General features: G+C 66.9%; 57 protein-coding genes, 1 tRNA gene and 1 pseudogene (2 of these 59 running past the window's edge). 21 read left to right on the top strand and 38 right to left on the bottom strand.

The features are described from left to right. Both AB0M48_RS11090 and AB0M48_RS11085 read right to left on the bottom strand, forming a co-directional pair. On the bottom strand, positions 1–49 hold the 5' portion of the coding sequence (locus tag AB0M48_RS11090) for a DHA2 family efflux MFS transporter permease subunit (protein ID WP_363838947.1). 1328 nt of this gene lie to the left of the window's left edge; the window shows 49 of its 1377 coding nt (coding positions 1–49); it begins with the start codon at positions 47–49; its stop codon lies off the left edge, out of view. 135 nt (positions 50–184) lie between these two features. Then, positions 185–415 carry a hypothetical protein gene (locus tag AB0M48_RS11085; protein ID WP_363838943.1) on the bottom strand — a complete coding sequence of 77 codons (231 nt, stop codon included), beginning with the start codon at positions 413–415 and terminating at the stop codon, positions 185–187. Positions 416–693: 278 nt separating this feature from the next. Between AB0M48_RS11085 and AB0M48_RS11080 the strand changes: the two genes are divergently transcribed. Then, complete coding sequence (locus AB0M48_RS11080; protein ID WP_363838940.1) at positions 694–1377, top strand: hypothetical protein; 684 nt, start codon at positions 694–696, stop codon at positions 1375–1377. Positions 1378–1399: 22 nt separating this feature from the next. Here the strand turns inward: AB0M48_RS11080 and AB0M48_RS11075 are convergent, their stop codons facing one another. The 6 genes from AB0M48_RS11075 to AB0M48_RS11050 all read right to left on the bottom strand — a co-directional run bounded on the left by AB0M48_RS11075 (position 1400) and on the right by AB0M48_RS11050 (position 8081). Next, a complete protein-coding gene (locus tag AB0M48_RS11075) occupies positions 1400–2167 on the bottom strand; it encodes a TatD family hydrolase (protein ID WP_363838937.1) in 768 nt (255 codons plus the stop codon). Continuing rightward, positions 2164–3462 (bottom strand): hypothetical protein, encoded by a 1299-nt coding sequence (locus AB0M48_RS11070; RefSeq protein WP_363838933.1) that lies wholly within the window; start codon positions 3460–3462, stop codon positions 2164–2166. The genes AB0M48_RS11075 and AB0M48_RS11070 overlap by 4 nt, the downstream gene beginning before the upstream one ends. Then, on the bottom strand, positions 3462–4241 hold the full coding sequence (locus tag AB0M48_RS11065) for a hypothetical protein (RefSeq protein WP_363838930.1): 780 nt from the start codon (positions 4239–4241) through the stop codon (positions 3462–3464). The genes AB0M48_RS11070 and AB0M48_RS11065 overlap by 1 nt, the downstream gene beginning before the upstream one ends. After that, positions 4241–6136 carry a P-loop NTPase fold protein gene (locus AB0M48_RS11060; protein ID WP_363838927.1) on the bottom strand — a complete coding sequence of 632 codons (1896 nt, stop codon included), beginning with the start codon at positions 6134–6136 and terminating at the stop codon, positions 4241–4243. The genes AB0M48_RS11065 and AB0M48_RS11060 overlap by 1 nt, the downstream gene beginning before the upstream one ends. 164 nt (positions 6137–6300) lie before the next feature. After that, positions 6301–7485 (bottom strand): XRE family transcriptional regulator, encoded by a 1185-nt coding sequence (locus AB0M48_RS11055; protein ID WP_363838923.1) that lies wholly within the window; start codon positions 7483–7485, stop codon positions 6301–6303. Further along, positions 7482–8081, bottom strand: coding sequence for a hypothetical protein (locus tag AB0M48_RS11050; RefSeq protein ID WP_363838918.1), 600 nt, complete (start codon positions 8079–8081; stop codon positions 7482–7484). The genes AB0M48_RS11055 and AB0M48_RS11050 overlap by 4 nt, the downstream gene beginning before the upstream one ends. A 585-nt stretch (positions 8082–8666) precedes the next feature. On the opposite strand from AB0M48_RS11050, the gene AB0M48_RS11045 reads away from it, so the two are divergent. Continuing rightward, a complete protein-coding gene (locus tag AB0M48_RS11045) occupies positions 8667–8795 on the top strand; it encodes a hypothetical protein (RefSeq protein ID WP_363838914.1) in 129 nt (42 codons plus the stop codon). 426 nt (positions 8796–9221) lie between these two features. Here AB0M48_RS11045 and AB0M48_RS11040 read toward each other — a convergent pair whose 3' ends face one another. The 6 genes from AB0M48_RS11040 to AB0M48_RS11015 form a co-directional block, all read right to left on the bottom strand. Next, positions 9222–9881, bottom strand: a complete 660-nt coding sequence (locus AB0M48_RS11040) for a hypothetical protein (protein WP_363838911.1) — start codon at positions 9879–9881, stop codon at positions 9222–9224. 5 nt (positions 9882–9886) lie between these two features. Next, a complete protein-coding gene (locus tag AB0M48_RS11035; protein ID WP_363838906.1) occupies positions 9887–12613 on the bottom strand; it encodes an RNaseH domain-containing protein in 2727 nt (908 codons plus the stop codon). A 25-nt stretch (positions 12614–12638) separates the two neighbouring features. Further along, positions 12639–15893, bottom strand: a complete 3255-nt coding sequence (locus tag AB0M48_RS11030) for a hypothetical protein (RefSeq protein ID WP_363838903.1) — start codon at positions 15891–15893, stop codon at positions 12639–12641. A gap of 22 nt (positions 15894–15915) precedes the next feature. After that, positions 15916–17220 (bottom strand): hypothetical protein, encoded by a 1305-nt coding sequence (locus AB0M48_RS11025; protein WP_363838900.1) that lies wholly within the window; start codon positions 17218–17220, stop codon positions 15916–15918. A 370-nt stretch (positions 17221–17590) separates the two neighbouring features. Then, on the bottom strand, positions 17591–18061 hold the full coding sequence (locus tag AB0M48_RS11020; protein WP_363838897.1) for a hypothetical protein: 471 nt from the start codon (positions 18059–18061) through the stop codon (positions 17591–17593). Between the two features lie 607 nt (positions 18062–18668). Beyond that, positions 18669–19166 (bottom strand): hypothetical protein, encoded by a 498-nt coding sequence (locus AB0M48_RS11015; protein WP_363838894.1) that lies wholly within the window; start codon positions 19164–19166, stop codon positions 18669–18671. A 410-nt stretch (positions 19167–19576) separates the two neighbouring features. Between AB0M48_RS11015 and AB0M48_RS11010 the strand changes: the two genes are divergently transcribed. Then, positions 19577–19975 (top strand): hypothetical protein, encoded by a 399-nt coding sequence (locus AB0M48_RS11010; RefSeq protein WP_363838891.1) that lies wholly within the window; start codon positions 19577–19579, stop codon positions 19973–19975. A 723-nt stretch (positions 19976–20698) separates the two neighbouring features. Here AB0M48_RS11010 and AB0M48_RS11005 read toward each other — a convergent pair. Next, on the bottom strand, positions 20699–21088 hold the full coding sequence (locus AB0M48_RS11005) for an STAS domain-containing protein (RefSeq protein ID WP_363838887.1): 390 nt from the start codon (positions 21086–21088) through the stop codon (positions 20699–20701). 269 nt (positions 21089–21357) lie between these two features. Between AB0M48_RS11005 and AB0M48_RS11000 the strand changes: the two genes are divergently transcribed. Then, on the top strand, positions 21358–22251 hold the full coding sequence (locus tag AB0M48_RS11000) for an STAS domain-containing protein (RefSeq protein ID WP_363838883.1): 894 nt from the start codon (positions 21358–21360) through the stop codon (positions 22249–22251). Positions 22252–22322: 71 nt separating this feature from the next. On the opposite strand, the gene AB0M48_RS10995 is transcribed toward AB0M48_RS11000, so the two are convergent. After that, entirely contained in the window at positions 22323–23111 is a 789-nt protein-coding gene (locus AB0M48_RS10995; protein ID WP_363838880.1) for a GAF and ANTAR domain-containing protein, read from the bottom strand. Positions 23112–23654: 543 nt separating this feature from the next. On the opposite strand from AB0M48_RS10995, the gene AB0M48_RS10990 reads away from it, so the two are divergent. The 3 genes and pseudogenes from AB0M48_RS10990 (at position 23655) to AB0M48_RS10980 (ending at position 25387) form a co-directional block, all read left to right on the top strand. Next, on the top strand, positions 23655–24434 hold the full coding sequence (locus AB0M48_RS10990) for a transporter substrate-binding domain-containing protein (RefSeq protein ID WP_363838876.1): 780 nt from the start codon (positions 23655–23657) through the stop codon (positions 24432–24434). A gap of 145 nt (positions 24435–24579) precedes the next feature. Continuing rightward, positions 24580–25044, top strand: a pseudogene (locus tag AB0M48_RS10985) (cation transporter); the annotation flags it as partial. Between the two features lie 73 nt (positions 25045–25117). Beyond that, positions 25118–25387: a hypothetical protein gene (locus AB0M48_RS10980; protein WP_363839955.1), complete on the top strand. Its 270-nt coding sequence runs from the start codon at positions 25118–25120 to the stop codon at positions 25385–25387. Positions 25388–25871: 484 nt separating this feature from the next. On the opposite strand, the gene AB0M48_RS10975 is transcribed toward AB0M48_RS10980, so the two are convergent. The 5 genes from AB0M48_RS10975 to AB0M48_RS10955 all read right to left on the bottom strand — a co-directional run bounded on the left by AB0M48_RS10975 (position 25872) and on the right by AB0M48_RS10955 (position 35742). Continuing rightward, positions 25872–27116, bottom strand: coding sequence for a DUF2399 domain-containing protein (locus tag AB0M48_RS10975; protein WP_363838873.1), 1245 nt, complete (start codon positions 27114–27116; stop codon positions 25872–25874). Continuing rightward, positions 27113–31324 carry a TIGR02680 family protein gene (locus tag AB0M48_RS10970; protein WP_363838870.1) on the bottom strand — a complete coding sequence of 1404 codons (4212 nt, stop codon included), beginning with the start codon at positions 31322–31324 and terminating at the stop codon, positions 27113–27115. Before AB0M48_RS10970 ends, AB0M48_RS10975 begins: the two co-directional genes overlap by 4 nt. Beyond that, on the bottom strand, positions 31321–32466 hold the full coding sequence (locus AB0M48_RS10965; protein WP_363838866.1) for a TIGR02678 family protein: 1146 nt from the start codon (positions 32464–32466) through the stop codon (positions 31321–31323). The genes AB0M48_RS10970 and AB0M48_RS10965 overlap by 4 nt, the downstream gene beginning before the upstream one ends. Beyond that, positions 32463–33995, bottom strand: coding sequence for a DUF2397 domain-containing protein (locus tag AB0M48_RS10960; RefSeq protein WP_363838862.1), 1533 nt, complete (start codon positions 33993–33995; stop codon positions 32463–32465). Before AB0M48_RS10960 ends, AB0M48_RS10965 begins: the two co-directional genes overlap by 4 nt. Positions 33996–34092: 97 nt before the next feature. Next, positions 34093–35742, bottom strand: coding sequence for a DUF6880 family protein (locus AB0M48_RS10955; RefSeq protein WP_363839911.1), 1650 nt, complete (start codon positions 35740–35742; stop codon positions 34093–34095). Positions 35743–35930: 188 nt separating this feature from the next. On the opposite strand from AB0M48_RS10955, the gene AB0M48_RS10950 reads away from it, so the two are divergent. The 3 genes from AB0M48_RS10950 to AB0M48_RS10940 are packed head-to-tail and all read left to right on the top strand — an operon-like array spanning position 35931 to position 37116. Next, complete coding sequence (locus AB0M48_RS10950; RefSeq protein ID WP_363838859.1) at positions 35931–36662, top strand: hypothetical protein; 732 nt, start codon at positions 35931–35933, stop codon at positions 36660–36662. Further along, entirely contained in the window at positions 36659–36922 is a 264-nt protein-coding gene (locus AB0M48_RS10945) for a WhiB family transcriptional regulator (RefSeq protein ID WP_363838854.1), read from the top strand. The genes AB0M48_RS10950 and AB0M48_RS10945 overlap by 4 nt, the downstream gene beginning before the upstream one ends. After that, complete coding sequence (locus AB0M48_RS10940; RefSeq protein ID WP_363838851.1) at positions 36919–37116, top strand: hypothetical protein; 198 nt, start codon at positions 36919–36921, stop codon at positions 37114–37116. The genes AB0M48_RS10945 and AB0M48_RS10940 overlap by 4 nt, the downstream gene beginning before the upstream one ends. 573 nt (positions 37117–37689) lie before the next feature. Here AB0M48_RS10940 and AB0M48_RS10935 read toward each other — a convergent pair. The 7 genes from AB0M48_RS10935 to AB0M48_RS10905 all read right to left on the bottom strand — a co-directional run bounded on the left by AB0M48_RS10935 (position 37690) and on the right by AB0M48_RS10905 (position 42937). Beyond that, positions 37690–37763 (bottom strand) — tRNA-Pro (locus AB0M48_RS10935). Between the two features lie 172 nt (positions 37764–37935). Then, complete coding sequence (locus AB0M48_RS10930) at positions 37936–39048, bottom strand: histidine kinase (RefSeq protein WP_363838846.1); 1113 nt, start codon at positions 39046–39048, stop codon at positions 37936–37938. Beyond that, positions 39045–39677, bottom strand: coding sequence for a response regulator transcription factor (locus tag AB0M48_RS10925; RefSeq protein WP_363838843.1), 633 nt, complete (start codon positions 39675–39677; stop codon positions 39045–39047). Before AB0M48_RS10925 ends, AB0M48_RS10930 begins: the two co-directional genes overlap by 4 nt. A gap of 65 nt (positions 39678–39742) precedes the next feature. Beyond that, a complete protein-coding gene (gene der / locus AB0M48_RS10920; protein ID WP_363838838.1) occupies positions 39743–41164 on the bottom strand; it encodes a ribosome biogenesis GTPase Der in 1422 nt (473 codons plus the stop codon). Beyond that, positions 41161–41793, bottom strand: a complete 633-nt coding sequence (locus AB0M48_RS10915; RefSeq protein WP_363838835.1) for a lysophospholipid acyltransferase family protein — start codon at positions 41791–41793, stop codon at positions 41161–41163. Before AB0M48_RS10915 ends, der begins: the two co-directional genes overlap by 4 nt. Then, complete coding sequence (cmk, locus tag AB0M48_RS10910; protein WP_363839908.1) at positions 41790–42476, bottom strand: (d)CMP kinase; 687 nt, start codon at positions 42474–42476, stop codon at positions 41790–41792. The genes AB0M48_RS10915 and cmk overlap by 4 nt, the downstream gene beginning before the upstream one ends. A gap of 74 nt (positions 42477–42550) precedes the next feature. Then, the gene (locus AB0M48_RS10905; RefSeq protein ID WP_363838832.1) at positions 42551–42937 is read right to left on the bottom strand and encodes a DUF4937 domain-containing protein; all 387 of its coding nucleotides are present in this window, start codon (positions 42935–42937) and stop codon (positions 42551–42553) included. Positions 42938–42989: 52 nt separating this feature from the next. Here AB0M48_RS10905 and AB0M48_RS10900 point away from each other — a divergent pair, with 52 nt between their 5' ends. Together AB0M48_RS10900 and AB0M48_RS10895 are read left to right on the top strand one after the other, a co-directional pair. Further along, positions 42990–43430: a pyridoxamine 5'-phosphate oxidase family protein gene (locus AB0M48_RS10900; RefSeq protein WP_363838827.1), complete on the top strand. Its 441-nt coding sequence runs from the start codon at positions 42990–42992 to the stop codon at positions 43428–43430. Between the two features lie 136 nt (positions 43431–43566). After that, positions 43567–43944, top strand: a complete 378-nt coding sequence (locus AB0M48_RS10895; RefSeq protein ID WP_363838824.1) for a homocysteine S-methyltransferase family protein — start codon at positions 43567–43569, stop codon at positions 43942–43944. On the opposite strand, the gene aroH is transcribed toward AB0M48_RS10895, so the two are convergent. The 5 genes from aroH to AB0M48_RS10870 all read right to left on the bottom strand — a co-directional run bounded on the left by aroH (position 43934) and on the right by AB0M48_RS10870 (position 46438). After that, positions 43934–44296 (bottom strand): chorismate mutase, encoded by a 363-nt coding sequence (aroH, locus tag AB0M48_RS10890; RefSeq protein ID WP_319988713.1) that lies wholly within the window; start codon positions 44294–44296, stop codon positions 43934–43936. The genes AB0M48_RS10895 and aroH overlap by 11 nt on opposite strands. A gap of 33 nt (positions 44297–44329) precedes the next feature. Beyond that, positions 44330–44623 carry an STAS domain-containing protein gene (locus AB0M48_RS10885; RefSeq protein ID WP_363838820.1) on the bottom strand — a complete coding sequence of 98 codons (294 nt, stop codon included), beginning with the start codon at positions 44621–44623 and terminating at the stop codon, positions 44330–44332. 273 nt (positions 44624–44896) lie between these two features. Continuing rightward, on the bottom strand, positions 44897–45079 hold the full coding sequence (locus AB0M48_RS10880) for a hypothetical protein (protein ID WP_363838815.1): 183 nt from the start codon (positions 45077–45079) through the stop codon (positions 44897–44899). Continuing rightward, the gene (locus tag AB0M48_RS10875; RefSeq protein ID WP_363838812.1) at positions 45052–45258 is read right to left on the bottom strand and encodes a hypothetical protein; all 207 of its coding nucleotides are present in this window, start codon (positions 45256–45258) and stop codon (positions 45052–45054) included. Before AB0M48_RS10875 ends, AB0M48_RS10880 begins: the two co-directional genes overlap by 28 nt. 64 nt (positions 45259–45322) lie before the next feature. Continuing rightward, complete coding sequence (locus AB0M48_RS10870) at positions 45323–46438, bottom strand: DUF1015 family protein (protein WP_363838809.1); 1116 nt, start codon at positions 46436–46438, stop codon at positions 45323–45325. A gap of 18 nt (positions 46439–46456) precedes the next feature. Here AB0M48_RS10870 and AB0M48_RS10865 point away from each other — a divergent pair, with 18 nt between their 5' ends. From AB0M48_RS10865 to AB0M48_RS10845, 5 genes are all read left to right on the top strand, one after another. After that, the gene (locus tag AB0M48_RS10865; RefSeq protein WP_363838806.1) at positions 46457–46930 is read left to right on the top strand and encodes a TrkA C-terminal domain-containing protein; all 474 of its coding nucleotides are present in this window, start codon (positions 46457–46459) and stop codon (positions 46928–46930) included. Positions 46931–46935: 5 nt separating this feature from the next. Beyond that, the gene (locus tag AB0M48_RS10860) at positions 46936–48108 is read left to right on the top strand and encodes a cation:proton antiporter (protein WP_363838802.1); all 1173 of its coding nucleotides are present in this window, start codon (positions 46936–46938) and stop codon (positions 48106–48108) included. Positions 48109–48171: 63 nt separating this feature from the next. Continuing rightward, positions 48172–49329, top strand: coding sequence for a S8 family serine peptidase (locus AB0M48_RS10855; RefSeq protein ID WP_363838798.1), 1158 nt, complete (start codon positions 48172–48174; stop codon positions 49327–49329). Then, entirely contained in the window at positions 49326–49547 is a 222-nt protein-coding gene (locus AB0M48_RS10850) for a hypothetical protein (RefSeq protein ID WP_363838795.1), read from the top strand. The genes AB0M48_RS10855 and AB0M48_RS10850 overlap by 4 nt, the downstream gene beginning before the upstream one ends. 93 nt (positions 49548–49640) lie before the next feature. Beyond that, the gene (locus AB0M48_RS10845) at positions 49641–50105 is read left to right on the top strand and encodes a DUF6319 family protein (protein ID WP_363838792.1); all 465 of its coding nucleotides are present in this window, start codon (positions 49641–49643) and stop codon (positions 50103–50105) included. Between the two features lie 547 nt (positions 50106–50652). On the opposite strand, the gene AB0M48_RS10840 is transcribed toward AB0M48_RS10845, so the two are convergent. Together AB0M48_RS10840 and AB0M48_RS10835 are read right to left on the bottom strand one after the other, a co-directional pair. After that, on the bottom strand, positions 50653–51624 hold the full coding sequence (locus AB0M48_RS10840) for an NADPH:quinone oxidoreductase family protein (RefSeq protein ID WP_363838788.1): 972 nt from the start codon (positions 51622–51624) through the stop codon (positions 50653–50655). A 1-nt stretch (position 51625) separates the two neighbouring features. Beyond that, the gene (locus AB0M48_RS10835; protein ID WP_363838784.1) at positions 51626–52426 is read right to left on the bottom strand and encodes an SDR family NAD(P)-dependent oxidoreductase; all 801 of its coding nucleotides are present in this window, start codon (positions 52424–52426) and stop codon (positions 51626–51628) included. 130 nt (positions 52427–52556) lie between these two features. Here AB0M48_RS10835 and AB0M48_RS10830 point away from each other — a divergent pair, with 130 nt between their 5' ends. Both AB0M48_RS10830 and AB0M48_RS10825 read left to right on the top strand, forming a co-directional pair. Beyond that, complete coding sequence (locus AB0M48_RS10830; RefSeq protein WP_363838781.1) at positions 52557–53309, top strand: SDR family NAD(P)-dependent oxidoreductase; 753 nt, start codon at positions 52557–52559, stop codon at positions 53307–53309. 2 nt (positions 53310–53311) lie between these two features. Further along, complete coding sequence (locus AB0M48_RS10825; RefSeq protein ID WP_363838774.1) at positions 53312–53764, top strand: MaoC family dehydratase; 453 nt, start codon at positions 53312–53314, stop codon at positions 53762–53764. On the opposite strand, the gene AB0M48_RS10820 is transcribed toward AB0M48_RS10825, so the two are convergent. Then, positions 53745–54320, bottom strand: a complete 576-nt coding sequence (locus AB0M48_RS10820; RefSeq protein WP_363838771.1) for a TetR/AcrR family transcriptional regulator — start codon at positions 54318–54320, stop codon at positions 53745–53747. The genes AB0M48_RS10825 and AB0M48_RS10820 overlap by 20 nt on opposite strands. Before the next feature lie 38 nt (positions 54321–54358). On the opposite strand from AB0M48_RS10820, the gene AB0M48_RS10815 reads away from it, so the two are divergent. Further along, positions 54359–55414 (top strand): DUF2855 family protein, encoded by a 1056-nt coding sequence (locus AB0M48_RS10815; protein ID WP_363838767.1) that lies wholly within the window; start codon positions 54359–54361, stop codon positions 55412–55414. Here the strand turns inward: AB0M48_RS10815 and AB0M48_RS10810 are convergent. Together AB0M48_RS10810 and AB0M48_RS10805 are read right to left on the bottom strand one after the other, a co-directional pair. Continuing rightward, positions 55404–55583, bottom strand: coding sequence for a DUF397 domain-containing protein (locus tag AB0M48_RS10810; protein WP_363839905.1), 180 nt, complete (start codon positions 55581–55583; stop codon positions 55404–55406). The two genes, AB0M48_RS10815 and AB0M48_RS10810, sit on opposite strands and share 11 nt — an antisense overlap. A gap of 17 nt (positions 55584–55600) precedes the next feature. Then, positions 55601–56413: a helix-turn-helix transcriptional regulator gene (locus AB0M48_RS10805; RefSeq protein ID WP_363838764.1), complete on the bottom strand. Its 813-nt coding sequence runs from the start codon at positions 56411–56413 to the stop codon at positions 55601–55603. Positions 56414–56486: 73 nt separating this feature from the next. On the opposite strand from AB0M48_RS10805, the gene AB0M48_RS10800 reads away from it, so the two are divergent. Continuing rightward, a protein-coding gene (locus AB0M48_RS10800) for a hypothetical protein (protein WP_363838761.1) crosses the window boundary here: on the top strand, positions 56487–56694 show its 5' portion. Its footprint extends 50 nt past the window's final position; 208 of the gene's 258 nt are visible here — the first part of the coding sequence; its start codon is at positions 56487–56489; its stop codon lies off the right edge, out of view.

Raw genomic sequence — 56694 nt, 5'->3', positions numbered from 1 at the left:
CACGAGCCGGAATCGGCACGGGCGGCGGGGTGGTCGCACGTCGTGACATCGGCTCGGCACTCCCCCGCGCTGGTCGAACTACCGCTTTATCGTACAGCGGTACGACCATGTACAGGCAGCCGTCGACATCAGCGCGCACAGCACCAGCTCAGAGCCACTCGACGGTCCGGAACGGGCATCGCGGTCAGTACCTATGGCAATGTCCGCCCCACCCGTCCACACAGAGCTGGTCATCCTCGACGTGGAGCCCGGCCGGGGCGAGCAGCGTGTTCAGAGCCAGCAGGTAGTCGCGCTCGATCGCCCCGACGTCGTGGGCGCTGGCGGCCGGGCCGAGATGCGCGCACCGCCCCTTGAAGGTGGTGGCCTCGCTGAGGTCGTGGCGGGCGGCCAGCTCGCCCAGCAGCCGGTCGCTCACGCCGGCCTCGGGCACGGCGTTGGGACTCGCGTTTAAACGCCCGACGTGGGGACGGGTCGGACCCCGCCCCCACGGGCGCTAATCGGGCACGGACAGCCCGAAACTTGACTCCACCACCAGAATGCCAGCGTGAAATCGCTGGTCAGCCCTGTTCCCATCCTTTGATACTCCCGCCCGAAGTCCGGCCCTGTGCACAACGATCTCGCGCAGGTTGGTGCCCTGCCCGAAGTCCGGCCAGGGCGGCGGCGCATACCTAGATCACCGACCGACAGCGGGAGATGCCGCCGCCGCTGGCCTCCGAACAAGGACTGCTTGCCTACATCGAGCCGATGAAGGCGTGTGCGGACGACGACGAACTCGTCGAAGACCCGCGCTTCGCCTACGAGTTCAAGCTCGACGGCTTGCGCGCACAACACCGCAACGGCCTCAGCAACCGGCTGGAAGATCACGCTCAGCGTGTCTGGCCAACACCCACCGAAGTCCTCCGCATCGCCGAACAAGCCACCACACTCGACGGAGAAGCCGCCAGCCTGCTCACCATCACCGCCGCCTGGAGCGGATGCCGCTGTCTTGGGCGCGCCGAGCCATCGCGTGTGGGCACTCTCGTGCAGTGCTCCGATGTGTGGGTCGATGACGATGACACCGCGGGCGAGGTCGACGTTGTCTCGTCGACGGTCTGGACGAGGACCGCGGCGTCCACACGGGCCCGGACTGGCACAGCATCGCGGCCCTGCCCCCTGCTGCTCCCCCGTCCGGCTCGCGCGTCATCGTGGCCGACCGCCCGGAACCATCCAATCCCGGCAGAGGCCCCTCCCGACCACCCCTTGCGCGATCTCGCAATCGTCCGCTCGCTGGTTACTTGCCCTGCGGAGCAGGGGTTGCAGATCGCGATGGAACGCGAGCTGAAGAACCTGCTGCACAGTTCGGATACCGCACAGGACCTGCTCGGTGCCGCTGCGTAACCGGATCTACAGCATTGATGACCTATCCAGCCGCTACAAGCGTCGTGCGCACTGGCCGCGGAAGTAGTGCTCCGCACTTGGTGTCCTGCATGAGCTGCGCGAGGTTCTGCCACATGATTTTGCGTACTTCGGCTGGCTGCACTCCATGCATGCGGGCTAGAGCCTGCTCGACATTCTCTACGTTGCCAGGCCGGCGGCCTCGCCCGCTGGTCTTGTCGCCGAAGGGATGGTCAGTCTCGGGAAGCATGCGGTCCAGGGGCAGACGGCGCAGCGAGTCTGTGCCCCTCAGCATCGACGCGTTGACTGAGAAGTAACAGCCCAGTTCGATGGCCTTCTTGGTGCCCTCTTCGTCGCCGAGCCACCAGTGCAGGACGGCGCCATGTATCGGATGGGCAGTCAGGCTTCGAAGCACTTCGTCGGTGGCGGCATAGCTGTGGATGCTCGTCAGCCGTGGGGTGCCTTGAAGCGCCGTAAGTACGGCGTCGAATGTCCTTCGCTGCGTCTCCATTGGAACGCGCGACTTGCCGTCGAGCCCGACCTCGCTGACGTAGGCAGTGCTCTGAATGAGTTCGCTAAACCGACGCTGGTCGAAAGCCTTCTGGACGCCGACGAGGCCTGGATGACATCCGACGCCCCAGACGGTCCATGAGTCGGAGCGCTCTAGCGCCTGCTCGGCTTCGTCCAGCGAACGCGTCGCCGCAAAGACCAGCGCGCCAAGCTCCAACAGGTCGCGAGCGGAGATATCCGGCTCGATGTGGGTGTGCATGTCGATCGGCGGCATACGCTTCATGAGTAGAGGCTCCGTAGCTCCTGAACGCCGCGCTGGCATAGATCGAACGCATCACGCATGGGGTAGTCAGCCGGAAGGCTCAGTGTCGTGAGGTCTCGCATGGTCACGCCGCGCCGGATGAAGTTGCGGACCGGCTGCTCCACCGACTTGGAGTCGAGCCACTTCTGCACATCGCCGTCACTGCTCGGTGCGATGTAGTCGCTGCGGTCGGCGAGACCGGACGAGGTGAAGGACGCCCGCCTGAGCACGCAGCCGAAGCACACACCGCAAGGGCGGTCGCTACTGAAGCCGTGCGCCCGCTGTCCCGTCAATGCGCACGAGTGTGTTGCGCTCAGGAAGGCAGAGGCTTCATCTACGCCGATAAGGCCCATGGCCCGCCGGTACATCTCGCCCTTCGTGGTTTGTGCGAAAGGATTCTCGATCAGGGCGTGAGCTCCGGCCTTGGCAAGGACTCCGGACAGGTCCTGAAGGAACCTTGGGTGGGTGGTCCGCGTGGACAGGCTGCCGAGCCGCTCTCGTCCGAGCGGCGGGTTGATCGACGCGAAGCCGTTCTCGGGTATCCAAAGCGGCACTTGGTGGATGGAGGCCACCGCAAGCCCGAGCGCCAGGAACAAGAACGACCGCGACCGGGTAGTCGGCTCGGACGGGTACGAGGTGCCGTCGATCCGTTCGCCGCGGCGTCCGAGATGTACCACCACGCGCTCCTGGCTGGGGCCTGGTACGAGCCGTTCGATCTCGGCCGCAACGTGGCGCTGGATGGGCGCGAGCATCGTGTTGGTGAAGTGCGACAACAGCACGTGGTGTTCGCCCGCCCCAAGCAGCGAACGCGAGTACAGGCCACCGATCGCAGAGTCCGCGCCACCGCTCAGCAGGACAACACGCTGGGGTGCAACGCCTTCCTCTACCTGAGCAGCATTTCCCGATGCGCGATCTTCCTGCTGCACAAAGGACAGTCCCCACCGGTCACCGCTGAGGAACCCGAGTGTTCGCGCCAATTCCTCACTAACAGCGTTCCATGCCGCTGCGTCGGAAACAGGTATTTCAAGATCAATCTGGCGCCGGTTCCAGTCCGACCCGCCGCTCTGGCGAAGCACCGAGCGGTCGGCGGCGAGCACCGTGAGGGCGATGCGCACGACATCGACGTTGAGTGGCGGGATGGCGCCCAGCCGTCCGAGGTGGGGGCCGATGCCGGGTGTGAAGGACGATCGTTGGTCGTCAAGCCAGTAGAAAGAGGAGGCGGCTTCATCCGCCGGGATGTCATCAGCGGCGCTCAAGCGCAGGGCGAAGCGAGGCATCAGTTGTCGCCTCCCACGATGCCGCGGAGCCGCTCGAGGCCGTCCTCGACAGCGCGGCTGATCTCGTCCTCGGACACACCACTCACCGACAAGTCTGCCTGTGCGGCAATGGCTTCGGCTGCGTCCCGGATGTCCTGCTCAGCCACGTCGGCCAGCTCGTGCCCGTTGACCAGATCGCCGGTCTCGACCAACAGCGTCTCGGCAATGATGACCGCGATAGTCTGGCGAACCATCTCCTCTGGAGTAGGGCGGTAGCCGTCCCGCTCCTGCTCCATCACCCACTCAGCAACCTCGGCGGCAACGAACCGCTGTTCGTGGTCCTCGATGCTGCTGTCTGGCGTGCTGCAAGCCATATCAACAATGCGGCGCATCACCTCGATGTCATCGCCCAGGCCGCGCAGCTCGTCGTAATCCAGGCCCAGTCGTTGCAGCGTGGCTGCATCGCCTGTGCTGTACGCATAGGCTGCCGCTGCCGCGCGCCCGGCAGTGCGAGCCGAGCTTGCCGCTGTCCGTTGTGGCCCACCGCCACTGCGACCGCCACCGGAGGTGCCCCCACCACCGCCTCCACCGCCAGGGCCGTCACCACCGCCTCCACCGGACGAACGGGGACGGATGAGGTTGATGACACGCTGGAGCGCAGATGGATCGAGCGGAGGCCGGTCGCCACTCTGGCCGTCACCGCCCTGTTCGGACAGGCCGTCAAGGTAGTCGCTGACGGTGTTCCGAACCGCTTTTCCATCCTTGCCGCCGCTGCCGGAGTACGCACCGCTGGTGCCCATCAGGCTGTACCTCGGTTCTGCAGGGCGCTCCCGACAGCGTTCTTGACCTTTCCGTCCGGAAGCTTCTCTTTCCAGGTGGCGAGAACGCTACGGACGTCAGCGTGATCGCTTGTCTTGAACTGCAGCGGCGTGGCGATGGTGATCTCGCTGGGCGGCAGCATCAGCAGCGCATCACGGGCCGCAATGACCACACCCGGTCGCCGCCGAGCGATACGCAGCACGGCGTTGACGCCAGCCTTCTGCTTGTTCGGCTGGTCGCGCATGGTCCGTCCGATGTGCCGCAACAGGTCCGTGGCGTCGCCGTCACCCAGCTCATCCAGTTCGGCGTCCGTCACCGAGGCTTGTTCGCGCCGTGACTCAGAAAGCAAGTTGGCTGCGATGTCGCGCAAGCGCTCAGGCAGGCTGTCATCGATAAGGGTGACGCCGGCGAAACTCGCCGCCAGGGTCAAGTAAGGCGACAGGTCGAGTCCACGCAGCGGAGGTGCAAGCTTGGCCCACCGCACCATGGCCTGAGAAAACTGGCCTGACGTAGCCGGAGTGGCCGACTTCTGACGTCGAGCAAACGTCGACTCCCGCGGTCGTGAAGCAGACTCGCCTGAACCGTCGCCCTCTACTTGGCCATCTACAGCAACTGTGCCGGACTGCGCGGGCCGGCCGGCCTCAACCTCCAGGCGCTCCAGCTGGTCGCGCATCTCGCCCTTGGCAAACCAGTCCAGCAACAGCTTGAACTCAGGCTTCATCAGAGCTTCGAGAGTCATGAGCTTCGCGACCACGGCAGGGTCCAGGCTGATGCCTCTGCGCGAGGCCACCGACTGACGGACGCGTAGATCATTGAGGAATCGCTTGATGTATCGCGGGTTTCCCCGAAGCTTCTCGTACAGCAACGGCGTCAGGCGCGTCGCAAACGCCAGCTGGTCATCCATGGCCAGCCCGTCGATCTGCCCGATGTCGTCAATACCGCCACCATCACGCCTGACCTGGGCGCACCGCTCGATAAGCGTGGAGAGCTGTTCGGTCTTGGCGGTGGCCTGCATCTGAAGCAGCAGCAAGTACGCCTGGGTGTCGAAGTGACTCAGCGCCGGGAGCGGGATGGTGGTCTGCACGATCTTGTGCAGGTAGAGGGTGGCCGGGTCCTGGCGGTCGTCGTCGCTCTCGTCGGGCCGTCCCGTGGCCTTGAACCGCGTCCGGATGGCGTCGGCTACACGCTCCTCGTCAGCTGCGATCACGAACGACATCTTCGGTACGGCCAGGAACAGCCGCATCGCTTCCAGGCTCTGGACGACCGTCTCCGGCAGGCAACGGTCCAGGTCATCCACCAGGACAGCGACGGCTCGGATGTGCTTCAGGTCGTCGGAGCCGAGCAGCTCCGCAAACTCGTCCCGGAACTCCTCCAGGCCACGCACTGACTCCTTATCAGCCTCCTTGGGCTTCACCAGCTCAACAAGCTTGTCGAAGCTCGGGATCTGCAACGTCAGCGAGGACGTTGCCGCCAGCTTGATCGCCTTGGCCCAGTCGACACGCTTGCCGAGCTTCACCAAGAGATTCTTGGCCTTGTCGGTCTTCGTTTCGGAACGATTGACCTCTGCGGCCAGCGCGTCCAGCACCTCAGCAATGAGGCTTTCCTTGGCGCCCGTCGACGGGTCATAGCGCCAAGGGTCTGTCTGGATGACCAACACCTTCTGATCCGCCGTCTTGCGGCGGTCCAGCTCCTGAGCGACCAAGCCGAGCACGGTGGTCTTGCCGCTGCCCCAACTACCAGACAGCCCAAGAGCAACAGGATCCAGCGAGTCATCGAGCAGGACATCGGCGACAGTCTGTGCGACCGCGTCAAAAGACAGCAGGTCTACGCGAGCAGGGTCATCGGACCATAGGCCGGACCGCGCGGCAGTCGTCATGCGATCACCTCTACTGGGACCGAACCTGCGCGACTAAATGAAGAAGCATTCGTCATGAATGATTCTCGAATACTCAGACTATAACAGTCTTCTCCCCTTTTGCTGAAACCTTCAAGTTCAGCCACCCGCAATTTACGACCCACCAGTCTTCCCCTCGTCACTGTTCAACGCCGTTCCAAAAGTGACACGACCCGCCCGCCCGCAGGGTGCGGGTTGATCGGTGGTTCAACTGGCGGAGGTGAGTCATTTCCAGGCGCACGCGCCGTAATAGTTCGGAACAAATCCGGCGGCACGCGGCACTGCGTGATTAGCTGTGCCTCATCAATACCTTCTTGAACCAGTAGCTCCACTGCCCTCGGCAGCAGAGACGGCTGTTCGATAGCGGCAACCAGGCCTGGTTCGTTTCGCCGCCAACCACGAGCAGAGATTGTCGTCATGGCGTTGCGGTACGACACATCGCTTAGCCGCCCTAGCCACCGGGCGCGGTACAGCAGAGCTTGGATGCTGACACCCCACTGCTCCTTGAGCCGGGCGAGCGTTCGCCACACATTGCCACCCATGGTGACAGGCAAGAGGTCCCGAATTTGGTCTGCCGGCATCAACAGTTCAGCGGCAAAACGGTGCGCCTGATCCTCGACAATGCGCCCACCCGGCTCAGCATCGGCATGCATGACCAGATGCCCCAGCTCATGCGCGATGTCGAACCGTTGGCGGTAGTAGTCCCGCTTGATCGGGTTGAGCACGACCACCGGCCGTAGCTTGCTGTCAAACGAGTAGGCGTCTACCAACGCTGTTTGTGGTGGACTGAACACCACGAGCACGCCCTGGTTCTCCAGCAGCCGGACGAGGTGCCCAGCAGGACCAACGTCAATCCCCCACTCCTGGCGGACAAGCCGCGCGGCGCGCTCGGGACCGTCCCCATCCTGGTCATCCGCAAATACAGGAAAACTCGGCACGTCCGGGTCCGGGAACTCGACGTGCCGCTCCAGACTGGTGGCGATGTCCACGGCAAGTTGCCCATAGGCGTACGCCTGATCGCGAGCGAGTTGACTGGTCGAACGCAGCGAGCGGAAGTGTGGCGTGGTGCTCAGGGCAGCCACGTCCTCCGGGCGTACAGCGAAGAACCCTGGATCGACCGACAGGCTCAGCGCCAGCTGCGCCACCGTGGCGGCTGTGGGCCGCTTTGCGCCGGACTCCCACGCCGCCACGGCGGTCGCACTCTTGTCGACCAGCGCGGCGAGGTCGCTCTTGCGGAGACCCGCCAGATGCCTGGCTAGCCTCAGGCGGGCTCCGTCGAAGAAGGGGGCGACTTCCGCCGCCCGGTCTGCACTGGACCTGCGAGAGCTCACTGTTCACCACTGGCGCGGTCATCACGCCGTTCTTCTGCGGGCCGACGCAGGCGGACAGGCGCGTCCGGCACGGTGTTGGGTCCGGTCGGCAGCGGGGTGGTCTCCGTACGGCGTCCACCGCCAGATGTAGGGGTGCCCAGGAGGTTCTGACGCCAATGCCAGGCCTGACCGCCGCCGGAGTTCAGCCGGGGCCGACCGAAGACCAACTCGACCTGCTGACTGAGCGGGTCGAGGCTATGGGCGACCACATACGTCTTGAGGTCGAGATCCTGTCCGGCTGCCACCAAGGCCTCCAAGCCGCCGATCTCTTCCAGTGCGAGGTCTTCAAAGAGCGAGGGCTGCGGCGGCTCCGGGTTGCGCTGGCGGGCGACCCGCTGCTTCGTCGGGCTCTTCTGCGGCCAAGGCAGCTGGTCGATCTTGCCGAAGACACTCGATGCAAGCAGGAACCGACGCTCGCCGTGCGCCCAGCCGGGACTGCCGTTGAGGTTGGCTCGTCGCACCAGTCCGGCGTCCAGCCGCGGCATGGTGTCGATGTCCCGCTTCGACAGCTGGTCGTACAGCAAGTCGAGATCGGCATCGTCGTTGCCGGAGCGCACCGCGTAGCGCTCGCACGCGAAGACGCGGTCAAGGCGGTCGCGGAACAGGGTGTACCGCGTGTTGCCGAGCCAAGCGGCGTCGTGGCCATCGGCCTCCGAGTAGGTCTCCAGCGACCGGGTAGTGGCCGACAGGTACGCCTAGCGCACGCCAGCCAGTGCGCCGGCATCGCCGAGCTCCGCGATAACATCCTGCTGTTCGCTCACGGCGCCAAAGGTACACCAGAACCAGTATCTAATGGGCCAGAATCAACCGTGTCGGCGTGTCGGGGCCGCTAACTGCACCATCAGCGATACTTCAGCGCCTCGTCCAAAGGCCCGTGGTGCGCACCCCGCGAGGCCGGCGTCAAGGCAGAACCTCAATCCCAGTTCGCATCCGTTCCCGTTGGTCTCCTACGGGGTTGCGGTTCGCGCGCTGGCCACCTGGCGTGTCGCTATCTCGTCCGCGCCACGTCAGTACGACACTGATCGTCTGTAAGCTCACGGCGGCGACGGTCTCGAAGGTTACGACACGACGCCGACCGCCTCGATCCCGATGGCACGTGGATCCACATCGACCAGATCAAGTCCGAGCCTGGACCCCGGCCCGTGACCGCGGGCATCCCCGACAGCCTGAGCGCGGCGCTGGACGACTGGATCTCCTCGTGGGGCACCCCCGACGAAGAGATCGCGGAGTTCATCGGGTGGTCAGTGGACAAGGTTCACGACCACAGGTAAGCACCACTAGGGCGAACCCGAAGTGATGCGAACGCGATTCAGCGCAACGACCGCTGGACACGAGCGGCATGGAAGCGCCTCGCGGCTTCTGGCAGTCGATCAAGCTTGAGGCGGGGCCAATTGTCCCGCCCCAGGCGGGCGTCACGGGTGCGAAAACAACTCGAAACGAGACTCAACTACCAGACTGCCAACATGAAACCGCTGGTCAGCCCTGTTCCCATCCTTTGGTACTCCCGCCCGAGGTCCGGCCCTCCGCACCACGAGGTCCTCGCGCAGGGTGGTGCCCTCCCCGAGGTCCGGCCAGGGCGGCGGCACGTACCGAGGCCACCAACCGCCAGGAGGGAATGCCGCCGCCACTGGCCTTTCAACAAGTTCCCGCAGGTCGTACGAGCAACGCTACCGATCGGCTGCACCTAGGCCGACAACCTAGAGAGAGTCGAGGTAGCCGCGCCCTTCGTCTGTCAGGCGGTAGGACCAAGGAGTGGCGTCCTCGATGTACCCCAGGCCTTTCGCACCAAGCCTTCTCGCAGCGGTTCGCCCGATGTTCGTCTTGAGCAGCACCGCATCAGGGGCGTCACCGATCTTGGACAGTGCGTCGTGAAGCCAGTCCGGAAGCCGGGTACTGTTGTCGTCCACAGGAAGGCTCGCACGGAAAGCCGCGCGGCCCTTCGGCGTGAGCCGGACTTCTGCTTGCGGCAACGGTCCTTGCGCAGTATCGATTGTGACGTGCCTCAGATCGATCAGCCCTCGCCGGAACAGGGCCGCGAGTGTTGATCCTGCGCCTGCGTCGTGGATTCCCTTTGTCGCAAGCATCTGCTGCGCTGGCGTGGGATCCGCTGACGGCGCGTCAACGGAGTACGGAATCCAACGCCAGTCCGACGCGCGGTCGCGGTGGAGATTCTGGTGCCACCGGCGCTGCTGACGGCGCTCCGCCTCCTGATCAAGCTCGTAGAACACCTCCAGATAGCCGTGCTGCCTCTCGTTTAGGTTCAACGCCGACTGCACGACGTCACTGGTTCGAGCACGGCGAGGCCCAACGCCGTCAGGCATGTCGTTGATGTCCTCGCCGTGCTCGTCAGCAGACATCGCTATCAGAAGTCCTTCTCCACCAGGGACTCGCGCTCGTAGGAAGGCAGCAGGTACTCGCCCGCTTTCTGAGCCAGGTGCAGCACACCAGGAAGAAGCAGCGGGTCGGCGAAATGTGCTGCCGTGTAACGCTGCTGGTGCGCGAACGCCGCCCAGGCCACGGAGTCGTCCCCTTCCTGTTTGAGAGCGAAGAGCACTTCGAGCATCTGCGGGTTCCAGACGTCCTTGAAGGTGTCGAACTTCCAGCCCAAGATCGGGTTGTCGTTCTCGTCCTTCTTACCCGTCCTGCCCCAATGGGGTTCCAGCCGTGAACCACCAGGTGAGCCTGTGGTGGTTGCGGTTCCCGGCTTGTCGGCAAGACTGAAGAACAGCCTGTCGTGGCGAGGGTGTTGCCACAGGCCGGCGGCGATGCCTGCGAGCTCGCGAAGCTCGTCCTTGCTGTTGAAGGCGTACTGCTGCGTCGTTTCGTGCCGCAGGTTCGTACGCAGTCGCAGGTGACGCACGCCCTTCAAGCGGTCAATGTCGAAGGGGTGTTCCGGGTCGAACGCGAGAGTGTCCGCAAGCAGGTGGCCGTTGGCCATGCCGGGGCAGTTGGACCGGATGTTCTGTGTGTGGGTGAACAACGCGATGTCACTGCCGTCGGCTGCTTCTTCGAGGACTTCAGCGAAGAAGCCGTGCACGTCCTTGTCCTTGAACCTGCGTTCTGTGTTCCAGGTAGACAGTCGCAACATTGCTTTGTGATAGGGCAACCAGGTGTTGTCGGGACCGGGAAGCCTCATGGTGGCGTAGGGCACGTCCGGCAGCCAGGCCACAGCCATCGGCAGCACAGCTCGCGCGTCGCCGTTCCGGCGGACGACCCACAGGCCGAGCGGCGTGACGTCGTTGAGCGGAGTCGTGGGGGTGCCCAAGACTCGTGGCCGGTGAAGCAGGCCCGTCTGTCGCGTCAGCAGATCACCCACCGCCTTGGCCGTGCGTTGCTTGCGGCTGGAAGCCGTCTCACCGCCTCTCTTTCCTTCTTCCACCTCTTTCTGCGGTGGCGTGAGGTTCTGGGTGAGCACGTCGACCTGACCAGCGGCCAGCTTTACCTGTTGTTTGGGGTCCTGGTCACGCCCGAACGCATCGGCGTTGGCCATTTCGATGAGGGCGAACCTCGCTGCGTCCGGGAGGCTTCGGTCTCGGGCCGCCGTCATCGCGTCCCGGACGAACTCGCGGCGTATCGACGCTGCTTGAGCGATGCGGTCGCGGTACGCGCTGACAGAGCCGTCGAGTTGGAGCGGAGCGGCGATGTCGCCGACCGGAATCTGGCGAATGGCGATCTGCAGGCCTGAAAGCTCGAACACCACCGAAGTCGTGGCGGTGTCGTCTTGGTCCAGCGGCCACGTCACGCCGAGCGCTTTGGTTACCGCCGCGATCGCTTCCCTGCGCATGACGTCGGTGTCCCACCACAACGTCAGCTCGACGCGTTCGCCCGCGGCCGCGGCGAGGTCTTCCGATCGGATGGACTGGATCTCTGCCGAGGTGCGCCTGGGTGGCCGCGCGACGTGGTGCCGCACGAACGGCTCACTCGGCGTGGCGAAGTCCGCGAGCGCCGGCCGCAGCGCGTCGAAGATGCGCTTGCGGTCCCGCACCGACACACCGTCGCCCACTGCGTGCCGGCAGTTCTTTCCCAGGCCGTAGCGGAAGGGCACCGCCGCCAACGGCCATCCTCCGTCTTCCAGGTTCATGTAGGTGAGCGGGTCACGAGCCAACTGCACGGGATCGGGGAGGAACTCGGTGCTGGTGAGGCGTTCGAGCACGGGCGCGAGGTCGTCGTTCCACCTCATTGCGCCTTGCTTCTTCCCCTTGGGACCCGGCTGCCACTTGATGCTTGCCACACCTATCGGGCAAGCCTCGTCCGCCCAGGGCGACGGGGTGAACAGGTGCACACCGATCGCCCGCGAAGCATCGTAGGCGTTGGAAGCCGTCCATCGCCTCATGCCCACTGCGGCGTGCAGTACGACGCTGCCGTCCAGCGGGATGTTCTGCACGCTCAGTCGCAGCGTGTACGACCACGGGTACTCCCGTTTTCCCTTTTTCGCGACGTGAACATTCGAGATGAGTTCAGCCCCGACATCACGCGCCGCCGTTCGACGCCAGTGCGACCTCCCGTGCCCGATGTGGATCGGCTCGTCGTGCTTGTCCAGCAGAAGCGCGCCGTCCTCTCTGCTGTACTCGCTGTGTTCGACCTGCCACCCGCTCGCCACAAGGTGAGTGGCGAACATCTGCGCGATGAGGGTGTAGTCCACCGGTTCGAGTTCCTGGCCGGCCTCGATCTTCGTGGTGCGTACCGTGTGCCGTAGGTGTTCCGGTTTGAAGGTGACCAGCACCTCCTGGAGAGCGGTGAGGTCGACGGCAGGGGGACGGTGCCACCGGGCCATTTTGGCGTTGCGATCCAGCGCCGCAGCGATCAGCCCGCCTCGGACGAGCTCGACGAGCAGTTGCGGGTCAGGTTCAGGAGTGCCGTCGTTGATCGCCCACGCCAGCCAGGGAGTCCCCGCCCGCCCGCGCGCGTCGTGGGTGAGGACTTGCGGCAGCAGCATCGCGATGGCCTCATTGGTGGCCCACAACGGAATGCTTCGCGGCTGCTCTGGGTCGAGCGAGGGGAATACTTTCTCCCGCAACGGGCTCGCCCACTCAGGTGGGAACTCGTATAGACGGTGAGCCGCGAGCGGATGACCGTTGAGGGTGTTCAAGTCGAAAGCGAAAGGCTGCGACCTGTCATAGCGTGGCACGGAACTTCTCCAGCATCTTGCGTAGTGCATGACTGAGTGGCTGATAGAGGGTGGTGACGACGGTGGAGTCCGGCCCTTTCATGCCTTCCTGGATCGCCCGGTACATCCCCAGCAACGCGCTGTCGTCGCTGGTGGGGTCGAAGGCGCCGTCACAGAAGTGGATCTGGGCCGTTGCCCCGCCGCGGAGCATGCGGCCGATCACCTGGGTCAGCGGCGGGATGTTCGTCCAGTCCATCGCGCGGCGTTCCGCTGAATCCCGCTCGGTCGTGGCGTAGCGCAATGACTCTTCGAGACGGTTGAGCCATTCGCGGTGGCACAGCTTGTGGAACAGCTGAGCTCGCTCACCGAGCGACAGAGTGATCGGGCCCGCGGACGGCATTCCGCCGAGGATCTCCTCGATCGCCCAGCGATGCATGCCTTGAACGTGATAGTCCAGGTCTTCGGGATGCAGGTGCGGTCGCACCAGGTACATCGTGGCCCCGAGCGCGGCGACGTACTGGTCGTTGAGGATGTTGTGGCCGCGCTCGATGGCCGGGAGCGGCGCGACGAGCAGCCACACGTCCTCATGATCGGCCAAGGTGCCGATATTGCCGCGACTGATGGTGTTGCTCCAGTGGTGCGTACCTGTGTCGTCGTCAGGCACCATGCGCAGGATCTTTCCCGTCCACTCAGGACGGATTTTGAGCACGGCTGACAGAACGTCCTTGGTCTCGGGGTAACTGCCGACCAGCAGCAGGATGCGACGTCGTCCGTCCGGGAGATCGTCGCGGATCTCCTCGAGTCGACTCGGACGCGGTCCTCGCATTCCAGGGCGCGCCTTGCACAAACCGGACAGCATCGCGGTCAGCGCCTCTGTCCGTTCGTGCCCCATGCGACCGGACACGCGGATCGCGTGGCGTTTGCCGGTGGGGTCGACGTCTTCGACAGGCGAGTAGTGCATCACGATGCGCTCGTCGAGCGGCACCGCCTCGCCAATCCTGGACTTCAGCACGCCGGCCACAGGAACCTGGACGTCGTATCGCGGCGAAGTGCCCGCGCGACTGGTCGCAGACAACAACAGCACACCAGGCCCTGGGCCTGGATAGCCCTCGCTGTAGAGGCCGTGGAGGTTGACGAGCAGCCAGCGGCCGACGCCTGAGCAGCGGAAGAACGACAGGGTGCCGAACCGGCTGTCCGGATCATCGTCCTGTTCGCGGTACTGGAACCCGAGCAGGTTGCCCATCGGTGATTCCGGAACCACCGGCTGGTACTCGGCGGGCGGACGATGCACGAGGCTGGTCGACATGGACTCCAGTCCGGTCGCGTTCTCGACCTCCCAGCACATCCTCGTGAGCACCTCCAGCCTCTTGGCAAGCAACGCGATGAGCATCGTGAGGTGCAACCTGACGGCCAGACGTTCCAGCGGCTGACCGGACAACACCACGTCCGGCTGGTTCTCAAGCCATTCCTTCAGCGCGTCAGTGATCACGGATGTCGGATCGAGGACCCTCGTCGCCAACTCGCGCAACTTGTTCGCTCGTCGGTCGGTGCCAGGCCCTCTCGAAGCATCAGGCCGTTGAACCCACTCCGCGAAGCTCTGCCTCCAACTGTTGTCACAGTTCTGGTCAACGGTCGTGGTGGCATGCCTTCCACCGTTGGTCAGCGGCGTCGTCCTCTGGGCGATCTCCAACGCCAATCGCAGGCTCAGGCGCCACTCGTTGAAGTAGCCCTCGCTGAGCCACTCGGGAAGGTGCGCGTGTTCGCTGATCAGCGAACGGATCCTGCTGACCAGCATCTTGGCCGCGTTGATGTCCACCGACCAGTCCCGGACAGAACCGCTGGCCAGGTCCCTGCTCCGGGTGGCGCGCAGATGTCCTTCGAGCTGGTCGTGCACCTCATCCAGCCAGGCTCCGCTGCCCGAACCAGTGAGCTTCTGCGACGGGCTGAACGCCTGATCCCACTGGATCTGGACTCGGTCGGCCTCGTCGACGAAGAACACGTCACTACGAGCCCATGCCATTTCCAGATAGCGCATCGCGTTGTCCGCCAACTGGCTCGGCACGCGGCAGTGCAACAGGCTTGCCGAGGTCGCCACCCACACTCGTGCTGTCGCGAGCTTGCGCGCTGCCTCGTGTCGGCCGCAGTCGCCGAACAGCGGGCACGAACAGGGCTTGGGCGGGGTGTGCGGATCAACGGCATCATCATGATCCAGCCACGGCTCTAGGCCGCGGTCACAAGGGGCGTCGAGCAAAGGCCACGGTTCGGGCAGATCGAGCAGGCCCTGCAATGTGCAAGCTGTCGACACCCACTTCATCCGCTCGTCCATCAGCAGCGGCAGCCCACGATCCTCAGGGGCCGCCGGGCGATGCAGCTGCTGCAGATGGCGACCACGCGACGCCGAGCCCAGGATCGGCGCTGCCGCGACGCTGTAGCGTTCGAGGTCGCGAACCATGGTGAGTACCGACACCACATCGCCGAGTACGACTGTGACGTGGTGCTTGCGGCGGGAAGCGAGCACGGACGCCACGACGATCAACGTGGTCTTGCCGACCGCGGGCATGCCGACTACGTGCAGCAGGTCCTTGAGTTGAAGCTTCTTGGCCGTGACCTGTCGGCCTCGCCGGTTGACCACCAGTTCCAGATCTTCGATCCGCTCGAGCCACTTGTTGTCGCGCCCGCTTTTGTGGTCCTGGGCGTCCATCGACATCGCCGTCGTGCGCAGAGCGGCCCACGTGAAGGTGAAGATCTTGCGTGCGCGCGTCGGACGGTGCCTCGGCGGTCGCTTCATCACAATCTCGGCCGGGATGACCACGCTGTGCCCCGTACGGCGCACGCGATGCCGCACACCGAGTTCAGCGATCAGCGGATCTTCCAACTTGTGCGGAGGAAGAGCAGCGAGCAGTTCCCGGTACTGGTCCTCACGCGCTGCACCGTCCACCAACTTCCGAGGCACAGGAGGCAGGGCAACATCAGGTACGTCGAACATCCGCGCCTGCTGCGCGAACACCTGATACTGAGCCAGCAGCCTTGCCCACTCGTGTTCCGACTTCACCGGCTCCAACAACCAACGGATCGCCGCCGGGAGCCGACCAAGACGATGTCCGGCGCGGCGGAAGTCGTAGCCGGACATCAATGCCCACGCGTCCTTCGCCGACTCGCCCGGGGCGAACTCGGCCAGGACGAACAAGGCCAACTCCACCTCGAGCATCGGCCGAAAATCCTTCTGGGGCACGCCGGCCTGTTTCGCGAACCGGCGCGCCATGGTCTTGCTCCAGCTGCTTCGATCACGGGCCACAGGTCACGACTCCTTGCTCACCGGTGTCCGGGCACTGGGCGATCAACTGCTCATCGGTGAGCACGGCGATGTGCGGCTGCGCCCTCAACGCGTCGCTGTGAGTGCGCACGATCTGGCAGTACGCCGAGTTGGCCCGAGTGCGATCCGCCGGCACGACCAGTGCAGCCTTCTTGTAGGCGTACCGGTGGGGCTCGGCCCACACCGGAAACCGCTTGATCCGCCGCGCTAGCAGGTACGGCTTCAACCAGTCCTTGACGTCCACCGCCACCGAGAAGCCACACGGCCACAAGGCAAACAGGTCGAGCGAATCGAACTCTGGGTACAACACGACCTGGGCCCCGCGGCCGGCTAGCGCGTGAGCCAGCTTCAGCTCAGGAAGTCCTGGCAGCGCAACGGAACGCACCAACTCACGACGCAACCGCAAGAGTCCCTGCGCTGACACCAGGTCCGGGTTGCTGCCCGCCTGGCTTCTCACGCACCGCCACGTCGTGCACCGCCAGTTCCCCGACGTACTCGGCGTGATCCACTGCCTGCACGCCCCGCAGACACCGATCCTGCCCGCGACCGTTGCTTCCGGCGGCACCTCCTCGTATGACTCGTCGAGCAAGTTGGCCCACTGCGGAACGTCAACGAACTTGTTCTTCATCGTGAGCATCTGCAACGGCGTCACGACGGAGTTCTCAGTCACGAACTTCCGCCACTCCGCGTATACCTCGGGGCGGCCGTGCCCTGACGCAACCAGCCGCACCTGAGCTATCAGCGCGCTTTCGTGGACCTCTCCCACAACATCGGCCGCCTCAACCGCCCACTCGTGGCAGAACTCGGTCGGCTCACCATCGATGAGCAGCTTTTCTCCGCCCACTTGCGCTTCCGCGGGGAAAGTCAGCGGCCACAAGTTCAGGGGACGCTTCGCCGCCCACTCCCACACCAGCTCCCCCACGTGCGCCGGCGCATCTCCCCGACCGTCCACAGCGCACCGGGCTGCCATGCGGTCCAGAGCCAGCTGCAGGTTGCGGTTGTACGGACGAGCCCTGTCGGGCACGCCCTTCCAGGCCTGCATGCGCACCAGGCCGGACGCCACCAGCGCAAGCAGGACCTCGGAGTCGCGTTCAGCAGTACCTCGGCTGCTGGCCGACCCCGTGCGATATCCAGTCGATCTCACGCCGCAGAAGTTAGAGAGCACCCCCGACAATTTCGGGCGCTCGTGTCCCTCACGAAGAGCTTCTTCACTCGAAAGAGTGATGCGAGCAGCAGGTGCAGCGAAGAAACTCAGGCCATCGACAGGCGATTCCATCAGTCGATGCCGGAGCAGACCTTTGGAGCCTGACGGCACTCTGTGGAAGTGAGCGGGCGGGTGATGTAGCAGCCTCGACGGATCCGGCCGCGCGACACCGCGTTGCAGGTTGCGGCGCTGCCCGGACGTGCGCGCCGAGGCACCTGCTGCTGGCTCGGTGGCGCCGCCCCGGCGACGGCGGCGCTGAACTCGCGGTGATGCTGTACAACGCGATCAAGCCTGGGCGCGCTGCGGGCCCTGCTGACCTCAATGTCCTGAAGTCGCGGTCGGTTACCTGGTCCTCAGCCCGGACTCATCGCCAGCCTGAACAGAAGGGCACAACTTGAACTGCCCCTCGTGGACCATCAGGCTGGCGACGGTGGCCGGCCTTCTATCCTCTGGCGCCGGCGCGGAGGCGGTTCACGTCCCGCTGACTCATCCCGAACACCGTGTTGGGACCGTCAATCGGTCCCATGGGATAGCCGGCCATGAGCGCCGCGGCGATCAGTTCACCGTTGGACACGTACTTGCCGATGTTCTGTTCCACCAGGTGCTTCAACCCGTAGCTGCCCTGCTGCGGCGTTTTGATCGGCCGGATGTTCTGCCGCAGCCACTGGCACACCTCGATCACATCGGCCGCGGATCGCCGCAACTCATCCCGCCAGGCACGGGCCTCTTCCCGCCGTTCCGCCAAAGTTTGGGTGCCAAACCATGACAGCCCGAACCCGTTCAGGTTGAGATTCGGTTCCCGATCCAGCACCTCGCCGAACACGCGCTTCAACCGCGTGATCTCGGTGTAGGAAAGGCCCGTGATCTGCTGCAACTCCCGAATCTCACGCTTGGCTGCGCGGTTCTCGGTCATCGAACACTCCCTGCCGCAGCGCGTCCCACGTCCGCCCGCGTTCGGTGTCCATGACCAACATCGGGGGTATCACGCTGCGCGATTCAGAGAACCTTGTCCTCGCAGCGTCAGCCCACGTGGGCGGCCAACACTCGGAACCGGCAGGCGCTGCTGCCAACACGGATCCTATCCGATCGAGCGACAGCACCGGATCACTATTCGCCAGCCGCTGTGTACGCCCCACGCTCCACGACGTCGAGCGTGTCAACGTCGGCATCGGGAGCCGCTGGACCTGCCCGGAGGACGGCTGTCACCGCGTGCACCGCATCGCGGACTTCGACCTGGAAAGCCACGGACTGTCCGTGAGATGGGAGTTCGAGACATGACAGCAGCCGCGTCACGCTTCACGTCGTCAGCCCGTGCGAACCCGGCGTTGACCACGACATCAAAGAGCTTCACGCCGGAGCCGTCTTCACCGTGAGGACCTGCAAGACGAAGGCGGGAAGCCCACGAATCCACACCGTCACCGCCACGAGGTACCCCGACACCGTCACCCGAAGCTGATCAACCCCGGACGCCCCGTTGTCCACGGACAGCGGGGCTCGTCGTGTATCTGAAGCCGAACGGGCTACGGCGGCGGCTCGGCGGAGTCGTCCGGCGGCACCGGCTCGGCGGAGTCGCCAGGAGATGCGGGCTTCGGGGGCTCGATCGCCTTTGGCTGCTCCCGCTCGGCGGTCACCTGGATCGGCGGCTCCGAAGTGGGAGGATGATCGGTTTCGCTGAGGTCGGCTCGTCCTTCAGCAATCGCGATCGCCCGCGCGACGGTGAGCGCACCTTCAGGGCCGTGAGAATTGACAACCTCACGTAGGAACTTCCGGCGACCGATGTTGTCCCACCAGTCGACCGTCCGCGTCAGGAACCCCCGCCCACCGAACAGGCCACCAAGAGCCGTTGCCCACCAAGACATCCGAATGCACACTCCACCTACGTCGGCCCCGAGCGGCTGACAGCGTCGTGTTGTATTCGGTTCTTTGGCTTGGTAGAGCTGATGTTGATACCGCTTCTGCTCGGTGAAGCGGATGATGTTCGAGTGTTGATCTACCTCTTGTGAAGGCCACTCGCACACTTAGACCCTTGAGTTACGGCTTCAGCCGTCTTTTGGGCCTCCGTATCGAGCGGAATACCAACAGTCTAACAGCGTGAACGACCGGCAAACCGGTTCGCCGTGCTAACCGTCGTCCGGGGCGGACTCAAACGCCGGTCCCGCGAGACCCTGGAGCCCCACGCAGAGTCATCTGTGTGAGGCTCTTGTGTCATCGGGGGACGTCTGCGGACAGCGCTCGTGCTGCTCACCATTTCGTGAGACGGCACACCGGCCCACAAGGCGTTGGTGACCTTGTCGTTCACAAGCAGTGGACGGCGTAGGCAGAAGGCAGCGTTGGGGTCGAGCTGCGGAAGGCGACACATGGGCGCACGCGTGTAACCGCTCCGCTACCTCAAGCGATGATCCGTGTAGATCAACACTTGGGGGACTACATGCGTTCGACGGCAGTAGCCGTAACCGTGCTGGCAGCTCTCGCCAGCCTTGCCGGTTGCGGAGGGGGAACAGCCACGTCGACCACCGCGCCACCGGCCGCACCGACGACCACCAGCGCGTCCGCGCCAACGAAGACGGACTCCGCCGACCCCGCGAAGCAAGCGGCGTTCGTCGCCGCGCTCGACGCGATTGACAAGGACATCGCGCACGGCAAGGCGGAGAAGGCCTACGACCGTGGCCGCAACCAGTGCGACAGCATCAAGAACAATCCGAACGACCGGGCGAAGCTGCTCGACCTCACGCGGCAGCGCTTCACGAGCCCAGACCACCCGGAGGGCTTCCCGCCCGCCACGGTGGAGAAGATCCTCGACGCCGTGAAGACGCACCTCTGCCCGTAGCCGACCACGGACAGCACAGAGCCCCCGCACTGCGCCAGGCTCAGCACGTTGCCAGACCAGAGCGTGTCCTCCTTATGAGCGGGACCCCCATGCTGGTCTGGATCGCAATAGCCCACGGGCAGCGTGGAAGCGTCTCGCGGCTTCTACCGATGGGGCCTGCCAGCCTGGGGCGAGGCAGTCGCCCCGCCCCCGGTGACCATCACAGGTGCGAAGACAACTCGAAACGCGATTCGACCACTAGGCTGCCAGCACGAAACCGCAGGTCAGCACTGTTCCCAACCTTTGATACTCCCGCCCGAGGTCCGGCCCTCCGCAAGAACGATCTCGCGCAGGATGGCGCCCTCCCCGAGGTCCGGCCAGGGCGGCGGCATGTACCGAGATCACCAACCGCTAGGAGGCAATGCCGCCGCTGGCCTCCGAACAAGGCCTGACCTCAAGACGGATGGCGCGGCAACCGCACCTGACGAGCTGTGCTCCTACGCGGCGGCACCCCGCGCGGTCAATCGACCATCCCCAGCAGCTTGATGCCAAGAGCCCCCGTGAGAAGTTCGTCAATCAGACCAGAAAGCTGAGCCCGCAGCGGTTTGTCGATGTACTGGCGTATGCGTCCAGTGTGGTGCGACGTGTGCGAGCGGTTCCAGTCTTGACTTGCGCCCACGATGATTCGCCTACAAGCAGTTGCAGGGTGTCGGTGGTTGGTTCGCCTGGCGCCTCAAGCGTTCGCTAGGCGGGCTTGTCGCCCGACTTCAGTTCCTCACGGATCAACTTCATGGCACCTTCCACCGAGTCGGTCAATGGCAGCACCTGGCTCAGGGCGCTGGCCGTCATCGGCCGCACCGCTGCGGGTTGCGTGGCCACGATGGCGAATCCCACTCCCTCGCGCTGAGACCGCCCATACAGCTCCAGCAGCATCGACAACGCGGAGGAGCCCATGAAGTCGACGGCCAGGTCCACGATCAACCCGGCAGGATGCTCGCTCAGGTGACCGAACAGAGATGTTCCGATTCCATCGACGCTGACCATGTCGAGCTCGCCGCTGACCACGGCCACAAGCACGCCGTCGTGGTCACTGGTCTGCATGCTGGCGGTCGCCGCCGCCTCGTTCGAAGCCACCCAACACCTCACTTGATGATCCGTACCCGTCCCTCAACCGATATTACGAAGCGCCACGCCGAGCGGCATGATCACTGGGGCTTCAACCCCGCTACAGCGGGTCGGTCATGGCTTGCAGATGACCCGCTCAGTCTCGGTTTCCGGGCTGTCGCGATCAGAACTTCCGCAGTGGATGCCCGCGCTCATCGCACAGCTCAGGACGGTGTCGAGCGTTGATCACTGGGCGGGGTGCTGCGTCGTGACCAGTCCGTGCGGTGAATCTGGTTGGCGTGGGCAACGTTTCCCGCGACCGGCCCACCGTCCTCCGGGTCGATGACACTGCCCCTTTCGGCAGCGGGGAGCCGATGCCAGCCCGAGCAACCATTGACACACGGGTGGCGCATCTCCGTCAGCACGAGCGCGCCGTCCTCACCGGGCACCGGTTGCTGCCAGGTGATCGTGCCCGTGTCGCTGCACAGCTCACAGCGAGGTTCGGGCTGCAGCATGCCGGTAAGCATCCACCAGCAGATGGCTTTGTCCGGATTCAGTCACCCAGAGGGACGAACGAGGCGGTCGACCGCCGACAGTCCGGCGAGCGTGAACCGCTGATCGGTGCAAGTCTGAGGCTCGTCGACGGCGGCGAGAAAAAGGAGGCTGGTCGGGGCGTTCGCATCCCACTTCCGCTGCTGCGCTCCGGGCGCGTCCCTCGGCTGGCCCGCGAAACGCAGCAACGAGGTTTTCAGCCTGCGAGAAGGACGGTCCAGCATGCCCAGCTATACACGATGACGCACGCGCAACGCGACGGTATCTCGGACCTGAGCGTCGAAGCCATCGATCATGATGGTGCAGTGCTCATGGCGCTCACCGGCGACATGAGCATCACCAACGTTGGCCAAGCACGCGCTGCCATCGAGGAACAGCTGAACAACCACCCGATCGGCATCGTGATCTGCCTGGCGGTGAGCTTCCTAGCCTCGACCGGGCTGTCCATGCTGGGCGAGGCCCAGTGTCGAACGCAGCAGGCTGGAATCGGATTCGCCGTTGTGGCGACAACGCGCTCCGCGCAACGTTCGTTGCAAGCGTCAGGCATGGACCGAATTCTGTTGTTGCACGACACCGTCCCGCACGCTGTCGAGGGCTTGCAGAAGGCAACCGCATCGGAACGGCCCGACCTCGCGCGCTGACGACCCGCACGGTGTCACCCAATCCTCGGTTTCTGCCGAGCACATGATTTCGGCACATGCGGCGCGTGTGCTCAGGAGCGGGTTACCGAGTCCAGAAGGGCTTGGGCGACGTCACGGAGCTTGACGTTGTCGTGCTGCGAACGCTGCACGAGCATCGAGAAGGCTTCGTCGGCGGTGCAGGAGTGCACCGCCATCAGCACCCCCTTCGCCTGGTCGATGACCGCCCGTGAGACGAGAGCCTGCTCCAGGCCGCTGATATGGTCTTTCGCGCGCTGCCAACGGTGGGCGCCGGCGATCGTGGCCGACGCTGTCATCGTGAACAGCCGCATGAGCCCTTCATCGAAAGGATCGAAGGCAGCAGCCGTGTAGCTGTAGATGTTGAGCGAGCCGAGGTGCACCTGTTCAGCGGACTGCGGGACGGGCAACAGCACCGGAACGGACAGATAGGCTCGAATCGAGTGATCCGCCGCCGCCGCCTCGAACTCCGGCCACTCGTCAACATGCTCCCCGACAACGGCCCGCACCGCTTGCAACGTGCGGCCCGCCTCGAGACAGGGACCACGGCCGGCGCTGTACTGCTTCTCGTCGACCTCGACCAGACGGGTGTTCGTGAACGCCGCTGTGCGCGGTTGCGCCAGATCCACCAGCGACACTGACACCGCGTCGGCACCTGGAATCGCCCTGCTCGCGGTGTCGGCCAATCTCTGCAACGCGGTGTCGAGCGGTTCCTCTTCGGTGAAAGAGTCCCTGAGTACTGTCAGTGCGTCGGTGGTCTCATCGAGCCTGGTCAAGGCATCAGGACGATCACCGTCCTGCGGCCCGTTCTGAGAGGTCTCGGACGCGCTCGTGTCATCGGCCATGCCGCGGCACCTCGTAGATCAGAGGAACTGTCCACGGCGCCGCTGTTTGACGTCGTCAGCGCATGGTACGCAGTGATCAAAACCTGGCAGCGGCCGTCCAGCGGCAGCGGCGAACCGGACCCGGCGCGGAGGGCTGGAGTGTTTCAACTTCCCAGCGCCGGAACCGGCTGGTCCGCCCGAAAGCGGCCTACCGTGTTCACGAGCACGTGCACGGCGTTCTTTCGATACCCGTATGGGATTGATTTAAATCCTGCGCGAACCGGGTTCGATGTGCACCAAGCGGATTCCAGCGGGAGCGGCTTCGAAGCGAGTCGTTCGCGAGTGGACGGTCGCCGCCGGCGATCAAGTTATAGTGAGAACCGCGAAGGAATACGGTCAGTAGCGGATCGGTACGCACCGTTCCTCGGGTTGATCAGGCGGCTTGGTGCACACCCCGCGTCGAGGAAGACACCGGCATGGACCAGATCATGAGCGGTGGCCACGCTATTGAGTGTTTCGTCCGATTGTTCCGGTAGAGGACTTTGATCGCCCGATCGCCGACGGTTGAACGTAGCCGCACCGGGCTACATCACCGACATGGCATCGGCTGTTCTAGCTCGGCATGTGTGGACACAGGTTGTGGTGGTGGCGGCACTGGTCGTGGTGTCCGTCGGCGGCTGCCAATGGCCGCGTGATGCCAACAGGACCTTGGACCGCATACGTGAAGGCACGATCAAGGTCGGGGTGGCCCACCATTCGCCGTGGACGATCGCGAACGACAGTCGGAATCCGGATCGGGCGCCAGGCGGCGTCGAGACGGTCCTGGTACAACGCCTCGCCGACAGCCTGGGCGCGCGCGTGCAGTGGGTGCCCGGCGGCGAAGCCGAACTCATGACCGCGCTGTCCGAACGCAGCCTCGACCTCGTCGTCGCCGGTCTGGACGCCGAGTCGCCCTGGGAGCAGAAGGTCGCTCTGACCACCGACTACCTCACCACCGACATGGTCGTCGCAGTACCTGCGGGAGCACCGACCGACATAGCCGGGCAACGGGTGCTGGTGCGGGAAGGCAGCGTCGAAGCAGCGCTGCTGTCCGACAAGGATGCGACCGCTGTCCCCGTCCCTGAAGTTCCCGACCGTCCCGACGGTGCCGCGGTGCTCCCCGACTGGCTGGTGGATGCGGCCGGACTGACCGACTCCGGCACCCACCTCTCCAGCACCGACCACGTCATGGCTGTGCCGCCAGGCGAGAACGCCTGGCAGAGCACGGTCGAACGGTTCCTGCTGGAACTGAATCCCGACGAGGTACACCGCTTGCTGCTCGACAACCACCACGCGGGGGCATGACATGGCCGCGATCCACGACAGCTTCGAGCTACCGCCCGACAAGGCGGCGCTGCACCGCCGCGCCGTGCGCCTGGAGTAGTGGACAGTCGCGTTCTTCGTCGTGGCCATCACCTTGCTGGCCGTCGTACTCGGCCAATCACAGGCCATGAAGGCGGCCTGGGTGGAGGACATCCTCGCCCTCGCACCACCCATCGCGTTCCTGGTCGCCGACCGCTACCGCAACCGGCCCGTTGACGACGAACACCCCTACGGACATCACCGCTCGGTGGCCATCGCATTCCTGGCCTCCGCCCTGGCACTGCTGGTACTCGGCGGCTACATCCTCATCGAGTCCGTGCTGCGGCTCGTGCAGGGCGAGCGCCCGCCGATCGGGTTGATCGAAATCCTCGGCCACACGATGTGGCTGGGCTGGCCGATGATCGCCGTCCTGCTGGCGACCATGGTTCCCGCGATCCTGCTCGGCCGCGCCAAGACGAAACTGGCCGCGCAACTGCACGACAAGGTCCTGTACGCCGACGCCGAGATGAACCGCGCCGACTGGCTCACCGCCGGCGCCGCCGTCCTCGGCATCATCGGCATCGGCGCCGGACTGCGGTGGGCCGACGCCGTCGCCGCGATCATCATCTCCGCCGACATCGTCCGCGACGGCCTCCGCACCACCCGCACCGCCCGTCGCCGACCTCATGGACCGCCGGCCCCGCACCGTCACCGACAACCAGCCGCACCCCCTGCCCGCCCAGCTCACCGAACTCGCCCTCGACCAACCGTGGGTCACCGACGCTTGGATCCGCCTGCGCGAGGAAGGGCACGTCTTCGTCGGAGAGATGCTCGTCGTGCCCAAGCCCGACACCGACGACCTCGTCGAACGGCTCGAGCGACTCAGCCACCAATTGCGCGACGCGGACTGGCGCATGCACGACATCGCCGTGATGCCCGTGCTCAAGATTCACTGATAACTGCCGTCGAACCTTCCGCACCAGCCAAGGTCGCGTACTCGACCATCGCCGCTCGCGATATCGGGGCTTGATAATGCCGTACAGCGCCGCAGTCGCGGAGCACTGCATCCGCGCGTGACTGTCCGTACTAGTGATGCTGCCCTTCTCCAGGTTCGCCGAGGAGAAACACCTCGGCTTCTGCCGATCGAGCCTGCCAACCTGGGGCGGGCAGTCGTTCCGCCCCAGGTGGCCGTCACAGGTGCGAAGACAACTCGAAGCGCGCTTCAACCACTAGGCTGCCAACACGAAACCGCAGGTCAGTACTGTTCCCATCCTTTGGTACTCCCGCCGGGGGCACCACAATGATCAAGCATTTCCGCAGGTCAGCCCCGTTCCCCTAACAGGGCTGACCTTGCGAGGAAAAGCAAAACCGCAGGTCAGCCGTGTTCCCCTTGGTCTCCTACGGGGGCTCTGCTCACTGAAACAAGAGTGTCTACCGGGGCTACTGATCAACAGAGCGCGCTACAGCCGCGAGGTCAGCCATCAACAACGCGAGCACGCGCTCTTCATGCACTGCAATGCGCGTGAGGTCGTGAACGTCCCGTAGTCCTCCGACAGCAGTCACAAGATCGACGGGCGCCTCGCGATGACCGCTCAAACCGCACTCCTCGGCATACGTTCTCGCATCGAAACGCCAAGATCTCGACCTGGGCACCACGGAAAGCACCTGGTCGGCAATGGTGAACCCAGCCGGGTCGAAGTCTGCCCGCGCGTGGATCGTGCAGCCGGCGGCAGCGAGTCCGGCGAGGAGATCAAGGGCAGCACCGGAGGCGATCCCATCGGTGCACACCAGTGGTGGGCAATCCGCGCCAAGAGCATCGGCGGCAGCTTCAGCGATCGTGGGGTTCTCGCACACGAAGATATCGCTCGCGGATGTGGTCCAGGTGCCCGTGAGCGAACGGAGCGTCAGCCAGACGGGCTCGCCGGGAGCGGCGGCGCAGAGCCGTGCGGCCGGAGATTCACCGGTCAGCGGGAGGTTCAGCACCAGCACGCGAGAGGACACTCCATCGCACATCACCCCCGCGGCGGCCCATGCCGCGCGCCAGGCTCGGCCCGCGCGTTGCGGTCGGGGCAAGTCGTGCAGGAGCGCGAGGAGACGGGCCACTCCACGACCCAGTTGTCGATCGGCATCGAGCGCGTGGGCATCGTGCAGAGTGCCTGCGGCAAGTTGAGCGAGCCTTGTCCCGCTGCCGGTGCCCCGCAGTTCAACCAGGACGGTCGCCGTTTGTTCGGCGAGGGTCTGGAGCTCACCTGAGCCTGGCCGAGGTAGTCCTGCGTCGAGCAACCACCTTCCCGCCACGTCTGCGGCTACGCCCGCCTTGGTCAGGTGCGCAGCCGCGCGGTCGCGCTCAGCGGTTGCCTCGGCTTGGGCTCGGCTGCGATGTGCCTTGTCTGGTTCGATCTGTTCTCCGTGCAGTGCCTCAACTAGTCCGAGCACGGTCAGGTGGTGTTCGGCCAGCTTCGCAGCGAGGTCTTGAAGCCGAACGGGTTTACCGGACAGTTCCCACCGCGTACCGAGCATCAGCGCAACCTCCCGCCGCTGCTCCGCGCTCAGCGCAACACCGGTGAGAGTTCCCGTTTCGGTGCGGTGTCCGCGCCTGGCCCGGTTGTGGACGGTGGCGAGCACGGCCGCAGGACCTGACAGACGTGCCCAGTTCTTGATGCCAGACGGGATCGTGGTCGTCACTCGGCATCCACCTCGGCGAACAGGCCGTCGGCCGTCATCAGCGCCTCGTCCGCCGCGCGTACGTCCGAGAGCGGCAGTGCGACCGCGGTCAACTCGCCACCGCACCACAGGTACGGAACGGCATCGACTCCGGGCAGCCCCTTGTGCCTGGCGAGGTCGTACACGGCGACCGCTGGGACTGTCGGATACTTGCACCACTCGTCGTGGGCGGTCAGCATCACGTCCAAGTCGAAGCTCACGGTCAGGCCCATGAACGAAGCCTTGATCTCGTCGTCCACTCCGGTCATCGCCTCGTCCAGCCACACGCAACGCGGAGCGCGCCCACTGGCGGCGTTGTAGGCGACCACCGCGGCGGCGAACAGCGGCTGGGACAGCAGCACGACCTTCTCGCCGCCGGACTTGGCGCCGTGCTTCGCGGCGTCGAACGGCACCCAGCGGCTGGTGGAACCGGGACGGTACTGCAGCGAGATCTTCAGCCAGCCGCGGTAGTCCAGCGCGGTCGACAGTTGCTCCCGCCAGTCGGCAGAACCCCCGGCAGCCGCGTCCGCCCTGGCAGCGTCGATCTTGCGTGCGAGGAAGGCGCGCACCGTTTCCTGGCGCGCGGGTGAGAGTTGCTGGTAGCCCTGGGTCAGCGCGTCCACCACGGTGCCCGCGTCGGGGTCGTTGGGGTCGGGTTCCCACTTCAGCTGCACGGCGTTGCCGTGCCGGGTCGGGTGGCTGGTCAACTGCTTGTTGATGTCGGTGAAAGTCCGGGCGGTGTAGTCCAGCCGGTCCTTGAGGTGCTCGATGAACGTGGAACCGAGCAGGGTGGTCAGCACTCGTTGCTGCTCGGAGTCGAACGCGTTCTCCTGCGCGCGTACCTGGTCAGCGAGCAGGTTTGCGGCGATCGGGGGCGCCTGCCAGCCGGCGGAGCTGTCGGCCAGGACGACCACACGTTGGATCGCACCGCCCTGCTCCGGCTCCCGCACGCGGGCGTCGCGATCGGGCAACAGGTCTTGTCGCAGTGCTTCGAGCTTGCTGTAGCAGAGCCTCCAGGCTCGGTCCTCGTCGCCTGGGTCCGGTAGTTCTCGTCGTGCGGCGCGTGTCGACTCACGCGCGGATTCCACGCTTCGGCGTTCCGGTTCTTCCAGTCCGAGGGGCTGTGCGAGGCCGGCGTCGTAGACCTCCCACCACACAGAAAGCACAGAGTCGCGCCTGCTTTCCGCGCTCTGGCGACGTTCCTCGTGCCGGGCAAGGGTCTCTTCGGCGCGGGTGACCGCGACTAGCGCGCCAGTGAGCCTCTGCCCGAGTCCGTCGAGTTCATGACCGACCTGCTTCACCAGACGGTCAAGTTCGGCCCGGCGGTCCAACTGCGCGTGGATGTCGCTGGTGAGTGCTTCTTCCGCGGTGCGCAGGCGGACCTCCGCCTTACGCTTTCGTCCACGCAGTTCTTGCAGTTCGGCATTGACGTCGGCGAGCCTGCGCTGAGCGCCGGCCAGATCGGTTCGCAGACGTGTGAGGGTCGCTGTGTGCAGGTCGAGCAGTTCCTTGCGGCGGGCCAGGTCGTCCACGGCCTGGTGGTAGTCCCGCAACGCCGAGTCGAGGCGTTCCAGATCGTCCAGCGGGAAGGCGTGCTCGCCCGCATACGCGGAAAAGTCCGCCCAGGCGGTGTCCTGGGCGGATTCGTTCTCCCGGTGGATGTTCCTGGCCGAGATCACCTTGCGTTCGCTGTCGGCCGTCTGACGTTCCCTCTCCCGCAAGATGGTGACGGCGTCGGTGACCACCCGCTCGCCCGGAATCCTCCCGAGCTCCTCGGCGAGGCGGCGCAGGTCGTCGTCGAGTTCTCCGATCCTGGCTTCGATCGCGCTCCTCGACTCTTCAAGTGCTGCAAGTCGGGTCCGCAACCGGATGATCTCGCGCTGTCTTGCGGACTCGCGGGCGGTGGCTCCCAGGTACGAGGCGGGCCTGGCCACCTCGGCGCGTCCGGACAGGGCGGCACACCGCCACGTTCCGTCCGCCGCCAACCAGGTGCCAGCCTCATCGCTGCCAAGACGAGAGCCGTACCAGCCGATCGAGGCGAGCACGGTGTCGATGGCGATCTGCGTGACACCGCCGACCGGAGTGGGCTCCAGAACCTGCGTCAGGTTCCTGTTAGACAGAGGTCCCCCCGCGCGCACTACCGTGTCCGCCTGTTCTTCTCCTCCCAGGGTGATCAGCTCACCGTCTGCGCTCAGCCAGGCATCGAGCACGCCAGCGGCCGCCAGGGTCGCCTCCAGCAGGTCGACCTCGTCCGTCGACAACTCGCCGACGGGCTGCACGCACCGCCAGAACGGCGCACCCAGCCCGCTGTCGGGCTCTGGCCGATCGCGACGGTGCCACGAGTCCGGAGAGGTCGGCGGGCGCTCCGTCCGGTCGAGCACTCCGGCCAGTTCCGCTGTAACCTGCTCTTGTTCCGCGCCAAGAGCACCGTGCTCGTGGACGAGTGCCGCGCGCCGCGATCTCAGCACGTCGCGAACCTCCTCGACGTGCCGGGTGACCGCCGCTGCCGGGGAGGCACCGCGCTGTGCTGCGGGAGCGCCCAACGGGTCCACAGCGGTCAGCTCGGCCACCAGATCACACCAGGACTCGACCGTTCGCTCGTCGACCTTGGCGAGTACGACGCTCGTGTTCCACTCCCGGAGCTGCCTGCGCAAGGTGTCCACTGCGGTCTCGACGCCATCACGTGCCACCTCGCGCTGCTCGGCGGCGTCGGTCAGGTCCGACTCACGGTCGGCGAGCAGATCGGCCGAACGCGCCGCGTTCGACTCGGCCCGCTCGAACTCTGCCCGCAGCCGCTGCAACCGCGTGAAGCGCTCTCGGTGGACCGAGAGGTCTGCGCGCAACGCGGCCACATCACGAATTGGCAGATGTCGACCAGCCGACTGATGCAGTCCGGCGCGACGTCCGGCGGCCTCGACGCGTTCGGACGCCTGAACCACGTCGGCTTCGGCCAGCTCGATGACGGAGGCGGCTTCTCCCTCCGACTCGGCGACTCGCGCCACGTCCTCAGCCGCCCCTGCGTGGCGCTGTTCGACTCCCTCGAGTTGCTCTGCCAGGCCACCCAGCTGGTCACGAAGTCCTTCGACACGGCTCGCGGCGCTCACCGCATCCTGGAAAGCCTGGCTGTCCAGCAACTCGCGTAGCTCCGTGCTGAGGTCGCTTTGGTGCGTTCGCGCCTGGCGGATGTCCTTGTCCAGCTCGTCGGCTTCAACACGGGCCGTGGTCAGCGCGGTCTCCGCAGCGCGGCGGTCCTTGGTGGTGCGGTCCAGTTCGGTGGTCGCCGCAGTCAACGCGTCAGCGCGATGGCGCACAACGGTGCGCGCCCAGGGGATCCAGCCGGTGCGCACGAACCCGGCCAGCCGCACTGCCGCACTGCGGGTTTGCTCCACCGCCGTGCGCAGCTTCTCGAGGTTGTCCCAACCGTCGGCGAGTTGGGTGACCTCCGCGGTCGCGAGCGGTGGCAGAGCCGCGCGCAGCGTCTCCGCCAGACTGGCGGGGTTGAGCCGTTCGCCGAGCTTGGGCTTGCGCAGCTGCTTGAGGAGCTCGGTCAGGTTGTCGTAGGCGTCGGAGCCCAATCCGAACAGTTCGGAGGCCACCACGGCTCGGTATCGCGCCGCACCATCGGGCACCGTGACACCGGAGATCTTCTTGAGTTCCTTCTGGTCGAGCGGCCGATCGGCCGTGGACAGTTTCAGATCGCGGCCTGGACGTAGATGGGTGATCAGGTGCCACGTGGTCACCGGGGAGGTGCCGCTGCCACGACGGGCGCTCACACCGAGCCCGCAAACGAAGAAGCGCGGCGTGCCGTCATCTTCGAGCCTGCCGAACTCGGCCCAGGCGTATCCCAGACCGGCGTCCGAAGGAGCACGCGGGTCGTCGTCCTCCCCCGTGGGCAACAGGTTGAAACGCATCGTGCGGTGCTGGGATCCGAACGGATCGAGCACCGAGGCACCGATCTCCCCACGCAACAACATCAAGGTCGTCAGTTCGAGCACCTTCGTCTTGCCCGCACCATTGCCGCCGCGCAGCACCAAGCGCCCGTCGGCGAACCAGAACTCCGCCTGGTCGTACTCCCACAGGTTGACGATGCCCACTCGCAGGGGCTGCCAGCGGTGCAGAGCCGGCTCCGGGAGACCACCCGTCATCGCTGCCGCCAGCCACTGCTCGCGGTCAGGTCCTGGTCGGCTCAACCTTCGCCCTCCTCGTCGAGCCTTGCGTTGACGGCCACCACCCGCGGGTCGCGGTAGCGGGCCGCAGCAGCGGTCAATCGCCAACTGTCCGGTGCGCCGGTCGGACGCAACAGGTCCAGCGCTCCCAGCAGATCCCGTGCCGTGTTTTCCACGGCGTTGCCCACGCGCAAGTCGTTGGTCATCGCCTTGGAGTGCCGCTCCCGGACCGCGGTAGCCGCTGAACTCAGTTCCTCGGCTGTGATGACCGAACCCGCACCATGCGCGCGCACCAGCTCGTCGAGGACCATCAAGGCGGCGAAGTCGGCGGCACGCAGCCTCGGGAACGGCAGGTCCGTATCCATCTCATCGGCGGCGATGAGCGCCAGCCCTTCCGCGCGTTGCTCGACCACCCAACCAGTCATCTCCACGCACCAGTTGAGAACGCGATGCCGTTGACTGGTCAGGTAGAACCGCTCTGCGTCAGTGAGGTCCTCGTGCAGAACCACGGGTAGTTCAACCAGCTTGCGCATCAAGCCGATCCGCGCTGCTGCTTCGTGGGGCGCTCCTTCATCGTGGCCTCCGGTGAGCGCGGCGCGCAACGAAGCAGGGTCGACCAGACGCAGCAGCAACTCGCGGCGGACTTCATAAGCGCCACCGATCGCGTCACGGCGGCGCGCCCAACCCTCGCGCTGATCCTCGTCGTCACGACCGGTCGGCCGCAGCGCACCCACGGACACCAGCAGGTGGACGGCCTTGACGAACAGCGTGCGCTCGGCGAACCGGTCGGGGTCGTAGTGGGCGAGCTCGACGTCCTCGTGCGTGGAGAGCGCCCGGACCCGGTCCGACAGGTCCTGGGTGGTGGTGATGTCCTCGGCGTCCTCAGCCGCGGCTGCGGCCAGGATCGTCAGGACGACCACTCTCCGAGCCGGCGGCATGAAACGTCGAGGCGCGACGACGACACCGTCGAGAGGAAGCCGGAACAACCTGGCGGCGGAGCCGGTCACCACCAGTCGGTAGCCGAGCCGTTGGGTGAACCACTCGCCCAACGTCGCCCGGTGTACCCGCACGAGCGGCCACACCTCGGGGTGGGTGTGCCGGTCGAGTACCGGCGAGCGGAGCAGGGCGGTGAACGCCCGTTGCCGATCCGCAGCCTCGCGGTTCACGCGGGCTCCATTTCGAAATACCAGTTCAAGGTCGTCATGCTGCCGTTGTCGGCGCGCAGGCTGGTGGTGTCGTGCGCCTGTGGTGGTCGACGCAGCGTGATCCGCCAGCGACCGTCCCCCGTCACAGCGCTCTCCGACCGCGTCCGCCGCACGACTCCGACGAACTCCAACAGCAGGTCCATTTCGGCATCGGTGATCTCTCCCCAGTCGGCCAGGTGCGTTCCGGAACGCAAACGCAGCGCCGCCTCCGCACCGTTGCGTGCGGCTTGGGCTGCCAACCTGGCCCGTCGAGCGGCACTCTTGCCGGTCGAGTAGTCCGGGATCTTGGTTCGCCTGCCGACCGCCGCTCGAGCGCCTTGTTCGCGGAAGCGGGCTGTGACCGGCGCGGGCGGCGCGGTGGTCCAGCTCAAGTCGCTGTCGTCGGCATAGTCCGGCGCCAGCATCAGGTGGCGTGCGGAGAACGCTCCGACCGCGGTGTCCCAGATCCGCCAGGCAGTTTCGTCGTCGGGGGCACGCTCGACCGCGACGGCCAGGGCGAGGAGTTCGGCTCGGCGAGTTACCGCGCCGCCGGTGTCCAGCAGGAGGTTCATGTTGCGCGCCCAGGGAGTGACCAGGTCACGCAGCTGACGCCGCAGCCTTCTGGCCTGGCTGTCAGCACCGCCGAACCAGGAACCGAGGGCGTCCCAGGTGTGCACCCAGCGGCGTGCCTGGGACGCCACCACCTCGTCGTCGGCATCGGTGTCCAGCGCGGCGCGAACACAGGCCCGCCACACGTCAGGGGTCAGCAGCGGGCCTAGCTCGACCACCAACTCCGCGATCCGCGGTGTGTGAACATCGACCTGCTCTCCCCACATGCCGATGTAGGAACGCAACGTCTGCCACAACAGGTCCAGCTTGGCTGGGTCTGGGCCACCCGACAGGGCGTGTGCCAGCGTGCGCTGCCACCCGCGGGCGGCGGTGGCCATCGCCTGGTGCATGGCGCCGACCTGCTGGAACTCCGTAGCCGCGTTGGTGTACACCGCGTTGCGCACAGACTCCGCGAAGGCGATCAGTCGTTCGTGGATGGCGCGCGGGGCCAGTGTCAGATCACCCGCGGCCTCCTCGGTGTCGTCGACCGATGACCAGAAGACGTGCAGACCCGCTGCTCTCGGGGTGAGCTGGTACCGGTCACGCCGGCGCAGGAAGTCCTCCCCCGAACGAGCCGGTTCCTGCCAACGAGTCAACACCTGCCACTGCACCAGCCGCTCCAACCGTGCGTCGAGGTGCAGGACCTCGGGAGCGAGCAGACGGTCGACCAGGTCCGCCGGTACCTGTCCGGCGAGGCGAGTACGAACCCCGATGGCTACCTCGTCGTAGGACAATCCCGTCAGGCTGGTGTCCTGCTCGGCCAGCAGGACCTCGACGATCACCCGGTACTGAGCCGCGAACCGCGAGGTCAGGTAGGCCGGTACGAGTTCCTGTCCCGGCAGGAGCGCTGACCACGGATCAGCGGGTGCCTCCATCTCCGGCGCCTCGTCGTGATCGATCACGTGCCCAGAGTACGAACGCGAGGTGCAGCGCCGCGGACAACAGCGACACATCACCCGTTGTGATGAATCTTCGCCGTTCGGGTCCTGTCCCGGCTGATCAGGGCAACCGAGCCCAATCGAGTTCCTGGCGCAGGGCCCATTTCGTGCGGTGCGCGTCGCGCACGGCGGTCATGTGAGCGCGGAAGTCGTCGTCGCGGTCGCAGCGGGCGAACAGCGCCTTGGCCTCGACCAGCAGGCGAACGGCCGCCTTGTAGGAGTCACGGTTGCGCACTTCGATCTCCCGGTCAGCAGCGCGGAGCAGGATCGGAATCGCATCGGCCGGGTGGCTCGCGGCACGGACACGCGCGAGACGAAGCCACAGACCTTCCGAGCACCCGCCGTCGACCGCTGCTTGCCAGGCGGCCTCGTTCTCGTCGTCGGCCAGCAGGATCTCCACCAACGTCGAGCGACCCGGCGACCAGGATCCTTTGATGGGCGGTAGGTCGGCCAGGAAGGCCAGTGCTCGTTCCCGCCATTGCGGAAAGTCACCGACGGTGACGTCGCGGAGCGCGCGGAAGGTCTCCAGGCTCGGCCGGTCGGTGAAGTTGGCCCAGAGCATCTCACCCGCCCGGTCGCGCCGGCCCGCGCGCACGTGGATCTCGGCAGCCAGACCACGCAGGCGGAAGTCGGGCTCGAAGTCGGCCAGGCCACGCTCCAGCCAGGCCAGCGCCTCGTCGTCACGGTCGTCAGCGCACAGCCGCTCGGCAATGCGGAGCACGTCGTAAGAGCTCGTCACGTCCCGGGACAGCACCTCGATCAGCCCATCCGCCCCTCCCGACGACTCGGCCAGGTTCTCCATGAGATGAGTGATGACGAAGCGACGGGCGCCGTAGTCGTTCGGCTTCTTCGGCGGCAGCTTGCGCCACGCCTGCTCGACAAGCTCCCGATACCGTGCCAGGCCCGCTGAGCCCAGCACGTCCTCGTACGCGGGCAGCACGTCGAGAAACACCTCGTAGTCGGTGCTCACCGCTCGCGTGACCAGACGCTCGGCCAGCTCCACCGGGTCCGGCGAGCCCGCCTCACACGCCGCCAAGTGGATCTCTTCCACGCGGGCGATCGCCTCGGACAACCCACCGTCGGAGTCGTCCACCCGCTCGGCCGCGGACTCCAGCAGTTCCAGCGCGTACTCCGCGAGGGTGATCGCAGCGTCGGCGAACCCGGCTCCGACCAGTCGTTCGACTTCGTCCAGAGCCTCACCGACGTGCAGGAAGTAGCCGTACGCCCCGCCGTAGTCGACGAAATCGGGGATGTCGATGGCGCGTTCCAAGCGGTCTCTGATGTCCCGGTCGTCGAACGCGTTCCTCTGCCCGGCCGCGGCGGCGAGCCGGGCACGCAGCACGCGATCCGATTTCGCGGCCGTCATCAGTTGCTCGATCAGCCACTCCTGATCACAACCACGCAAGAACAACCGCAACCGCTTGTCCGACAACGGCTTCGCACGCGTCTCCCCCACCTCACCGCCTTGCTCCAGCCATGCCAGCGAAGTAGCGACGCAGTGCTTGCAGAACACGCCGTCGGCTCCGTACGGGCAGGAGCAACGCCCGTGCAAGCCTTTCGGCGTGACGTCGAGCCGCACGCGATAAGTCCGCGTGCCGTCCACCGTTGCGATCACGGTCGACCCGTCCACCGTGACCCGCCGAACCTGACCGGCCGCGAAATACCGCTCGCCTCGCTCGAACGACCTCTCGTCAGCCAGCTTCCGCACCATACTCACGCTCACCACCACGGCCGGTCATCCTGCCAGGCACGCGCCAGGAGCGTTTCCCGCGCAAGGCGCACCTCCACCGAGCCACATCAGCGACACGCCACCCGTTTTGGTGAATCCCTTCCATCGACCGCCACCGGAGACGGATTTGGCGGTGAGATCGTCCCCCGCCCCGGAAAGGCACCTCCCCGATGACCTCGCCCTCCCCCTCACACCTGGACGTGATCGAACAGCGGTTCCTCGCGATGACCGCCGGCCCACAGCCGCTGACCCTCGACTGCGCGGCACTCGGATGCGGCCTTCCCGACGAGGAGCTGCCCCTGGACCGCGTGCGCGTACTGCTCCTCGAACGACAGACGAGCTGGGTGAGCAAGGACGCCGTGTGGAAAGAACTCGTCCGAAAGGCACACGCGGCACCCGAACCGTGGACCACCATCGCCGCCGCGATGATGATGCCCGGCCTCAAGCACATCGCCGGAAAGCTGGGCTCCCGCTTCTGCGGTGACCGCAACGACCTGGACTCCGAAATCCTCGAAGGCTTCCTCCAGGCACTCGACATCGCCGACACACGATCATCGAAGATCTTCGGGCAGCTCTACTGGGCGGCGTTCCGACGCGGCCACGAAGCCTGCAACAGCGAAAGGCGGCGAGCGATGTCTCGCTCCGACCTCACCGACATCGCGATCGACGTCCGCACAACCAACGGACATCCGGACCTCGTCCTCGCTGGAGCCATGCTGTCCGGTGTCATCACACCGCACGAAGCCGATCTCGTCTCCGATGTGCTCCTCGACCAGGGAGACCGGTCAACCGCGGCCAAGCGGCGCGGTATGAACCGTCATCAGGTGGCAGCGCAGCTCAACACCGCCTCCCGCCACCTCGCCGACTACCTTCTCGGTGGCCCTCTTCGTCCGGCCGTATGACCACGCTCGTGGAGCTGCGTGCACCGCGGTGGCACGTGTACGCAGCGTGCCGAAACGCAGACAGGGAAGTCGGCTGGATTGACGCCGAGCCAGGAAGCAAAGCTGCGGCGGACTGCAAAGCGATCTGTCTCCTGTGCCCAGTCCGCCTCACCTGTGCCATCACAGCCCTCACCGAGGACGAGAGCTACGGCGTGTGGGGCGGCATGGACGAGGTCGACCGCGAAGCGCTGAGACGTGCTGATGCTCAGATCGCAGCATGAACACTCCCGACCCCAGGCAGCGGACCCGTCGCCAGCAGCAACGTGAGGCCGTGGACGTCGTCTTCGAGATCAATCTCGTTGACGGCGCCGAAGCTGAGCGCCTCGGACTCCAACAGGCGGCGGTCATCCGCGACGCAGTGCTGTGGCGCCACCGAAACAGCTGCAGCGCGCCACCGCACGCGAGCACTGCCTGACTACTACAACATGAAACTGGCCTGCACGACCAGGAATCCAACCTGAAACCGCTGCTCAACCCTGTTCCCATCCTTTGGTGCTCCCGCCAAGGATTCGAACCTGCGCGGTTGCTGTCGAACCTTCAAATCCCGGCCGACGCGGCGATGACCCCGCAGCGCTACGCCACTCGCGGGCGAAGCATGCCGTCCAACCTCGCTGACCCTGTCCCGACGCGCGCTGGAACACCACCACAGACGACCGCAGCCCGATCAGCGATTGTCACGGCACCAGCACCACCCAGTGCACCAGGCGTCGGCGCGCACGATCTGCGAGACCGCCAGGCAGTGCCGTTTGGACAATTCGCCGCACGCCGATCACGGCCTGGAAGAACACCCGTTCGGGGGACACGATGCGCTTTAGGCAACGCGACCCCATTTCGCCCCGCGCAAACCGATTCTCCCAAAATCCTCCCAAACACCGGGTTACCGGCCAGTACAGACCACTGTGGACAGTCAACTCAAGATCGAAAAGAAGACACGAAAAAGCCCGCTGACCTGGGCTTTCACCCAGAATCAGCGGGCTGATTCAGACCGTCGGGACGACAGGATTTGAACCTGCGACCCCTTGACCCCCAGTCAAGTGCGCTACCAAACTGCGCCACGTCCCGGCCACACATCCGGTTCCCCGGCGTGCATGGGAAATCCTACAACACCGCGGACAGAGATCAAAAACGGCCCCCACAACAGGCCGCGAGCTGCGGAAATACGGCGGGGACCCGAAGTTCGGGTCCCCGCGTCCCTCGGTCCGACCGATCCCCCGATCCTCGACCGACACCTGAACTATGCGGTGGCGGTGTCTCGGGCGCCACCTCCGAAAGTCGAGTCTTGTCCGTCAACCTTCGACTTACCGGCGGGTAGGACGGCGCTGACGCTGAAGCCGCCGTCTGTCCGGTACGAGGTGGTCAGGGTGCCGCCTGCCAGGCGTACTCGTTCGGAGAGGCCGTGCAGGCCCGCGCCTCCCCGGTCGCCCAGGGACGGTAGGTCGCCTGGGCCGTTCACGACTGTTACCCGGACCGGGGAGGTTCGGTCCACGGTCACCGTCACCGTGGCGCCTGGGGCGTGTTTCGTCACGTTGGTGAGGGACTCTTGGACTACGCGAAAGAGGGCTCTGGAGACTGCTGGGGAGAGGGTGGTGTCGCCTGTTTCCGATAGCGTGACGGCGACGCCTGCCACTCGGGCTCGGTCGACCAGTTCTTGCAGTGACGGGTAGGTCGTGTCGGAGTTCAGGAGGCCTAGGGCTGCTCGCATTTCGGACAGCGATTCCTTTGCCAGCGCTCGTAGACGTAGTGCTGTCTCGCGTACCGCGGGGTCTGGTGCGGTTGCCGCCAGGGCTGCTGACTCCACTGCGATCAGGGTGGCGTGGTGGCCTACTGCGTCGTGGATCTCGCGGGCTATCCGGGCTCGTTCCGCGGCTCGGGCGGACGTTTCCTGGGCCTCTAGTTCTGCTGCTCTTGCTCTGCGGGTTTCGTAGAGCGACTGGGTCAGTTCCTTGCGGGTGGCCAGGAGGGCGCCCAGTGCCGTGGGGGCTGCTGCCAGGCCGAAGGCGAAGGCGGTGGCCAGGAGCAGAGGGCCGGGCGGGATGGTCTCGGTCAGCAGGACCGGGACGATCGAGGCGGCTGTCATCAGGAGTACCCAGAAGCCCTGGACTTGGATCGACTTCTCCTTGTGGCCCAGGCGGAACTGGGCGACCAGGGCGGGGGCCCAGCCCAGGCCGCCGGCTATCGCGGGGACGCACAGGAGGGATGCCAGCCAGGGCCAGCGCAGGCGGAGAGGGAGGAGCAGGGACGCGGCTACCGCGGTCCAGAGGGACCAGGGGAACGGGCGGTCCTGGGTCAGGAGGACGACGCCTGTGGTGATGCCTACGGTGAGGATCTCGCGCAGGACCGGTTTCACCACACACCGACCTGGTGGGCGACCAGAGCCGCCTGCACCCGGTTTCCCACGCCCAGTTTGGTCAGGACGGTGGAGACGTAGCTCTTCACCGTCGCTTCGGAGAGGCAGAGTTCCTCGGCGATGGAGTGGTTCGAGCGGCCGGCCGCGACCAGTTCCAGGACCTGGCGTTCGCGGGCGGACAACGAGTCCAGTTGCCGGTTCGCGCGGAAGCCCCTCAGGCGAGGTAGCAAACGGGCGGTGATTCTTGGGTCCAGGACTGCGCCGCCTGCCGCGAGGTCGACTACTGCTCGCACCAGGGCTTCGGGTTCGGCGTCCTTCAGCAGGAAGCCCTGGGCGCCGAGGTCCAGGGCTGTCGCCACGTAGTCGTCGAGGTCGAACGTGGTCAGCACCGCGATCGCGGGCGGGGTGGCCCAGGTTCGCAGGCGGCGGACCGCCTCCAGGCCGTCCACGCCCGGCATCTGGACGTCGACCAGCACCACGTCCGGTAAGTGGGCTAGGACTTCCTCCACCAGCTCGGCGCCGTCGGCCGCTTCGCCGACGACCTCCACTCGTCCGTCTGCTTCGAGCAGGACTTTGAGGCCCCGCCGCAGCAGGGCCTCGTCGTCGGCTAGCACCACGCGTACGGCCACCAACCCAACCAACCGCACCCCATGGCAAAGGGCAACCAGATCGGCCGGGTCGTCACCCGGAGAAACTACTTCTTGGAGGAGCCGGCCTTCTTCTTCTCGCGCACGCGCACGGAGATGCGGACCGGGCTGCCCTGGAAGCCGAACTCCTCGCGCAGCCGGCGCTCGATGAACCGGCGGTACGAGGCCTCGAGGAAGCCGGTCGTGAACAGCACGAACGTCGGCGGGCGGGTCGAGGCCTGGGTCGCGAACAGGACCTTGGGCTGCTTGCCGCCGCGCACGGGCGGCGGGGTGGCGGAGATCAGCTCGGTCAGCCACTGGTTCAGGCGGCCGGTCGGGACGCGGGTGTCCCACGAGTTCAGCGCGGTGCGCAGCGCGGGGGCGAGCTTGTGCACGGCGCGGCCGGTCAGGGCCGAGATGTTGACCTTGTCCGCCCACGGCACGCGCACCAGGCCGCGCTCGAGTTCGCGCACCATCTCGTTGCGGCGGTCCTCGTCGACCAGGTCCCACTTGTTGAACGCCAGCACGCACGCGCGGCCCGACTCGACCACCATCGTCAGCACCCGGAGGTCCTGCTCGGCCAGCGGCTCGTGCGCGTCCAGCAGCACGACCGCGACCTCGGCGGTCTCGATCGCGGACTTGGTGCGCAGCGACGCGTAGTACTCGGCGCCGCCGGAGAACTTCACGCGCTTGCGCAGGCCGGCGGTGTCGACGAAACGCCAGATCTCGCCGTCGAGCTCCACGAGCGAGTCGACCGGGTCGACGGTGGTGCCCGCGACGGAGTCGACGACCGAGCGGTCCTCGCCCGTCAGGCGGTTCAGCAGCGACGACTTGCCGACGTTCGGCTTGCCGACCAGCGCCACGCGACGGGGACCGCCGTGGCGGCCGCCGAAGTCGTCGCGCGGGCTTTCGGGAAGCCTGTCGAGGATCACGTCGAGCAGGTCACCGGAGCCGCGGCCGTGCAGACCGGACACCGGGTACGGCTCGCCCAGCCCCAGCGACCACAGCGACGCGATGTCGGCCGTGAGCCGGTCGTCGTCCACCTTGGACGCGCAGAGGATCACGGGCTTGTTGGACCGGCGCAGGACCTTCGCGACGGCCTCCTCGGTGGACGTCGCGCCCACCGACCCGTCCACGACCAGCAGGATCACGTCGGCGGTCGCCATCGCGAGCTCGGCCTGCGCGGCCACGGAGGCCTGCAGCCCGACCGCGTCCGGCTCCCAGCCGCCCGTGTCGACCACGGTGAACTTGCGGCCGTTCCACAGCGCGTCGTACGCCACGCGGTCGCGCGTCACGCCGGGCACGTCCTGCACCACGGCCTCTCGCCGGCCGATGATGCGGTTGACCAGCGTGGACTTGCCCACGTTCGGCCGTCCCACCACCGCGAGCACCGGCTGCGGCGGTGCGGCTTCCTCGCCGCCAGAGCCGTCGAGGTCGTCGAAGGCTGACCAGTCGGCCTCGTCCTCCCAGGTGCCGTCCAGGTCCGTCATCGTCTTCCCTCACTCTTGCGAAGTCCATCTAGTTCGGCGACCAGTGTCGCCAGGCGGTCGCGCACCTGCTCGGTGGCAACGCCCAGGGCCGCCCGACCCTTCCCCTCGGGAAGGTGGAACGGCTCACCGATGAGCACGTCGACCTCGGGCCGCCAGCCCTTGGCCTGGTACGTCCCGCGGCAGGCGATCGGCAGCACCATCGCGGCGGACGTCTTCGCCAGCCACGCGGCGCCGTTCTGCGCGCTCGCCACGGCTCCCTCGCCGCGCGTTCCCTCGGGGAAGATCCCGATCACGCCACCGGCCTTGAGCACGGACAACGCGCTGGTCAGCGCAGTGCGGTCGGCCTCTCCCCGCTTGACGGGGATCTGCCCGATCTTGGCCAGGAGGTAGCCGACGACGCCCTTGAACATCTCCTGCTTGATCAGGAACGTCACGCGCCGGGGCAGCACCCCGAACAGAATCGGCCCGTCGGCCATCGAGCTGTGGTTCGCGACGACGACCACGCCGCCGCTCAAGGGTACGCGGTCGCGCCCGTGCACCCGAATCCGGAACTGCCAGGCGTAAGGCACCCGCCCGATCCAGCGACCGAGGTCGAACAGCCAGGGCACCGTCCCCGCGGGAACGCTCACCCGGTCACCCGCAGTCCACGGCCGTCCACGAGGTCCAGCAAGGCCTGCACGGTCCCCGCGAGGTCGAGGTCGGTGTTGTCGAGCTCCACCGCGTCGTCAGCCGCCTTCAACGGCGACACCGCGCGCGACGAGTCGTACTTGTCGCGGCGCTGCACGTCGGCGAGCGCGGTGTCCACAGTGGACTGACGTCCGGCGGCGTTGTCCTGCTTGGTCCTGCGCGCGGCCCGCGCGTCCGCCGACGCCGTCAGGTAGACCTTCAACGGGGCGTCGGGCGACACGACGGTGCCGATGTCACGGCCCTCGACGACGATCCCGCCCACGTGGTCGACGGCGTCCGCGATGATCGCCCGCTGCTGCGCGACCAGCAGCTCGCGCACGTGCCGGGCAGCGGAGACGGGTGACACGGCCAGCGACACCTCGGGCCCGCGGATCTCGGCCGACACGTCGTCGCCGTCGAGCGTGATGCCCGGCTTGCGCGGATCCGTGCCGACCACGAGCACCGCGTTGTCCACGACGACCGCGACCTTGGCCTCGTCCGCCGGGTCGACGCCCGCGCGCAGCACCGCCAGCGCGATCGCCCGGTACATCGAGCCGGTGTCGAGGTAACGCGCGTCCAGCGCGGTCGCGAGGCGCTTGGCCACGGTGGACTTGCCGGTGCCGGCCGGTCCGTCGAGAGCGACCACACCGCGCAACTGACCCTGGCCCACAGCAGCTCCCTCCGAGACACCCACTGCCACATTGTGCCTGGTGCGGACGCTCACACCGCAGGCGGGACAGTCCACGACGGTTCCAGCGCGACAACCTCGCCGACGACGCGCCGGAGATCACCCGCCACCAGCGCGGGATCACCCTCGAACAGCCGGACGTCGATCTCGGCGTAGCTGCCCTGCTGCGCGGCGGCGAGGGCGTCGTGCGAACCGGCGAGGAACGCCGCGTGATCGGCCGCCGAACGCCAGAAGGCCACGACGTGCGCGATCCCCGGTTCGCCCCACCCGCCGCGCTGCCCGAGGAACCCCGGCACGTCCGCCAGCGCGCCCCACCCCCGCTGCCCCCGGTCGAACGCGGCCGGGTCGGTCACCCGGCAGCGGATCCACTTGATCAGCACGGAACGGCGGTACCGATCGGTGGAATCAGCAACAGGCACGAGCCCTCCTGGTCGATCTGGTGTGCGCATCACCGAACCCATGGAGGACTCAGTGACCACCGCTGAACAGCACGCCGAAGCCGAGGCGTTGCTGCGCCGCACGCTCGCCGCGCACAAGTCGATGTTCCTCGCCACGGCCGGCTCGGACGGCTCGTGGGTGAGCGGCGTCTACTTCGCCGAGAACGGGCTGCACACGCTCGAGCTCGTGCTGGAGGAGCGCGGCCGCACGCTCAGGGCCATCAACGAGAACCCCGCGGTGGCGCTCGTCGTGTCGACGGGGTCGCCGACGGAGCCGTTCCTGCAGGCGCGGGGCACGGCCGAGGTGGTCGAGGGGGCCGAGGACGAGGCCGTGCGGCAGCGGCTCGTGGCGAAGGTGCCCGAGGTCGAGCCGTTCCTCGCCACGCCCATCCGCGCGGTGAAGATCTCCGTGCCGACGTGGCGCATCACGGACATGCTCAACGGGTGGCTGCCCGGCAGGGAGTTCAGCGCCTGAGGTCGCCGGAGCCCCGCTCGTCCGGGCGGGGCTCCGCCAGCCGCTGGGACTCCTCCTCGGCGACCCTCGTGGACGATCGGGCGGGCGAGTCCGCCGTCCGGGACGCACACCGGGCCCTCCGGCCTGGAGGCACCCGATGACGTTGCTGCCCCAGCTCGACGCCCCGCTCTACCTCACCGACGGCGGCGCCGAGACCGCGCTCATCTTCGACGACGGCATCGACCTGCCCGACTTCGCCGCGTCCCCGCTGCTCGACGGCCACGCGGCGCTCACCCGCTACTACGAGCGCTACGCCGCGTGGGCGAACCGCCTCCGGGGCATCAGGGCCAACGCGCCGAAGCTCGGTCACGCCGAGCTGGACGAAGCCGAGGCGCTGGACCGGGGTGATCCGGCGGAGTTCGCGGACGACCACCGCAAACTCAGGACGCGCTTCCCGCAGCTGACCGTGCTGGGTGGGTGCTGCGGCACCGACCACCGGCACGTCGACGCGCTCAGCGCCGCGTTCAGTGGTTGAGATCGGTCCTCAACGCCGCCGCCCCGCGCAGGTAGACGTGCTTCACCGCCGACCGCGGCAGATCGGTCTCGACGTGCGCGAGCAACCTGATCACGCGCGGCATCGAACCCGGCACGGCGATCTCGGTCGCGGACAGCAGCGGCACGTCCGAGAGCCCGGCCTGGCGCGCGGCGTAGGCGGGGAACTCCGAGACCAGATCGGGTGTGGCGGTGAGCACGACGCTGATCAGGTCGTCGGACGTCAACGCGTTGCACGTCAACACCTCCCGCACCAGCTCGGCCGTGGCCTCCAGCAGCAGGTCGCGCGAGTCCGCGTCGATCTGCGTGGCTCCCCTGATCGCTCGTACCGCCATGCGATCGACCCTAGCAGCGGTCCAGAGTGGACTTCAGCGGTCGAGGACGATGTTGGGGAACTTGAGGGTGAGGTCGAGCAGGTTCACGACGTAGGCGCCCCAGCCGCCGCCGAGCAGCACCAGCCGCCGCTGCCCCAGTGACGACGCCGTCTCGATCAGCACGTGCAGGCCGCTCGACCCGATGAACGTCAGCGCGGTGAAGTTGACCACCACGTCACCGTCCCCGGACGAGCACGCGAGCGCGAGTTCGGTGCGCAGCAGGTCGCTGGTGCTCAGGTCGACCTCACCGGTCAGCGTCACCAACGCGCCGTGCCGGCGTACCTCCAACAAACCTGGCCGGTGTTCCATCGTGGGTGCCTCACGAGTCGGGAGACAGCAGATCGCGCGCCGCCGCCAGCACACGAAGCGTGTGTGCGGGCTTCGGCAGATATGCATCGGCGGCGTGAGCGGCCGGCTCGATCGCCGAAACGGCTACAACCGGTACGCCGAACGTTCGCGCCGCCGCCGCGGACCTGGTCCCCTCACCATGAGACGCCAGCAGGCCGGCCATCGCCAGAGCCGGTGGACTCTGAAGAGACTCCTCGACGGCCGGGATCGTCATCACGGGCGCGACGGAGCCGCCGGCGAACGGGTGATCAGCGTCCGCGGCGTGGTCACGCGGCGTCCGCCCGCCTCGGCGGGTCCACCGCGATGCAGGTGGACCCGCCGCATCCGGTAGCGGATGTTCGCCGCCAGGTCCTCGTCCTGGGCGAAGGTCAGGGCGAGGAGGAAGTGGCGGCGCACGGCGGCAAAGCCCTGTCACACCAGGACAACGAACCCTGCACCTGCGTCCGGCACGACCCGCTGCCGTAGCGGTGGCCGACCGCGCGCAACGCCGACGTCATCGCCCGCAGATGCCTGACGTGCACGAGCCCGATCCGGGACTGCGGCGGCGGCAGTGCGGGTGAAGCGTCGTAGTGCATGGGGACGATTTTCAACGCGTGCCCGACGGTCGAACAGGGCCGAACGAACCCGCCGGGCAGGGCCCTACGGTGACAGGTCGGCCAGCAGGAGTCCGCTACGCGGCTTCGGGGTGAAATAGGTGCTCTTGCGCGGCATCTTGGTGCCCGCCAGGACCTCGCGCAGCGGCACGGGCGCGATCAGCAGCACCGCCTCGGCCTCCACGGACGGGTCCACGACCGCCTTCACGCACGGGCTCTCCGGGTCGAGCCCGAGCGCCTGGTCCAGCAGCAGCGACTCCACGACCGCGTGGTCGATCCCTTGTCCCGCAGGCAGTTCCACCCGCAGCACCGCGTCCGGGCAGCGCACCACGACCACACCCGGTTCCGGATCGACGACGAACGGCAGCGACGACACCGTCAGCCCGGCCCCCTCCCACGCCGTCACCAGATCGGCCGTGGTCAGCCCGCTGCCCGCGATCGCGCGGTGGATCGGCCCGACCCGCAGCCCCGGCCCGGACGTGACGAGCGCGAGCAGGCCCGCGAGTCCCGCCTCCCGCGCCGCCGCGACCCGGTGGTTGCCGTCCGCGACCAGCAATGGATGCGCGCCCGCCGCTTCGAGGAACCGCTCCTGCGACTCCCCCGGCCCGACCAGCCACACCCAGTGCCGCCGCCCGCCCGAGTCCACAAGCGACACCGCCGGCTTCTCGGTCATGCCGAGCACCAGGTCCGTCAGCCCGTCGTGAGGAGTGATCGGGACGAGCATGGCCGCGCTCGTCGCGATGCCCAGCGACGCCAGCACCTGCCCGCGTTCGGCGACCACGTCCGGGTAGACGTCCTCGGTGTGCTCGATCCCGTCCGGGTCGACCAGGCAGAGCAGGCCGCACGCCGTCCCGTCCGGTCCGTCCACCCGGTACGGCGCGACGACGTCGGTGACCTCGGTGTACGCCCGCCGGATCAGCGCCGCGAGCTCGGCCCTGGCGTGGGGCAGCGCGTCGAGCAGCCCGGTGCCCGCGGCCAGCGCGTCCGGCGTGCGGTGGGGGTGCTGGACGGCCAGCAACGTGCCGTGCGGGGCTCTCGCGAGCGCCCCGATCACCTGGCCGGGTTCGGCGAACTCGTCGACGTCCGGGCCGGGCACGCGGTCACGCACCACCCACCCGCGGCGCACCGGGCGGACCCGCAGCGCCCTCGCATTCTGGGACATCCACGTATCATGATCTGTGTGAACGTAGAGATCACGCCCCTTCCGGGCATCGGGACGCGTCAGGACTTCACGATCCGCGCCGGACGACGCGTAGGCGTGATCACCTACCGGGACGGCCGCTTCGAGCTGATCCTGTCCAAAGCGTCGGATCCCGACTCCTGCGCCGCCTCGATACCCCTCTCACCGGAAGAGGCGAACACGCTCGCGGGCCTGCTCGGCGCGCCGCAGCTCGTCGCCCACCTGCGCGAGGAGCACCGCGACATCACGGGCATCACGACCCGTCAGCTGCCGGTCACCGCCTTCGCGAACCGCTCGCTCGGTGAGACCGCTCTGCGCACGAGGACCGGTGCGTCCATCGTGGCCGTCGTGCGCGTGGGCGACGCCCACCCGTCGCCCGGCCCCGAATTCCTGTTCGAAAACGGTGACCTCGCAGTCGTCGTCGGCACCGCGGAAGGCCTCGACGCCGCCGCTGAGATCCTCCACGGCGGTTAAGCACAGTGCATGAGACAACAATTGCCATGATCCAGCTCGGCGCGGTGTTCTTCGGCCTCGGTCTGCTGGGTCGTGTGGCTCGGCGTGCCGGCATCTCCCCGATCCCGCTCTACCTGATCGGCGGGCTCGCGTTCGGCGAGGGCGGGCTGGTCCCGCTGCACGGCATCGAGGAGTTCACCCACCTGGCCAGCGAGATCGGGGTGGTGCTGCTGCTCCTGCTGCTCGGCCTCGAGTACTCGGCGTCCGAGCTCACCACCGGGCTGAAGAAGTCCTGGATGGCAGGAGTGCTCGACCTGGTGCTGAACGCGGCGCCGGGCGCGATCGCCGCGATCCTGCTCGGCTGGGGCACGGTCGGCGCTCTGGCGATGGCCGGCGTCACGTACATCTCGTCGTCCGGCATCGTCGCGAAGGTGCTCGGCGACCTGGGCCGGTTGGGCAACCGGGAAACGCCGGTCGTGCTGTCCGTGCTCGTGTTCGAGGACCTCGCGATGGCCGTGTACCTGCCGGTCCTCACGGCCGTTCTCGCGGGCGTGAGCTTCCTCGGCGGGCTCACCTCCGTCGGCATCTCGTTGCTCGCGATCACCGTGGTCCTGGTGGTGGCGTTGAAGTACGGCCGGTTCATCTCGGCCATTGTGGACAGTCCCGACCACGAGGTGTTCCTGCTCAAGCTGCTCGGCTCGGCGCTGCTCGTCGCGGGCATCGCCTCGCAGCTGCAGGTGTCCGCGGCGGTCGGCGCGTTCCTGCTCGGCATCGCGATCTCCGGGTCGACGGCCGAGAACGCCACGCGCCTGCTCGAACCGCTCCGGGACCTCTTCGCGGCGATGTTCTTCGTCGTGTTCGGACTCAACACCGACCCGCGCTCGATCCCGCCCGTGCTCGGCATCGCGGTGGCGCTGGCCGTCGTCACGGCCGCGACGAAGGTCTTCACGGGCTGGTGGGCGGCAGGACGGCAGGGCATCGGCAAGATGGGCCGCATGCGTGCGGGCGCGGCGCTCGTGGCGCGCGGCGAGTTCTCCATCGTCATCGCCGGGCTGGCCGTGGCGTCCGGTCAGGTGCACAACGACCTGGCGGCGCTCGCGACCGCGTACGTGCTGCTGATGGCCATCCTCGGGCCCATCGCGGCCAAGTACGTTGAGCCAATCGGGGAATTCTTTCAGCGTAGAAGGCAAACGGCCTGAAACAACTGCCCCGATGTGACGACTCTCTAGTGAGGGCTAGATGGAGAGTAGGGGCGAATCGTCATGACCGAACCCGCGGAAGTGGAGACCACCGGCCGGTTCCTGGTGCTGCTGCAGGAAGACGCCATCGAAGAGGGACTGGCCGAGCTCGGCGGCATCGCCGGGTTCGACCCGAACAGCGGCGATCTGGACGCGGAGACCGTGCAGGTCTTCCCCGAGCTCGGTGTCGCGGTCGTGACCGCCGACCCGAACCTGCTGGCCGAGCTGAACGGCGCCGCCGAGCGCCCGGGCCCGGTGCTGATCGTCGAGCCGGAGCGCGTCGTGCACGTGTTCGCGGCACCGGCCGAGGAGAAAGCGCCGGAGGCGGCGGCCGACGAATCGGTGCTGACCTGGGGGTTGCAGGCGGTCGGCGCGGACGTCAGCACCGCCACCGGCAAGGGCGTCAAGATCGCGGTCCTGGACACCGGCTGGGAGAAGAACCACCCGGACTTCACCGGCCGCGCCATCACCACGAAGTCGTTCATCACCGGCGAGGACGTGCAGGACGGCCACGGCCACGGCACGCACTGCATCGGCACGTCGGCGGGCCCCCGCAAGCCCGCCACGCTGCCCGGTTACGGCGTCGCGCACGAGGCCGAGATCTTCGCGGGCAAGGTCCTGTCGAACGCGGGCTCCGGCTCCGACGGCGGCATCCTCGCGGGCATCGACTGGGCGGTCGCGAACGGCTGCGCCATCATCTCGATGTCCCTGGGCGCCGACGTCCCGGTGAACACGCCGTACTCGCAGATCTACGAGACCGTCGCCCAGCGAGCGATGGCCAAGGGCACACTGATCATCGCGGCGGCGGGCAACGCGTCCTCCCGCCCGGCCCGCGTCGCCCCGGTGGGCCACCCGGCCCGCTGCCCCAGCATCATCGCGGTGGCGGCGATCGACGTGAACCGGGCGATCGCGACGTTCTCCTCGGGCTCGGCGGACAAGATCGGCCAGATCGACGTGTGCGCCCCCGGCGTCGACGTCTATTCGTCGTTCAAGCTCCCCCAGAAGTACTCACGCCTGCGCGGCACGTCGATGGCGACCCCGCACGTGGCCGGCGTGGCGGTGCTGATCGCGGAGAAGACCGGCGCCCGCGGCTACGAACTGTGGGCCCGCCTCGTCGGCACCGCGCTGCGCCTGCCGTTGCCGTCCACCGACATCGGCAGCGGACTCGTCCAGGCGCCATGACCGCTTCGGTGGACCAGGTGATGGTCTCCGTGACGGAGGGCAGCCTCCCGCAGGTCCTGGACGACCTGCGGGAGGCGGGCCTGGTGATCGACACGGTCCTGGAAGCCCTGGGCGTCGTCACCGGCACCGCCGAGGTCAGGGCCATCCCGGCACTGCAGGCGGTACCCGGCGTCATCGACGTCGAACGGCAGTGGCGCGTACAACTCCCGCCGTACTGACTAGGCTCTGCGCTGACCCCATCGACGGCTGATCGAACACGTGTTCTATGCTGTGCGCGGGGTCACGTCGTTGCGCAGAGAGGAAACCTGATCGTGTCGGACACGCTCACCGAGGTGCAGGCAGTCGAGGAGCCCGTCGTGGAGACGGCGGCCCCCGAGGCCGAGGCCCCGAAGCCCGTCGAGGCTCCCAAGCCCGCCGAGGCTCCGAAGGCGGAGGCCCCGAAGGCTGAGGCCGCCCCCAAGGCTGAGAAGCCGAAGGCCGGCCGTCCCAAGAGCACGGCGAAGAAGACGCGCACCGTGGAGCTCACGCTCACGGTGACGGGCACCGCCGAGGGCGAGTGGCAGGCCGACCTGGTCCACGGCACGCAGCGCGTGGTGTCGGGCCTGGTCATCCCGGCCATCGCCGTCGCCAAGGCGGCCAAGGAGCTGCACGAGGACATCGCCGAGGGCATCGAGTCGGTGCTCGAGGCGGCGCGCGACCAGCACCGCACCCGCATGGAGGAGCTGGAAGCCGAGCTGGCCAGGGTGAAGGCCCAGCTGGCGGAGCTCTCCGAGTAAGTCCAGCAGACGCAAGAGGGCGGCCCGCACAAGCGAGCCGCCCTTTCGCATACCCGGACCAAGCGGAACACGCTCGCGCAAGGGTCCCCTTGAGTTTCAGGTCCCCCGCGGCCCAACGTACAAGGCGGCACCGACAAGATCGGCAAGCCGATCGAACGCGATGCCGAAGGCGGGCCGCCCTCCCTCAGCGATGCCGCAGGCGAGCCGTCCTTCCATACGGGCCAGGCGGTGGGGTCCCGTCACGAGTCGCGCCACAGCTCTTGCTGCATGCGTGAAGGGGTGTCAACTCGACACGCTTTTCGTCGAGTTGACACCCCTTCACGCATGTGGCCCGCTCTTGGTGCGGCTCGTGACGGGACCCCACCGCAACGCAACCCTCTAACCAACCGGCAGCCGCCCAGAGCAACAGGCGTGCCATCCACCTACGGACGGCGCCACCCCCCGATCAGATTGCCGGGGGTATGGGGGCAGAGCCCCCAGGGGGAAGCACGCAACCGCAAGGTCGCCGCCCGCAAACCGGGGAACGCGACGAACCGGCGCAGACCCCCTACCGCGAAGGATCCAAAACCAACTTCCCAGCAGTCCGACGAGACCGAAGGTCCTCGTGAGCCTGCCGAACCTCCCCAAGCCCGTACTCCCCACCGGGAACAGCCTTCAACTGCCCATCCACCACCAGCTGGAACAACTCAGCCATGGCCCGATGAGCCAAGGTCCCGTGCTCAGCATCCCGAACCTTCAACGCATGGGGCAGCCACATACCCGCAACGGCCGTGGAGTGCATCAACAACGCCCCGAGGTCAACCGGCTTCGGCCTCTCCCGCGAGGCCATGCCATAAAACGCAAGCCGCCCAAACGGTGCCAACGCGACCAACGACTGGTCAGTGACAGCCCCTCCAGTCATGTCCAGCACGACGTCGACCCGCCGCCCACCGTTGGCTTCCTTCAACGCGGCGGTCATGTCAGCGGCACGAGAATCAACCGCGACATCGGCCCCAAGATCAAGCGCCAGCTTCCGCTTGTCCTCAGAAGAGGCCGTGGCGATGACCCGGCCAGCCCCCCACAACTTGGCCAGCTGAACGGCGATAGTCCCCACACCACCAGCAGCGGCATGCACGACAACCGACTCACCAGCCTCCATGTGAGTCGACTTCCGCAGCAACAACCAAGCCGTAGCACCCTGAACGATCAACGACAGCGCAGTCAGATCGTCAACGCCATCAGGAACGTCGAAGGTGGTCAGCAACGGCGCGACAGCCTTCTCCGCATACCCACCGGAGTTCTTCGTCAAAGCAACAACTCGACGCCCATCCGCAGTAGTGCCGACGACCTCACCACCGGGCACCAGCGGCAGCTCCATCTTCGCCAGGTAGGAGTTCTCCGCCTGGTGCGTGTCCGCGTAGTTCAGTCCGGCACGCGAGACGTTGATCAGCACCTCGCCCTCACCCGCGACGGGGTCGGGCAGCTCCACCTGCTGGAGCACCTCGGGCCCGCCGAACTCGGTGATCTGGATGGCACGCACGTCAGTTCTCCTCAAGCGCGATGGAAACGGGGTCCTTGCGAGCGGCCTCGATGCGCGAGCCGTCAGCGGCACGAGGTCCAGGCGGGTTGCGGAACCCGAACGGCTCCGACGAACGACCTGCCTGCACGAACCAGGCCTCGCCGGTCCCCGAACCCTCCACAATGGACATGAAGGTGTCCACGACGGCCGACACGGGCAGGATCGGCATGCCGATCTCCTCCAGCGTCGAGCGCAGCGGACCGATGATGTTGGTGTCGGCGAACGCGGGGCACAGCGCGTTCACGCGCACGTCGGGATAGGCGCCACCGAGCGAGCGCACGAGACCGACGACGGCGGCCTTGTTCGCGCCGTAGACGGGGTCGCCCGGCATCGGCATGAGACCGGCCATCGAGGCCGTGGCGATGATCTGGCCGCCGCGCTTGCGCACCTCGGGCAACGCGTGGTGCGCGCCGTAGACGACGCCGTCGAGGTTGATGGCCATCGCGCGGCGGTACACCTCGACGTCGAAGTCGTCGCCCAGCGAGCAGCCGGTGCCGATGCCGGCGTTCAGGAACGCGATGTCGAGCCCGCCGAACTCGCGCACGGCGAGGGCAACGGCCTCGGCGGAGTCCGAAGGCACCGTCACATCGCAGCGCACGAACACGCCGCCGATCTCATCGGCGACGGCTTTGCCCTGGTCGGCGTCCACATCAGCCACGACGACGCGTACGCCGTGCGATGCCAGCCGCCGGGCGGACGCGGCGCCGATGCCGTTGGATCCGCCGGTGATGAGCGCGACCTTGCCGGTGAAGTCCACGGGCATCTGCCTCCTCGAATTGCCACATTCCGACCAGTCGGTATGGTCGTCCGCACAGGCCTGGACGTCAAGCGGACTGATAGGTACGTTACTAAGCGCTTGCTTAGCTCACCATCCCCTCACCGAAGGAGGACCCGTGGCCGACAGGGTTGCGATCGTCACCGGCGCGGCTCGTGGCATCGGCGCCGCGGTCGCGCAGCGCCTCGCCGCGGACGGCTTGGCCGTCGCGTTGCTCGACCTCGACGAGCAGGGCGTGCTCGACGGCGCCGACAAGATCGTCGCGAGCGGTGGGCGCGCCATCGGCCTCAAGGTCGACGTGGCCGACGAGGAGCAGGTCAACGCCGCGGTGGCGAAGGTCGCCAAGGCCCTCGGCGCCCCGACCGTGCTGATCAACAACGCCGGCGTGCTGCGCGACAACCTGCTGTTCAAGATGACCGCGAGCGACTGGGACACGGTCATGAACGTCCACCTGCGCGGTGCGTTCCTGATGAGCAAGGCCGTGCAGGCCTACCAGACGAAGGAAGGCTTCGGCCGCATCGTCAACCTGAGCTCCACCTCCGCCCTCGGCAACCGCGGCCAGGCCAACTACTCCGCCGCCAAGGCCGGTCTGCAGGGCTTCACGAAGACCCTCGCGATCGAGCTCGGCAAGTTCGGTGTCACGGTCAACGCGATCGCGCCCGGTTTCATCGCCACCGAGATGACCAAGGCGACCGCCGAGCGCATGAAGATCTCGTTCGAGGACTTCCTCAACGGTGCGGCGCAGACGATCCCGGTCGCGCGCGTCGGCCAGCCGGAGGACATCGCGCACACCGCGTCGTTCCTCGTCAGCGAGGGTGCCGGCTTCGTGTCCGGCCAGGTCATCTACGTCGCCGGCGGACCGAAGGACTGAGCATGCGCGCATTCGAGACCATCGACGAGCTGGTCGCCGCCAAGGGCGAGCACCTCGGGTTCGGCCAGTGGCACGAGGTCACGCAGGAGCAGGTCAACCTGTTCGCCGACGCGACGCTGGACCACCAGTGGATCCACATCGACGTCGAGAAGGCGAAGAAGGGCCCGTTCGGCGGACCGGTCGCGCACGGCTACCTGACGCTGTCGCTGGTGCCGTACCTGGTGCGGGACGTCTACACCGTCAAGAACATCAAGATGGGCGTGAACTACGGCAGCAACAAGGTCCGCTTCCCGCAGCCGGTGCTGGTCGGCGCCAGGGTGCGCGGCGGGGTCGAGCTGCTGGACGTCACGGACATCGCGCTGGGCAAACAGCTCGTGACCAAGGTCGTCATCGAGATCGAGGGCAGCGACAAGCCCGCGTGCGTGGCCGAGATCGTCAGCGTGATCGTGCCGTGAGGCTGTGGATCAGCAGATCCGCGTAGTGCTCCGCCAGCCGCCCGGCCGGGATGTCCCCGTCCGGGCGGTACCACGTGCCGAGCTGGTGCAACGACCCGAAGAAGTAGTAGGTGGCGACGTCGGCGGGCACGTCGTCGCGGAACGTCCCGTTCCGCTGCCCCTCCTCGATCAGGCCGCGGAACTTCTCGTGGTAGCGCCGCCGCTCGGCCCGGACCTCCCGCTGCTTCTCCTCCGAGAGGTGGTTCATCGAGCGGAAGAAGACCTTGGCGGCGTCGAAGTCGTCGACGCTCGTGACGATGACGTCGACCGCGGCCTCGCGCAGCCGCTCGGCGACGGGGCCGGTGCTCGACGCGATCTTCTCCAGGTGCTCGGTCTGCAAGCGCAGCAACCGCCCGTAGATCTCGTGCAGCAGGTCGTCCTTCGACCCGAAGTAGTGGTACATGGCGCCTTTGGTGACACCGGCGTGTTCCACGATCTCCTGGACGGCGACGCGCTCGTACCCCTTGTCCGCGAACAGGCGGGTGGCGGCGTCGATCAGTCTTTCAGGCACGGTCACGACCGGAGCGTACCTCCCGGCCAAGGAGAATCCAGGCAATGATCAGTCGCTGGACCGTTGTCGTCGACCGCGACGACCTCACCGAAACCGAAGTGCTGCACGACGAACTGCCCGAGTCGTCCGAGCTGTTGGACTGCGAGGTGCTGCTCCGCGTGAGCCGCGTCGGCCTCACCGCCAACAACGTCACCTACGGCGTGATCGGCGACCAGATCGGCTACTGGAACTTCTTCCCGGCCGGCGGCCCCGGCCAGGGCGTGATCCCGCTGTGGGGCTTCGCCGACGTCGTCGACTCCACAATGGACGCTCTGCCCGTCGGTACCCGCGTCTACGGCTACCTGCCGATGGCCAGCCATCTCGTCGTGCGCGCCAGGCTGACCTCGGCCGGTTTCGTCGACACCGCCGACCACCGCGCCGCACTTCCGGCGGTCTACAACAGCTACCTCGTCACCAGCCAGGACCCCGCCTACGACGAGCGGCTGGAGGACCTCCAGGTCCTGTACCGGCCGCTGTTCCTCACGTCGTTCCTGCTGGCCGACCGGCTGGTGGACAACGGCTTCCACGGCGCCCGCACCGTCGTGATCTCCTCGGCGTCCAGCAAGACCGCGTTCGGCACCGCCCACTGCCTTCGCGACAAGGGCGTCCGGCTCGTGGGCCTGACATCGCCCCGCAACGTGGAGTTCACCCGGAGCCTGGGCCTCTACGACACCGTGCTTCCCTACGACGCTTCGGTGGACGTCGAACCTTCGGCGTACCTGGACTTCAGCGGGTCGGCCGACGTGCGGTCGGCGCTGCACGACCGGCTCGGCTCCGGCCTGGTCAAGGACGTCTCGATCGGCCTCACGCACCAGGCAGCCCCGCAGGACGTGCGGTCCGAGTTCTTCTTCGCCCCGGACCAGCTGCGCAAGCGCACCGCCGACTGGGGCTCCGAAGGCCTGGCTCAGCGCTTCGGCGAGGCCTGGCGGGCCTTCATCGCTCAGGCCGGCGACCGGGTCGGCGTCGTCCAGCACAGCGGGCCGGAGGAGTTGGTCGACGTGTGGCAGGCCGTGCTGTCGGGCAGGGCGAACCCGGACAGCGCCGACGTGATCACCTTTTGAACTGGTCCTCGCCCTTGACCATCGTGAGGAACGCACCCCAGGCGGGCGCCGCGACAGTGGCTTCCGCCCGGCCCTTCGAGTCACGGATGCGGGCGGCGGAGCCGTCCAGGGCGATCTCCACGCACTCCGTGTTGTCGCCGGCGTTGCTCCGGCTGCTCTTCCGCCACACAGCAGACAAGTCGATCCCTACCTCTCAGCAGCCAGCCTCCCGATCCAGTCGGCGGACTCGTCCGGCGTCAGCGCCAGCTTCGAGAGGTGCTTGAAGAGCACTTTACTGGCCTTCACCTGTTCGCTGTCTTCCACGTGCGCGGCGCCAGCGGGATGTTCGACGTAAAGCACGGTCATGTCGGCGAGGTGAGCGAAGCCAAGCAGGTGGAACGATCCGGTGTACCCGTCGTTCAAGCCCGCGGTGAACGGCAGGACCTGCACCCTCACGTTGGGCCTCGTGCCCATGTCATTGATGTGCAGCAACTGCTCGCGATCAGCAAGAGGGAAAGCCGCCTCGGCGATGATCGCGTGATATTCAAGCCCTTCCTCGGTGACCAGCCGCTCCTGCCGTCGCGTCCGAACCGCGATCTGGTTCTCGATCCATTTTCGTGAGCGCTGAACCTGCCATCCTGCGAACAACGCACGCATGTAGCTCTCGATCTGCAGGAGGCCAGGGATGTAACCGAGAGAGAACGTGCTCAGCCGGGTGGCGTCGTGCTCCAGGCTGAGATAGCCGTGATCAGCGACGCGGTAGGGGTGCCACCAGCCCTTCTCGCTGGCGCGCTCCCACATGTCGATGTACGGCGTCTCCTCCGAGACGAGCACTCCGTAGAGGTCGAGCATCGCCCGCAAACCGTGGTACTCCGGCAGCTGACCGTTCTCGATGCGGCTCAGCTTCTGATAGTTGTAGCGAAGCCGGTACGCCGCCTCACGCTGACTCAGCCCGGCCCGTTCGCGCAGCCTCTTCAGCGCCTCGCCGAGGCGTACCTGCCGGAACGTGGGGTCGGACATGACCCAAACGTTACGGACGAGATCTGACATTCGTGAATCACGGTGGCGGGGTCTGATGAGGACCGTCCACTGCATGGAGTACGTCCACAGCATCCAGTACCACCGGCGCAGTCAGAACGGCCGGCTCACCCTCGCCTACGTCGAGTCCGTTGCAGATCATGGTTGGTACATAACGAAAGAAGCGGACTGGAAGTCCCGTTACACGGTCGCCTGCGCGACCGAGTACCTGACGCGCGTGTCAGCGGAAGCGGGCACGTTTGCCATCACCGTGTGGAGAGACG

The organism is Lentzea sp. NPDC051208 (assembly GCF_040682435.1).
Lineage (GTDB): Bacteria > Actinomycetota > Actinomycetes > Mycobacteriales > Pseudonocardiaceae > Lentzea > Lentzea kristufekii.
This window is presented reverse-complemented; position numbering and strand designations above follow the sequence as displayed.

Excerpts from the sequence above, each read along its gene's own strand:
- AB0M48_RS11080 (WP_363838940.1), top strand. The coding sequence starts at position 694 with ATGCCGCCGCCGCTGGCCTCCGAACAAGGACTGCTTGCCTACATCGAG.
- AB0M48_RS10855 (WP_363838798.1), top strand. The coding sequence starts at position 48,172 with ATGACCGAACCCGCGGAAGTGGAGACCACCGGCCGGTTCCTGGTGCTG.
- AB0M48_RS10815 (WP_363838767.1), top strand. The coding sequence starts at position 54,359 with ATGATCAGTCGCTGGACCGTTGTCGTCGACCGCGACGACCTCACCGAA.
- AB0M48_RS11020 (WP_363838897.1), bottom strand. The coding sequence starts at position 18,061 with ATGACCGAGAACCGCGCAGCCAAGCGTGAGATTCGGGAGTTGCAGCAG.
- AB0M48_RS10945 (WP_363838854.1), top strand. The coding sequence starts at position 36,659 with ATGACCACGCTCGTGGAGCTGCGTGCACCGCGGTGGCACGTGTACGCA.
- AB0M48_RS10950 (WP_363838859.1), top strand. The coding sequence starts at position 35,931 with ATGACCTCGCCCTCCCCCTCACACCTGGACGTGATCGAACAGCGGTTC.
- der (WP_363838838.1), bottom strand. The coding sequence starts at position 41,164 with ATGACGGACCTGGACGGCACCTGGGAGGACGAGGCCGACTGGTCAGCC.
- AB0M48_RS11070 (WP_363838933.1), bottom strand. The coding sequence starts at position 3,462 with ATGCCTCGCTTCGCCCTGCGCTTGAGCGCCGCTGATGACATCCCGGCG.
- AB0M48_RS10875 (WP_363838812.1), bottom strand. The coding sequence starts at position 45,258 with ATGCACTACGACGCTTCACCCGCACTGCCGCCGCCGCAGTCCCGGATC.
- AB0M48_RS11030 (WP_363838903.1), bottom strand. The coding sequence starts at position 15,893 with ATGGCGCGCCGGTTCGCGAAACAGGCCGGCGTGCCCCAGAAGGATTTT.
- AB0M48_RS10995 (WP_363838880.1), bottom strand. The coding sequence starts at position 23,111 with ATGGCCGATGACACGAGCGCGTCCGAGACCTCTCAGAACGGGCCGCAG.
- AB0M48_RS11025 (WP_363838900.1), bottom strand. The coding sequence starts at position 17,220 with ATGGAATCGCCTGTCGATGGCCTGAGTTTCTTCGCTGCACCTGCTGCT.
- AB0M48_RS10825 (WP_363838774.1), top strand. The coding sequence starts at position 53,312 with ATGCGCGCATTCGAGACCATCGACGAGCTGGTCGCCGCCAAGGGCGAG.
- aroH (WP_319988713.1), bottom strand. The coding sequence starts at position 44,296 with ATGGCGGTACGAGCGATCAGGGGAGCCACGCAGATCGACGCGGACTCG.
- AB0M48_RS10850 (WP_363838795.1), top strand. The coding sequence starts at position 49,326 with ATGACCGCTTCGGTGGACCAGGTGATGGTCTCCGTGACGGAGGGCAGC.
- AB0M48_RS10870 (WP_363838809.1), bottom strand. The coding sequence starts at position 46,438 with ATGTCCCAGAATGCGAGGGCGCTGCGGGTCCGCCCGGTGCGCCGCGGG.
- AB0M48_RS11040 (WP_363838911.1), bottom strand. The coding sequence starts at position 9,881 with ATGTCTGCTGACGAGCACGGCGAGGACATCAACGACATGCCTGACGGC.
- AB0M48_RS11010 (WP_363838891.1), top strand. The coding sequence starts at position 19,577 with ATGCGTTCGACGGCAGTAGCCGTAACCGTGCTGGCAGCTCTCGCCAGC.
- AB0M48_RS10980 (WP_363839955.1), top strand. The coding sequence starts at position 25,118 with ATGGACCGCCGGCCCCGCACCGTCACCGACAACCAGCCGCACCCCCTG.
- AB0M48_RS10955 (WP_363839911.1), bottom strand. The coding sequence starts at position 35,742 with ATGGTGCGGAAGCTGGCTGACGAGAGGTCGTTCGAGCGAGGCGAGCGG.
- AB0M48_RS10940 (WP_363838851.1), top strand. The coding sequence starts at position 36,919 with ATGAACACTCCCGACCCCAGGCAGCGGACCCGTCGCCAGCAGCAACGT.
- AB0M48_RS11060 (WP_363838927.1), bottom strand. The coding sequence starts at position 6,136 with ATGACGACTGCCGCGCGGTCCGGCCTATGGTCCGATGACCCTGCTCGC.
- AB0M48_RS11065 (WP_363838930.1), bottom strand. The coding sequence starts at position 4,241 with ATGGGCACCAGCGGTGCGTACTCCGGCAGCGGCGGCAAGGATGGAAAA.
- AB0M48_RS10805 (WP_363838764.1), bottom strand. The coding sequence starts at position 56,413 with ATGTCCGACCCCACGTTCCGGCAGGTACGCCTCGGCGAGGCGCTGAAG.
- AB0M48_RS10835 (WP_363838784.1), bottom strand. The coding sequence starts at position 52,426 with ATGCCCGTGGACTTCACCGGCAAGGTCGCGCTCATCACCGGCGGATCC.
- AB0M48_RS10895 (WP_363838824.1), top strand. The coding sequence starts at position 43,567 with ATGACGTTGCTGCCCCAGCTCGACGCCCCGCTCTACCTCACCGACGGC.
- AB0M48_RS11075 (WP_363838937.1), bottom strand. The coding sequence starts at position 2,167 with ATGAAGCGTATGCCGCCGATCGACATGCACACCCACATCGAGCCGGAT.